55 protein-coding genes and 1 pseudogene (2 of these 56 running past the window's edge) are annotated in these 56285 nt (G+C 72.2%); 33 read left to right on the top strand and 23 right to left on the bottom strand.

The genetic code is table 11. From position 1 onward, the window contains the following. From IE212_RS04785 to IE212_RS04775, 3 genes and pseudogenes are all read right to left on the bottom strand, one after another. A protein-coding gene (locus tag IE212_RS04785; RefSeq protein WP_190196415.1) for a toll/interleukin-1 receptor domain-containing protein crosses the window boundary here: on the bottom strand, positions 1 to 465 show its 5' portion. 294 nt of this gene lie to the left of the window's left edge; only the first 465 of its 759 coding nucleotides appear in the window; its start codon is at positions 463 to 465; the stop codon falls past the left edge of the window. Positions 466 to 478: 13 nt separating this feature from the next. Next, positions 479 to 1771: a helix-turn-helix domain-containing protein gene (locus IE212_RS04780; protein ID WP_190196414.1), complete on the bottom strand. Its 1293-nt coding sequence runs from the start codon at positions 1769 to 1771 to the stop codon at positions 479 to 481. A gap of 176 nt (positions 1772 to 1947) precedes the next feature. Beyond that, positions 1948 to 2233 (bottom strand): annotated as a pseudogene (locus IE212_RS04775) (transposase); the annotation flags it as partial. Between the two features lie 37 nt (positions 2234 to 2270). On the opposite strand from IE212_RS04775, the gene IE212_RS35380 reads away from it, so the two are divergent. From IE212_RS35380 to IE212_RS04755, 5 genes are all read left to right on the top strand, one after another. After that, positions 2271 to 2399 carry a hypothetical protein gene (locus IE212_RS35380; RefSeq protein WP_268250584.1) on the top strand — a complete coding sequence of 43 codons (129 nt, stop codon included), beginning with the start codon at positions 2271 to 2273 and terminating at the stop codon, positions 2397 to 2399. A 154-nt stretch (positions 2400 to 2553) separates the two neighbouring features. Beyond that, positions 2554 to 2916, top strand: a complete 363-nt coding sequence (locus tag IE212_RS04770; RefSeq protein ID WP_190196412.1) for a hypothetical protein — start codon at positions 2554 to 2556, stop codon at positions 2914 to 2916. Further along, on the top strand, positions 2913 to 3572 hold the full coding sequence (locus IE212_RS04765; protein ID WP_190196411.1) for a nucleotidyl transferase AbiEii/AbiGii toxin family protein: 660 nt from the start codon (positions 2913 to 2915) through the stop codon (positions 3570 to 3572). Before IE212_RS04770 ends, IE212_RS04765 begins: the two co-directional genes overlap by 4 nt. 525 nt (positions 3573 to 4097) lie before the next feature. Further along, on the top strand, positions 4098 to 4517 hold the full coding sequence (gene panD / locus IE212_RS04760) for an aspartate 1-decarboxylase (protein ID WP_190196410.1): 420 nt from the start codon (positions 4098 to 4100) through the stop codon (positions 4515 to 4517). Positions 4518 to 4551: 34 nt separating this feature from the next. Next, positions 4552 to 4896 carry a GNAT family N-acetyltransferase gene (locus IE212_RS04755; protein WP_190196409.1) on the top strand — a complete coding sequence of 115 codons (345 nt, stop codon included), beginning with the start codon at positions 4552 to 4554 and terminating at the stop codon, positions 4894 to 4896. A gap of 597 nt (positions 4897 to 5493) precedes the next feature. On the opposite strand, the gene gnd is transcribed toward IE212_RS04755, so the two are convergent. Further along, positions 5494 to 6933, bottom strand: a complete 1440-nt coding sequence (gene gnd, locus IE212_RS04750; RefSeq protein ID WP_190196408.1) for an NADP-dependent phosphogluconate dehydrogenase — start codon at positions 6931 to 6933, stop codon at positions 5494 to 5496. Positions 6934 to 7281: 348 nt separating this feature from the next. Between gnd and IE212_RS04745 the strand changes: the two genes are divergently transcribed. Next, on the top strand, positions 7282 to 8520 hold the full coding sequence (locus tag IE212_RS04745; protein ID WP_190196407.1) for a transglycosylase family protein: 1239 nt from the start codon (positions 7282 to 7284) through the stop codon (positions 8518 to 8520). Here the strand turns inward: IE212_RS04745 and IE212_RS04740 are convergent. After that, complete coding sequence (locus IE212_RS04740) at positions 8510 to 9919, bottom strand: DMT family transporter (RefSeq protein WP_190196406.1); 1410 nt, start codon at positions 9917 to 9919, stop codon at positions 8510 to 8512. The two genes, IE212_RS04745 and IE212_RS04740, sit on opposite strands and share 11 nt — an antisense overlap. A gap of 228 nt (positions 9920 to 10147) precedes the next feature. Between IE212_RS04740 and IE212_RS04735 the strand changes: the two genes are divergently transcribed. The 7 genes from IE212_RS04735 to IE212_RS04705 all read left to right on the top strand — a co-directional run bounded on the left by IE212_RS04735 (position 10148) and on the right by IE212_RS04705 (position 17666). Next, positions 10148 to 10885, top strand: a complete 738-nt coding sequence (locus tag IE212_RS04735; RefSeq protein WP_229864057.1) for a (2Fe-2S)-binding protein — start codon at positions 10148 to 10150, stop codon at positions 10883 to 10885. Between the two features lie 39 nt (positions 10886 to 10924). After that, positions 10925 to 12076, top strand: coding sequence for a glycogen synthase (glgA, locus tag IE212_RS04730; protein ID WP_190196404.1), 1152 nt, complete (start codon positions 10925 to 10927; stop codon positions 12074 to 12076). 51 nt (positions 12077 to 12127) lie between these two features. Beyond that, complete coding sequence (gene glgC, locus IE212_RS04725) at positions 12128 to 13345, top strand: glucose-1-phosphate adenylyltransferase (RefSeq protein ID WP_190196403.1); 1218 nt, start codon at positions 12128 to 12130, stop codon at positions 13343 to 13345. A 228-nt stretch (positions 13346 to 13573) separates the two neighbouring features. Beyond that, positions 13574 to 14917, top strand: coding sequence for a wax ester/triacylglycerol synthase family O-acyltransferase (locus tag IE212_RS04720; RefSeq protein WP_190196402.1), 1344 nt, complete (start codon positions 13574 to 13576; stop codon positions 14915 to 14917). Between the two features lie 106 nt (positions 14918 to 15023). Beyond that, the gene (locus IE212_RS04715) at positions 15024 to 16526 is read left to right on the top strand and encodes an SDR family NAD(P)-dependent oxidoreductase (RefSeq protein WP_190196401.1); all 1503 of its coding nucleotides are present in this window, start codon (positions 15024 to 15026) and stop codon (positions 16524 to 16526) included. A gap of 431 nt (positions 16527 to 16957) precedes the next feature. Next, positions 16958 to 17131 (top strand): hypothetical protein, encoded by a 174-nt coding sequence (locus tag IE212_RS04710; RefSeq protein WP_190196400.1) that lies wholly within the window; start codon positions 16958 to 16960, stop codon positions 17129 to 17131. A 52-nt stretch (positions 17132 to 17183) separates the two neighbouring features. Beyond that, the gene (locus tag IE212_RS04705) at positions 17184 to 17666 is read left to right on the top strand and encodes a GNAT family N-acetyltransferase (protein ID WP_190196399.1); all 483 of its coding nucleotides are present in this window, start codon (positions 17184 to 17186) and stop codon (positions 17664 to 17666) included. Between the two features lie 10 nt (positions 17667 to 17676). Here the strand turns inward: IE212_RS04705 and IE212_RS04700 are convergent, their stop codons facing one another. The 3 genes from IE212_RS04700 to IE212_RS04690 form a co-directional block, all read right to left on the bottom strand. Continuing rightward, a complete protein-coding gene (locus tag IE212_RS04700; protein ID WP_190196398.1) occupies positions 17677 to 18096 on the bottom strand; it encodes a VOC family protein in 420 nt (139 codons plus the stop codon). A gap of 207 nt (positions 18097 to 18303) precedes the next feature. Then, positions 18304 to 19647 (bottom strand): amidase, encoded by a 1344-nt coding sequence (locus IE212_RS04695; protein WP_190196397.1) that lies wholly within the window; start codon positions 19645 to 19647, stop codon positions 18304 to 18306. An 80-nt stretch (positions 19648 to 19727) separates the two neighbouring features. Next, entirely contained in the window at positions 19728 to 20291 is a 564-nt protein-coding gene (locus tag IE212_RS04690; protein WP_190196396.1) for a cysteine hydrolase family protein, read from the bottom strand. A 220-nt stretch (positions 20292 to 20511) separates the two neighbouring features. Here IE212_RS04690 and IE212_RS04685 point away from each other — a divergent pair, with 220 nt between their 5' ends. Beyond that, positions 20512 to 20985, top strand: coding sequence for a carboxymuconolactone decarboxylase family protein (locus IE212_RS04685; protein ID WP_190196395.1), 474 nt, complete (start codon positions 20512 to 20514; stop codon positions 20983 to 20985). 6 nt (positions 20986 to 20991) lie between these two features. On the opposite strand, the gene IE212_RS04680 is transcribed toward IE212_RS04685, so the two are convergent. Together IE212_RS04680 and IE212_RS04675 are read right to left on the bottom strand one after the other, a co-directional pair. Beyond that, positions 20992 to 22503 (bottom strand): carboxylesterase/lipase family protein, encoded by a 1512-nt coding sequence (locus IE212_RS04680; protein ID WP_190196394.1) that lies wholly within the window; start codon positions 22501 to 22503, stop codon positions 20992 to 20994. A 62-nt stretch (positions 22504 to 22565) separates the two neighbouring features. Then, entirely contained in the window at positions 22566 to 23270 is a 705-nt protein-coding gene (locus IE212_RS04675; protein WP_190196393.1) for a FadR/GntR family transcriptional regulator, read from the bottom strand. A 217-nt stretch (positions 23271 to 23487) separates the two neighbouring features. On the opposite strand from IE212_RS04675, the gene IE212_RS04670 reads away from it, so the two are divergent. From IE212_RS04670 to IE212_RS04650, 5 genes are read left to right on the top strand one after another with little or no spacing between them, the layout of a single operon-like run. Then, positions 23488 to 24831 (top strand): L-fuconate dehydratase, encoded by a 1344-nt coding sequence (locus IE212_RS04670; protein WP_190196392.1) that lies wholly within the window; start codon positions 23488 to 23490, stop codon positions 24829 to 24831. Continuing rightward, a complete protein-coding gene (locus IE212_RS04665; protein ID WP_190196391.1) occupies positions 24828 to 25583 on the top strand; it encodes an SDR family NAD(P)-dependent oxidoreductase in 756 nt (251 codons plus the stop codon). Before IE212_RS04670 ends, IE212_RS04665 begins: the two co-directional genes overlap by 4 nt. Further along, positions 25580 to 26578, top strand: a complete 999-nt coding sequence (locus IE212_RS04660) for an aldo/keto reductase (protein ID WP_190196390.1) — start codon at positions 25580 to 25582, stop codon at positions 26576 to 26578. Before IE212_RS04665 ends, IE212_RS04660 begins: the two co-directional genes overlap by 4 nt. Beyond that, positions 26575 to 26892 carry an L-rhamnose mutarotase gene (locus tag IE212_RS04655; RefSeq protein ID WP_190196389.1) on the top strand — a complete coding sequence of 106 codons (318 nt, stop codon included), beginning with the start codon at positions 26575 to 26577 and terminating at the stop codon, positions 26890 to 26892. The genes IE212_RS04660 and IE212_RS04655 overlap by 4 nt, the downstream gene beginning before the upstream one ends. Then, positions 26889 to 27722, top strand: a complete 834-nt coding sequence (locus IE212_RS04650; RefSeq protein ID WP_190196388.1) for an amidohydrolase family protein — start codon at positions 26889 to 26891, stop codon at positions 27720 to 27722. Before IE212_RS04655 ends, IE212_RS04650 begins: the two co-directional genes overlap by 4 nt. Here IE212_RS04650 and IE212_RS04645 read toward each other — a convergent pair. Further along, a complete protein-coding gene (locus IE212_RS04645; protein WP_190196387.1) occupies positions 27710 to 29131 on the bottom strand; it encodes a lipase maturation factor family protein in 1422 nt (473 codons plus the stop codon). The genes IE212_RS04650 and IE212_RS04645 overlap by 13 nt on opposite strands. Positions 29132 to 29344: 213 nt before the next feature. Here IE212_RS04645 and IE212_RS04640 point away from each other — a divergent pair, with 213 nt between their 5' ends. Together IE212_RS04640 and IE212_RS04635 are read left to right on the top strand one after the other, a co-directional pair. Next, the gene (locus IE212_RS04640; protein WP_190196386.1) at positions 29345 to 31432 is read left to right on the top strand and encodes a SpoIIE family protein phosphatase; all 2088 of its coding nucleotides are present in this window, start codon (positions 29345 to 29347) and stop codon (positions 31430 to 31432) included. A gap of 22 nt (positions 31433 to 31454) precedes the next feature. Further along, positions 31455 to 32318 (top strand): Fpg/Nei family DNA glycosylase, encoded by an 864-nt coding sequence (locus IE212_RS04635; RefSeq protein WP_190196385.1) that lies wholly within the window; start codon positions 31455 to 31457, stop codon positions 32316 to 32318. A 244-nt stretch (positions 32319 to 32562) separates the two neighbouring features. Here the strand turns inward: IE212_RS04635 and IE212_RS04630 are convergent, their stop codons facing one another. The 3 genes from IE212_RS04630 to IE212_RS04620 all read right to left on the bottom strand — a co-directional run bounded on the left by IE212_RS04630 (position 32563) and on the right by IE212_RS04620 (position 34576). Then, positions 32563 to 33219, bottom strand: a complete 657-nt coding sequence (locus IE212_RS04630; protein WP_190196384.1) for a zf-HC2 domain-containing protein — start codon at positions 33217 to 33219, stop codon at positions 32563 to 32565. A 151-nt stretch (positions 33220 to 33370) separates the two neighbouring features. Next, complete coding sequence (locus IE212_RS04625) at positions 33371 to 33883, bottom strand: hypothetical protein (RefSeq protein WP_190196383.1); 513 nt, start codon at positions 33881 to 33883, stop codon at positions 33371 to 33373. Between the two features lie 147 nt (positions 33884 to 34030). Beyond that, on the bottom strand, positions 34031 to 34576 hold the full coding sequence (locus tag IE212_RS04620) for a sigma-70 family RNA polymerase sigma factor (RefSeq protein WP_190196382.1): 546 nt from the start codon (positions 34574 to 34576) through the stop codon (positions 34031 to 34033). Between the two features lie 222 nt (positions 34577 to 34798). Here IE212_RS04620 and IE212_RS04615 point away from each other — a divergent pair, with 222 nt between their 5' ends. After that, entirely contained in the window at positions 34799 to 35953 is a 1155-nt protein-coding gene (locus tag IE212_RS04615; RefSeq protein ID WP_190196381.1) for a CapA family protein, read from the top strand. A gap of 12 nt (positions 35954 to 35965) precedes the next feature. Here the strand turns inward: IE212_RS04615 and IE212_RS04610 are convergent, their stop codons facing one another. Next, entirely contained in the window at positions 35966 to 36427 is a 462-nt protein-coding gene (locus IE212_RS04610) for a universal stress protein (protein WP_190196380.1), read from the bottom strand. Between the two features lie 471 nt (positions 36428 to 36898). Here IE212_RS04610 and IE212_RS04605 point away from each other — a divergent pair, with 471 nt between their 5' ends. Further along, positions 36899 to 37732, top strand: coding sequence for a polysaccharide deacetylase family protein (locus IE212_RS04605; RefSeq protein WP_190196379.1), 834 nt, complete (start codon positions 36899 to 36901; stop codon positions 37730 to 37732). A 43-nt stretch (positions 37733 to 37775) separates the two neighbouring features. On the opposite strand, the gene IE212_RS04600 is transcribed toward IE212_RS04605, so the two are convergent. Continuing rightward, positions 37776 to 38441, bottom strand: a complete 666-nt coding sequence (locus IE212_RS04600; protein WP_190196378.1) for a class F sortase — start codon at positions 38439 to 38441, stop codon at positions 37776 to 37778. 353 nt (positions 38442 to 38794) lie between these two features. Between IE212_RS04600 and IE212_RS04595 the strand changes: the two genes are divergently transcribed. After that, positions 38795 to 39280 carry a hypothetical protein gene (locus IE212_RS04595; RefSeq protein WP_190196377.1) on the top strand — a complete coding sequence of 162 codons (486 nt, stop codon included), beginning with the start codon at positions 38795 to 38797 and terminating at the stop codon, positions 39278 to 39280. 217 nt (positions 39281 to 39497) lie between these two features. On the opposite strand, the gene IE212_RS04590 is transcribed toward IE212_RS04595, so the two are convergent. From IE212_RS04590 to IE212_RS34790, 3 genes are all read right to left on the bottom strand, one after another. Further along, entirely contained in the window at positions 39498 to 39935 is a 438-nt protein-coding gene (locus IE212_RS04590) for a hypothetical protein (RefSeq protein ID WP_229864055.1), read from the bottom strand. 176 nt (positions 39936 to 40111) lie between these two features. Continuing rightward, positions 40112 to 40876, bottom strand: a complete 765-nt coding sequence (locus IE212_RS04585) for a bestrophin-like domain (RefSeq protein ID WP_190196376.1) — start codon at positions 40874 to 40876, stop codon at positions 40112 to 40114. A 24-nt stretch (positions 40877 to 40900) separates the two neighbouring features. Continuing rightward, positions 40901 to 41062 (bottom strand): hypothetical protein, encoded by a 162-nt coding sequence (locus IE212_RS34790; RefSeq protein WP_229864053.1) that lies wholly within the window; start codon positions 41060 to 41062, stop codon positions 40901 to 40903. Between the two features lie 770 nt (positions 41063 to 41832). Between IE212_RS34790 and IE212_RS04575 the strand changes: the two genes are divergently transcribed. The 3 genes from IE212_RS04575 (at position 41833) to IE212_RS04565 (ending at position 46033) form a co-directional block, all read left to right on the top strand. Continuing rightward, positions 41833 to 42831: an SCO0930 family lipoprotein gene (locus IE212_RS04575; RefSeq protein ID WP_190196374.1), complete on the top strand. Its 999-nt coding sequence runs from the start codon at positions 41833 to 41835 to the stop codon at positions 42829 to 42831. Positions 42832 to 43079: 248 nt separating this feature from the next. Further along, positions 43080 to 43892 (top strand): SAM-dependent methyltransferase, encoded by an 813-nt coding sequence (locus tag IE212_RS04570; RefSeq protein ID WP_190196373.1) that lies wholly within the window; start codon positions 43080 to 43082, stop codon positions 43890 to 43892. Next, positions 43889 to 46033: a putative bifunctional diguanylate cyclase/phosphodiesterase gene (locus tag IE212_RS04565; RefSeq protein ID WP_190196372.1), complete on the top strand. Its 2145-nt coding sequence runs from the start codon at positions 43889 to 43891 to the stop codon at positions 46031 to 46033. The genes IE212_RS04570 and IE212_RS04565 overlap by 4 nt, the downstream gene beginning before the upstream one ends. Positions 46034 to 46066: 33 nt before the next feature. On the opposite strand, the gene IE212_RS04560 is transcribed toward IE212_RS04565, so the two are convergent. Further along, on the bottom strand, positions 46067 to 46387 hold the full coding sequence (locus IE212_RS04560) for a hypothetical protein (RefSeq protein WP_229864051.1): 321 nt from the start codon (positions 46385 to 46387) through the stop codon (positions 46067 to 46069). A 24-nt stretch (positions 46388 to 46411) separates the two neighbouring features. Further along, positions 46412 to 47296, bottom strand: a complete 885-nt coding sequence (locus IE212_RS04555; protein ID WP_190196371.1) for a LysR family transcriptional regulator — start codon at positions 47294 to 47296, stop codon at positions 46412 to 46414. 119 nt (positions 47297 to 47415) lie between these two features. Between IE212_RS04555 and IE212_RS04550 the strand changes: the two genes are divergently transcribed. The 5 genes from IE212_RS04550 to IE212_RS04530 all read left to right on the top strand — a co-directional run bounded on the left by IE212_RS04550 (position 47416) and on the right by IE212_RS04530 (position 52575). After that, positions 47416 to 48084, top strand: coding sequence for a succinate dehydrogenase (locus IE212_RS04550; protein WP_190196370.1), 669 nt, complete (start codon positions 47416 to 47418; stop codon positions 48082 to 48084). 1 nt (position 48085) lies between these two features. Continuing rightward, the gene (locus tag IE212_RS04545) at positions 48086 to 50035 is read left to right on the top strand and encodes a fumarate reductase/succinate dehydrogenase flavoprotein subunit (RefSeq protein ID WP_190196369.1); all 1950 of its coding nucleotides are present in this window, start codon (positions 48086 to 48088) and stop codon (positions 50033 to 50035) included. After that, a complete protein-coding gene (locus IE212_RS04540) occupies positions 50032 to 50781 on the top strand; it encodes a succinate dehydrogenase/fumarate reductase iron-sulfur subunit (protein ID WP_190196368.1) in 750 nt (249 codons plus the stop codon). The genes IE212_RS04545 and IE212_RS04540 overlap by 4 nt, the downstream gene beginning before the upstream one ends. 214 nt (positions 50782 to 50995) lie before the next feature. Continuing rightward, positions 50996 to 51763, top strand: a complete 768-nt coding sequence (locus IE212_RS04535) for a GNAT family N-acetyltransferase (RefSeq protein WP_190196367.1) — start codon at positions 50996 to 50998, stop codon at positions 51761 to 51763. Beyond that, positions 51763 to 52575: a lysophospholipid acyltransferase family protein gene (locus tag IE212_RS04530; RefSeq protein WP_190196366.1), complete on the top strand. Its 813-nt coding sequence runs from the start codon at positions 51763 to 51765 to the stop codon at positions 52573 to 52575. Before IE212_RS04535 ends, IE212_RS04530 begins: the two co-directional genes overlap by 1 nt. Before the next feature lie 200 nt (positions 52576 to 52775). Here IE212_RS04530 and IE212_RS04525 read toward each other — a convergent pair whose 3' ends face one another. Next, a complete protein-coding gene (locus IE212_RS04525) occupies positions 52776 to 55124 on the bottom strand; it encodes an ATP-binding cassette domain-containing protein (RefSeq protein ID WP_190196365.1) in 2349 nt (782 codons plus the stop codon). 11 nt (positions 55125 to 55135) lie between these two features. Beyond that, on the bottom strand, positions 55136 to 56122 hold the full coding sequence (locus IE212_RS04520) for an LLM class flavin-dependent oxidoreductase (RefSeq protein WP_190196364.1): 987 nt from the start codon (positions 56120 to 56122) through the stop codon (positions 55136 to 55138). Between the two features lie 134 nt (positions 56123 to 56256). Here IE212_RS04520 and IE212_RS04515 point away from each other — a divergent pair, with 134 nt between their 5' ends. Beyond that, positions 56257 to 56285, top strand: partial view of a nucleotidyltransferase domain-containing protein gene (locus IE212_RS04515; protein WP_190196363.1) — the start only. 697 nt of this gene lie beyond the right edge of the window; the window shows 29 of its 726 coding nt (coding positions 1–29); the start codon lies at positions 56257 to 56259; its stop codon lies off the right edge, out of view.

Below are 56285 nucleotides of genomic sequence, written 5' to 3'. Positions count from 1 at the left end.
CAGGTCCCGCAGCTCGGGTACCAGCTCGGCGACCAGATCGCCGATCCGCCGGACGCCCGCCTCGGTGTCGTGGGTGCTGTCGAACGGTACGGACTGCAGATCGGCGAGCCGCGCCAGCTCGGGGGGCATGGCCGCTTTGTTCAGCCGGTCGGTCTTGCGGCCGTCCAGCACGGGAACGACGATGAGCCCGCACTCGAACGCGGCCTCGATCTCCTTGCGCACCCAGTCGTCGGGATCTTGCAACCGACTGCGGAAGTTCGTCCAGTCCGGTCCTACGACGGCCAGCAGCACGCAGCTGTGGCGTAACGCGGTCAGGAGAACCTCGGGGTAGGCCTCCCCTGGGGTGATGGACCTGGACGCGCGGAAGACGCGGTCCTGGCCGAAGCGACGTGACAGCTCCTGGTCGAGGAGGGCCGCGGTCCGCTCGCCGTCGCCGGTGCGGTAGTTGATGAATACGTGGGGCATGCCAGTGACTCCTTCAGATGGTGGAGGGGCGCGACAACGTGCCGAGTCGCGGTCCCAGCCGGCGTACGGAGGAATGGTTCGCGTGGCGCGCCAGGGCGCGGGCGAGCCGTCTCAGGTCGGTCGTGACCGTCGCGGAACCCACGGCCTCCACTCCGTCGAGCAGGGGCGCCGCCAGGTCGCAGGCGTGGTCGATCTCGCCGGCCGACGCGTAGGCGAGTGCGCGGCGGACGCCGTACCTGACCTGGGTGCGAACCGCGTCCCCGCCGACCAGGGCGAGTTGTCGGTCCAGTTCCTCGCTCGCCTCCCGCGGCTGCCCGAGATCGACCAGGCACCAGCCGGTGACCATGCCGACCGGATCGGGAAGGTGCATGGTGCCGATCACCGGCTCGTCGGTCCCTTCGTCCTGAAGAGAAAGAAGCGCACGCGCGCGGTCCAGCGCGTCCAGACAGGCCCGGCGGTCACCCGACAGGGCGTGGCCCTGGGCTTCGCGCTGTGCAGCGAGCCCGCGTATCCGCGGGGGCAAAACCCTGCTCTGCGCGCGACGGGCCAGAGCGACTGTCTGCTCGGCGTCGTCCCGGTACAGCGTGATCAGGGCCCGGCGGACCAGCGCGTAACCCGCCAGTGCCCGATCGCCGCCGGCGGCCGCCAGATCGACCGCGCGCTGAGTCCACCACAGAGCCGCCCGCTCGTCCCCGGTCTCCTGCACCAGCCAGCCGACGTATTCGGCGTACCGGGAGCCAAGGGCCAGCAGGTGGCGACGGGTGCCGCTGTCACAGTGGGCGGACAGTTCCCGCAGGGTGTGGGTCTGTGCGATCAGAACGGGCAGGAGTAGACCGGGCGGCACCGTCTGGCCGAGTCTGCGGTAGTGGGTGAACAGCGAGCGGGAGGCTTCCACCATTTCCGCGCCCGCGTCCGGCGAGGCCGGGCCCGCGCTGTCGGACCGCCACGCCATCAGCGAAGCGGCACCGGCGCCTATGGCATCCCGTCGACTCAAGGGCTGGAAGGTGTTCGGGCCGTCCGGCGACAACTGCATGATCCAGTCCTCCTCGTGGACAAAGCCCGGCGCCGGATCGACGGGCGGGTCGGTGGTCTCTGGTGCGAGCAGGGACAGCAGGGTCCCGCCGGCTCCAAGGGCGGCGTCACACAGGCGGGCGAGGTCACGGCTGGGGGCCTTCAGGCCCCGCTCCACCTTGCTCAACTGCGCCTTGCTGTAGTGCACGGAGCCGGACAGGGCGGTGAGGCTGAGCCCTGCCTCCAGACGCCGCTTCCTCAACTCCTCGCCGAACCCGGTGGACGGCTGTGGCACGGAAACCTCCAACCCCTCCCGCCATCGGCCGAGTCGGCGCTGCACGTAGCGTGCGGCAGTCTGGCCGGGGCGGACAAGACGATCGATGCTGTTTCCCGTTTCCTTCTCCGACATGGGAACGCGACATGCGCGGCAGGGAGGACCGGAGAAACGGACTATCTGGAAGTCGCTCCGAAAAGGGAGGCGATCGTGCGCTCGACCACCCACCGGAAGACGTCCAGTCCACTGCCGTGGTCCTCGCCCCGCTCGGCGATCACCGGTGTGATGCCGAGAGCCCGCACAAGACGGCGGTACTTGTCATGGTCGTAGCCGCGGTCCGCGAGCAGGACATCAGGCCGTCGGCGCGGGCGGCCGACCGGTCCCGCTACCCGCGGGATCTTGTCGAGCAGAGGCGGCAACTGGGTGACGTCGCCCACGGTTACCGCCGGTGAGCGACACCGCGAGCGGGATGCCCTGACCGTCGCCCGCCGGGTGCCCTCTCGTCCACTGCGCCCGCTCCATGGGCCTCCTCGGGACCGTCGTCATTCCCGACGCCGAGACGGAAGCCGCAGCCGACTCCATCGCGGCGGTCCTCTGCGTGACCTGCTGTGCCACGATCACCCGCGCTCGCGAGCGGGGCTGGTCCTAGGTCGGCAGGGCAGCCGGTTGCTACGCCACCTGGGGCTGTACGGGTAGGTCATGATGAGCGTCCGAGGGAGGGGCGGGCGGCGCCCGACCCGTACGTACGGCAGAAGAGCCCCGTATCCGCCATGCCGCCGCCTCCCAGCAGCGATACTGGATGCATGGACCCGACGATCACCGCTCCCCGCGCCGAGGTGCTGCGGGACCGCTACCGCAGCCGATTGCCCGAGCGTTTGCAGGAGCTGGCCGGCCCCGTCGAGGGCACCGTGGACCTGCCGCTCCACATCGTCTGGTCCGGGCGGACGAGCTACAGCCTGGACCGTCCGAAGTCCCGCATGACGCTCTACCGGACTGTCCTCGCCGAAGGACTGAGTGAGGACCTGGTGGCCCTCCTGCACCACCGGCTGCTCATCGAGCAGTGGCCCGTGCTGCGGCGCTTGGTTAGTCCCTACATCCGCGAGGTCTGGGAGGACGCCTTCCCTGAGCTGCTCCGCACCGCTCCGGCCGACACGACCGCCGCGTGAAGCTCACTCCGCTCCACGAGCGTCTCCTCGCCGACATCCTCGACCTCGGCTCCCCCTACCCTCTGGTCCTCACCGGCGGATACGCCGTGCAGGCCCACGGCCTGGTCGAACGCTTCAGCCGCGACCTCGACGTCGCCACCGAGAATCCCGCTCCGATGCAGGAGATCGTCGCCTCACTCACAGCAGGTCTCAGCGCGCGCGGATGGCGGACCACGCACGTCCAGACCGATCCGCTCAGCGGCCGTTTCCTCGTCACCGATCCGGACACCGGCGAGGAGTGCGAGGTCGACGTCCTCAAGGAGGCGTTCTGGGCCCCTCCCGCTCAGACCCCCTACGGCCCTGTTCTTTCCCTCGATGACGTGATCGGCACCAAGGTCCGTGCCCTCGCCGACCGCGGTACCGTCCGCGACCTCATCGACGTCCAGGCTGCCTCCCGCCACCGCTCCACCGCCGACCTCGAATCCCTGGGCCGCCGTCGTGCCCACGACGAGTTCAGCCTTGAGGACCTCCGGGACAGGCTCATTGGCGCGGACTGGTACGAGGATGAGGACTACACCGCGTATGGGCTCACCTCCCGCCAGATCGACGAACTCAAGACGTGGGCACTGGAGTGGGCGGAGGATCTGGGCGCGCGGATCCATGACGAGAACGCCTGAGAGGCGGACATCGCGCCCATCCCGCCTCTACCGCCGTTGCAACGAGAGGAGGCGGAGTAGCCAGTAGTTGTAACCCGGAGCCGTCCACGATGGGTGGCCACCCGGCACGGCGGATGTGCAGGGCAGTCGAGCGATACCCCGCAGTGGAGCGTGGCCTTCTGCGCTCCTTCACACGGCCGGATCCGCTACTTGTCGTGCTCGTTGTGCATGGTCAGCAGAGACCCTGACAGGTGCTTACGGAAGGCGGTACGTCTCGCCGTCCGGTTGCGCGGGGCCTCCCTCGTCCTCGATGGGGAACTGGTGGCCATGCAGCCGGTAGACCGTCTCGCCTGGCGCAGCCAGCATCCGTGCCTGCCGCCAGACCGCATCAGCGTGGTTCGCACGGAAAGTGCAGGTGAGGAGCCTTCTTGCCCGAGTGAAGTCGATGTTCCTCGGCATCTTCGAGTCCGAGGGGTGCCGGTGTACAGTGAGGACCGCCCTTGACCTGCAGAAAGCTGGCAGGGAGCCGTCTTCCAGGAGTCCAAAGTGCTGCGTACTCTCTTCAAGTCCAAGATCCACCGCGCCACCGTCACCCAGGCCGACCTGCACTACGTGGGATCGGTGACCATCGACGCCGACCTGCTCGACGCCGCCAACCTGCTGCCCGGTGAACTCGTGCACATCGTGGACATCACCAACGGCGCGCGGCTGGAGACGTACGTCATCGAGGGCGAGCGCGGGTCCGGTGTGGTCGGGATCAACGGGGCCGCCGCCCATCTCGTCCACCCCGGCGATCTGGTGATCATCATCAGCTACGCCCAGGTGACGGACGCCGAGGCGCGGGCACTCGTTCCCCGGGTCGTGCACGTGGACCACGACAACCGGATCGTGGACCTGGGCACCGACCCGTCCGAGCCGGTGCCGGGCTCGGACCAGCAGCGCAGCCCGCAGGCCGCCAGGGCCTGACCGGCGATCCACGCAGAGGAGCAGGAGCGTGTCCATGAGCGCCCCGGAGATTCGTGACGACCGGGCGGCGGGCCGCCTGGAGGCGGTGGCGGACGGTGAAGTGATCGGCCGCGTCGAGTACTTCGTCCTCGACAGCCCCGGGCGCGCGATCGTGCCCGTCCACACGATCGTCGAGCCGGCCCACGAGGGCAAGGGCGTCGCGGGCGCGCTGGCGCGCGAGTTGTACGGCATCGCCGGGCGCGAGGACAGCGCGGTGGTTCCCCTGTGCCCGTACGTCGCGAAGTGGGCGGAACGCCACCCCGAGGAGGCTCCACCGGCCGGCCAGGACCTGTCGGCCGCGGCGAAGGAGTGGCTGGCAGCGCATCCGGGCCGCTTCTGACCGACGACCGGCATCCACCGGCATCCACCGGCATCGGCCGTCTCGTGCCAGGGCGCGCGCCGCCCGGTGCCGGTGGGGCCGGGCGGTGCCGGTGGATGCCGGTCGTCGGTCGGGACGCGCGCTCCTGCCCCGGACACCCCCACCTGGACCCGTTCCCGTCCCGCACCGGGGTGACTGGGGACGCGGGTGCCGGGTAGGCGGGGGAGTAGTCCAGAGCCGGAGTCGACCGACTGGCTGGAGGACCTGATGACCAACCCCTATCCCGACCCCGTGCCGCCGGCACCGACACCGGGCCCGGATCCCCAGCACCCGGATCCGCACCCGGACCCGGTGCCGAACCCGCAGCCCCCGCCGGGCCCCGAGCCGACGCCGCCGCCCCCGTCCCCGACCCCGCCACCGGGTCCGACACCGCCGGCGCCCCCCGGGCCGGACCCCGTGCCCGGCCCCGACCCGTCGCCCATCCCCCCGGGGCCGGAACCCGTACCGAACCCCGAGCCGGGCCCGCCGCTTTCCTGAAGCGAGCGCACGGCAACGGGGCCGGTGGACAGCCGAAGCGGCTGTCCACCGGCCCCGTATCGGGTCCGTCGGCGCGGAGCGCTACGCGGAGACCTCCGACCGGTCCCCGCCCCACAGCGTGTGGAACGACCCGTCCCGGTCCACCCGCCGGTAGGTGTGCGCACCGAAGTAGTCCCGCTGCCCCTGCGTCAGCGCCGCCGGCAGCCGCTCCGCACGCAGCGCGTCGTAGTAGGCGAGGGCCGCCGCGAAGCCCGGCGTCGGCACGCCCTGACGCGTCGCGGCGACCAGCACCTCGCGCCAGTCGTCCTGGGCCTGGGCGATCTCCTGCGCGAACGTCTCGTCCGACAGCAGGCTCGGCAGGTCCGGCCGGGCGTCGTAGGCGGCGCGGATCCGGTCCAGGAAGGCCGCCCGGATGATGCAGCCGCCGCGCCACAGCGCGGAGACGGCACCCAGGTCGATGTCCCAGCCGTACTCACCGCGGGCCGCGTCGATCTCGTGGAAGCCCTGCGTGTACGACACGATCTTCGACGCGTACAGCGCCTGCTCCACCCGGTCGGCGAAGGCTCCGGCCTCCGCCTCGCTCAGCGGCTTCGCCTGCGGGCCGGCCAGGCCGCGCGAGGCCTCCCGGAGCCCGGCGTGCCCGGACAGCGACCGCGCGAAGACCGCCTCGGCGATGCCGGACACCGGCACACCCAGGTCGAGCGCGATCTGCACGGTCCAGCGGCCGGTGCCCTTCTGCTCGGCCTGGTCCACCACCACGTCCACGAACGGCTTGCCCGTCGCCGCGTCCACGTGCGACAGCACCTCGGCCGTGATCTCGATGAGGTAGGAGTCGAGGCGGCCCCGGTTCCAGGTGCGGAAGATCTCCGCGATCTGGGCGGGGGAGTAGCCGGCGACGTCCCGCAGCAGCTGGTAGGCCTCACCGATGAGCTGCATGTCGGCGTACTCGATGCCGTTGTGCACCATCTTCACGAAGTGCCCGGCACCGTCCGGTCCGACGTGCGAGACGCACGGCGAACCGTCGGCCGCCTTCGCCGAGATCTTCTCCAGCATGGGACCCAGCGAGTCGTAGGACTCCCTCGGGCCGCCGGGCATGATGCTCGGCCCGTTCAGCGCGCCCTCCTCGCCGCCCGAGACACCCATGCCGACGAAGTGGATGCCCTGCTCGCGCAGCTCGCGCTCCCGGCGGCGTGTGTCGGCGAAGTGCGCGTTGCCGCCATCGATGATCATGTCGCCGGGCTCCAGCAGCGGGGCGAACTCCTGGATCACCGCGTCCGTCGGCTCACCGGCCTTCACCATCACGACCAGCCGCCGCGGCCGCTCCAGCGCGGCCACGAACTCCTTGGCGCTCTCGCACGCGACGAACTTCCCCTCGCCGCCGAACTCCTCGACCAGGGCGTGCGTGCGCGCGGGCGTCCGGTTGTGCACCGCCACCGTGTAGCCGTTGCGGGCGAAGTTGCGGGCGAGGTTGCGGCCCATGACCGCGAGACCCGTGACGCCGATCTGCGCTGTACTGCTCATACGGTTGGCTCCTAAATACCTTGGTACCGGTGCTGCCGGTGGGGCCCCACAAGCATGCCCCGCCGACCATCCTGACGTGCCGCTACTTCGTCCGCACGCGCGGGTCGCACGACGTCGCGCAGGCACATACGCACGAGAGCCCCCCTGGCACTCAGCGGCCGTACGCGTCCCCGCGCGCGCCGCACCCGCGCACCGCGTGGCGTACACGATGCAGAGCCGTGGCACACGTCGCGCAACAGGGGCCTGTTACCGGCCATTTGGGCAACCGGGCGGCCGATAGCCGCCTTGTCGTGGCCGGTTCGCAGCGCTTACTTTTGCCCCTCCTGACGCATGCCTAGGGGGCTCTCGATGGCCGTACGCGGCCGGCATCGCCGGTATCAGCCGAACAGGATCAACCGCGCTTCACTCACCGTCACGGCGGGTGGTGCGGGCATGGCGCTCCCGTTGATGGGCGCAGGCACCGCTCAGGCGGCCGACGTGGACACCTGGAACAAGGTCGCCGCCTGCGAGTCGAGCAACAACTGGGACATCAACTCCGGCAACGGCTTCTACGGCGGGCTGCAGTTCACCCAGTCCACCTGGGAGGCCTACGGCGGCCGGGCCTACGCGGCCCGCGCCGACCTGGCCACCAAGCACCAGCAGATCGCGGTGGCCGAGAAGGTACTCGACGGGCAGGGCCCGGGCGCCTGGCCGGTGTGCTCGGGCCGGGCCGGACTGACCCGGGGCGATGCCGGGCCCGGCGTCCGGCCGGCGGCCGGGAGGACGAAGCAGGACGAGAGGAAGAGCGCCAGGACCTCCATCGAGGACGTGCGGCCGCAGAGCACACCGCAGTCCCGGGCGGGCAGCGCCCAGATGTACACCGTGGTCCGCGGCGACACGCTGTCCGGCATCGCGGAGGAACGAGACGTGCGGGGCGGCTGGCGGAGCCTGTACACCGCCAACCGCGCCGCCATCGGAGCCGACCCCGACCTGATCGTGCCCGGCCAGCGACTCGCGCTGCGCGGCGAGGGCGCCACGAAGACGCGTCCGGCGCCCGAGCGCGCCCCGTCGGCCGAGCCGTCGAGGAGGAAACCGGCTTCGGATCGCACCGGGGAGCGCGCCAAGGAGCGGTCGAAGAAGGAGCGCGAGGAGCGTTCGAAGAGCGAGAGCAAGGACCGCGCGGCACGATCCACGACGTCCCGGCAGGGCGTCGTCGCCCCGGTCAGCGCGTCCCTGGGCACGCCCTACCGCAAGGCGGGCTCGGCCTGGTCGCAGGGCTACCACACGGGCGTCGACTTCCCGGTGCCGACGGGCACGACCGTCAAGTCGGTCGCGGCGGGCACCGTCGTCAGTGCCGGCTGGGGCGGCTCGTTCGGCTACCAGGTCGTGGTCCGGCACGGCGACGGCCGCTACAGCCAGTACGCCCATCTCTCGGCGATCTCCGTGCGGGACGGGCAGCCGGTCAGCGCCGGCCAGCGCATCGGCCGCTCCGGCTCCACGGGAAACAGCTCGGGCCCGCATCTGCACTTCGAGGTGCGGACGGGGCCCGGTTTCGGGACGGATGTCGACCCGATCGCGTATCTGAGGGCCGGCGGGGTCAGGATCTGACGCGCGCGCGGTGCCGGTCGACGGTGGGCAGGGAGACGTACGGCACCCCGAAGAGGGGCATGTAGGGGACGTCCGGGCCGGCCTCGGGCGCATCGGCGGCATCGGCGGCCAGGGGTCGGGGGCCGGATACCGGTGCGTCCCCGGCCCGTGCCGGTCCGGCTCCGCCGCGGTCGCCGGTCCCAGTCGCCGCTCCGCCGCCCGGCGCATCGGGCAGCGCGGCCACGGCGAGGAGCGGTGCGCCCACGGCGACGAGCGGCGCACCCACGATGCCTGGCGCCCCCACCGGCCCGCCGGACGAACCGCCCGGGCCGGGAACGCCGGACGAACCGCCCGGGCCGGGAACGCCGGGCGAGGCACCCGAGGTCGCCCATGAGGCGCCCACCGGCCCGGCCGGGCCGCCGGACAGCACCTCCACCGTGCCGCGCGGCTCACCGCCGGCCAGGCCCCCGGCCTCCGCAGGCCCGGGCAGGAAGCTGAGCGCCGCCAGATCCGTGTCCGCGAGCCCCGTCCCGGCCCGAGCCGGCCCGGTCCCGGAAGCCACCAGCCCCGTTCCGGCCCGCTCCGGCCGGGCCTGCGCCAGACGCTCCGTCGTCAGCAGGATCAGACCGCCCGCCGCCACCACTCCGCAGCTCAGGGCGAGCACCGTGCCCGTCGTGCCGTAGCGGAAGGTCTCGCCGAACATGGTGATGCCGACGGCGGCCGCGACCACCGGGTTCACGACCGTCAGTGTGGCCAGCGGCGCCGCGAGGCCGGCGCCCCGGTAGGCGGCCTGCGACAGCAGCATGCCGGCCGTGGCCAGGACACCGATGACCGTGAGGGACGGTGCGTCAGCCGCCGACACACCGCCGGTCCAGTCGACCGCGACGGTCTTGGTGAACACCGAGGACATGCCGAAAGCGATACCGGAGGCGGTCGCCAGCAGCATGCTGCGGACCGCCGGGTGCCGGTGCGCGGCCCGGGCGGCGATCATCAGCGCCACGACCGCACCGGCGGTGACGAGAGCCAGGGCCACCCGCTGCGCCGTGTCCAGCGACCGCGCGCCGGACGCGGCGACCAGGGACAGCAGACCGGCGAGGCCGACCGTCGCCATGATCGCGCCCCGCCAGGCCGTGGCGCCGGCCCTGCGGCCGACGAACAGGGCCGCCATCGGCAGGGCGACCACGATGGTCAGCGCGCCGAGCGGCTGCACCAGGCTGAGCGGGCCGTACGCCAGCGCCACCACGTGCAGCAGCCCGCCCAGGCCGTTCAGCGCGACCGCCGCCCACCAGCCCGGCCGGCTCAGCGGCGCGTACTGCTCGCCCGGCGAGGACTCCGCCACCCGCTCCTGCACGATCGCCCCGCCCGCGTAGGCGACCGCGGAGACGAGGGACAGCAGAACGGACAACGCGAGGGCGCTCATCGGCTGCTCCTCTGCGGCAGGCGGGGGCGTTCGGCCCGGCGCGGCGAATGGTCGGCTTTCATGACCAACACCCTGCCGTGTCCAGGTCTTCCCGTCGTCGTCCCTGAGCACTCATTGGGTCCTACTGCCGATGGAGTACGAGGGGAACCCCGTCATCCCCAGGGTGGGCGACGCCGGTCGGGGGTCACCAGGCCGCATCCCTCAGGGGTCTTGGTACTACTGCTCTTCGTGAACCTCGACCCCGACCTCGTCGCGCTCCGCCCGCTCGGCGCCTTCTTCGGCTTGCGCACGGGAGGAGCGGCAGCCGGGCCTCTTCCCACTCTGGCACAGACGTACGCCGACGCGTCACCGGACAAAGGCGGAAATCCTCTGACATTCCGCGTCCACAAGGTCGCGAGCGCCCTGCACACCCGCGAGTCGCGCGTCGCCGCGTCGGTGGCCCACCAGGGTCTCGCGGCCCGCCTGTGGTCCGTGGCCTTGGGCTGCGCCACGCTGTACGGCCGTCTCCCCGACCTCGACGCCCGGCTGCTGCACTGGGACGCCGACGCAGCCGCCCCCGACGACCTGTGGCTGCCGGACGTACGGCCGCTGCCCGGGGACGCGCCGACCCTCGCGGACGTGGTCCTGCACGGCCACCTCGAACCGCTGTCGGCGGCCCTGCGCGTCCGTCACCGCCTCGCCCCCGGACTGCTGCGAGGCAACGCCGCCTCCGCGCTGGCGGGCGCCGCCCGTGAGCTGGAGCGCTGGGCCCGGCGGCACGGCCGTACGGACCCCGCGGCCCGGGCGCGTGACCTGGCCGCGGAACTCCTCGCCCACCCCCTGCTCGCCGGCTCCGGAACTCTCACCGGTACCGGCTTCCGGCGCCGCAGCTGCTGTCTGTACTACCGCGTGCCGGGCGGTGGCGTCTGCGGCGACTGTTGCTTCCCGAGCGCGCCCCGCTCTTCCCCACGCGCCACATCTGGGTGACCATGAAAGGGAACGGCGGCTGAGAGCAGGGAGTTGCGGGTGCGAGTGGGACTGCTGACCCGGGAGTACCCGCCGGACGTGTACGGCGGTGCCGGCGTCCACGTGGAGTTCCTCGCCCGGGAGCTGAGGGCACTGGTCGACCTCGACGTGCACTGCTGGGGCGAGGGCCGTGCCGACGGCGTGCGCCGCCACCGGCCCTGGTCCACGCTCGACGGCGCCAACGACGCGCTGCGCACCTTCTCCGTCGACCTCGCCATGGCCGCCACCCTCGAGGGCCGCGAACTGGTCCACTCCCACACCTGGTACGCCAACCTCGGCGGCCACCTCGCCAAGCTGCTGTACGGCATCCCGCACGTGATGACCGCCCACTCCCTGGAGCCCCTGCGCCCCTGGAAGGCCGAGCAGCTCGGCGGCGGCTACGAGCTGTCCAGCTGGGCCGAACGCACCGCGATCGAGTCCGCCGACGCGGTGATCGCCGTGTCCTCGGCCATGCGTGAGGACATCCTCGGCTGCTACCCCGCGCTGGCCCCGGAGCGTGTCCACGTCGTGCACAACGGCATCGACACCAGCCTGTACCGGCCCGACCACGGCACCGGCGCCCTGGACCGGATCGGTCTCGACCGCTCCCGCCCCTACGTGCTGTTCGTCGGCCGCATCACCCGCCAGAAGGGCGTGCCCCATCTGCTGCGCGCGGTGCGTGACATCGACCCGGCCGCGCAGGTCGTGCTGTGCGCGGGCGCGCCGGACACTCCGGAGATCGACCAGGAGTTCCGCGAGCTGTTCGGGGAGCTGAGCCGGGTCCGCGACGGCGTGTACTGGATTCCGAAGATGCTGCCGCGCCGGGAGGTGATCCAGCTCCTCACCCACGCCGCCCTGTTCGTCTGCCCGTCGGTTTACGAGCCGCTCGGCATCGTGAACCTGGAGGCCATGGCCTGCGGCACTCCCGTGGTGGCCTCGGCGGTCGGCGGTATCCCCGAGGTCGTGGACGACGGCCGGACGGGCCTGCTGGTCCGGCCCGGCGACGGCTTCGAGGCCGGTCTCGCCCGGGCCGTCGACACCGTCCTGGCCGACCCGGTGGCCGCCCGGCGGATGGGTGAGGCGGGGCGGGAACGCGCGGTCGGCGAGTTCGGCTGGGACGCGGTGGCCCGCCGCACGGCCCTGCTCTACGAGGAGATCGTCAAACAGGCTTAGCGGGTCCTGCTCTCGGGCAGGCATCGGAAAATCGGCGTGAGGGGAGCGGCCATGCGTGGTGGTCCTTCGATCCTGGGGATCGTACTGGCGGGCGGCGAGGGCAAGCGGCTGATGCCCCTGACCGCGGACCGCGCGAAACCAGCCGTCACCTTCGGCGGTACGTACCGCCTGGTCGACTTCGTCCTGTCCAACCTCGTCAACGGGGACATCCTGCGCATCTGCGTCCTGACGCAGTACAAGTCGCACTCGCTGGACCGGCACATCACCACGACCTGGCGGATGTCCAACCTGCTGGGCAACTACGTCACGCCCGTCCCGGCCCAGCAGCGCCTCGGCCCCCGCTGGTACCTGGGCAGCGCCGACGCGATCCTGCAGTCCCTGAACCTGATCTACGACGAGCGCCCCGAGTACGTCGCCGTGTTCGGCGCCGACCACGTCTACCGCATGGACCCCCGCCAGATGCTCGCCCAGCACATCGAGAGCGGCGCGGGCGTGACGGTGGCCGGCATCCGGGTGCCGCGCACCGAGTCCTCGTCCTTCGGGGTGATCACGCCGGGCTCGGACGGCCAGACCGTGGAGCGCTTCCTGGAGAAGCCGGCCGACCCGCCGGGTCTCGCGGACGACCCGAGCTGCGTCTTCGCCTCGATGGGCAACTACATCTTCACCACCAAGGCCCTCATCGAGGCGCTCAAGCGGGACGCCGAGGACGAGTCGTCCGTGCACGACATGGGCGGCTCGATCCTGCCCCAGCTCACCGAGCGGGGCGAGGCCGCGCTGTACGACTTCAGCGCCAACCACGTGCCCGGCGAGACCACCCGCGACCAGGGCTACTGGCGCGACGTCGGCACGCTGGACGCGTACTACGAGGCGCACATGGACCTGATCGCCGAGCGCCCCGCCTTCAACCTGTACAACCGCAGCTGGCCCGTCTACACGCACTCGTACCAGCTCTCGCCGGCCCGCTTCAACGCCGGCGGCATCGCCAGCGAGTCCATCATCAGCGCGGGCTGCCTGGTCCGCGGGCAGGTCACACGTTCGGTGCTGTCGCCCGGTGTCGTGGTGGACCCGGGGGCCGTGGTGCAGGGCTCGGTGCTGCACGACAACGTGCACATCGGCCGGGGTGCGGTGGTGCGCGGCGCGGTCCTCGACAAGAACGTCGAGGTGCCGCCTGGTGCGACGATCGGCGTCAACCCGGAGCGGGACGCCGAGCTGTACACCGTCTCCAAGGGCGGGGTCATCGCCCTGGGAAAGGGCCAGCTGGTCAGCTGAAACCGGCGGGCCGGGCACCGGTCCGTGACGCCTCCCGGGTGACTCCCACGGAGATGCCCGGCGCCGCAACCTGTGTTGGACTGACCGCGGATGCACCATAAGTCCCACCCCTGTCTCCGGGGCGGGACTTAATCTGTTGTTAACTGTATGTAGCGTGATCGTACTTGACCGTAATCGGCTGGGGGCGCTTGACTGCTGGCCCACCCGTCGTCGACGCGAGGCAAGCCCTTGACTGCTGACCTGCTCGCTCCACTCGACCTGGCGTTCTGGAACATCGAGTCCGCGGAACACCCGATGCACCTCGGCGCGCTCGGGCTCTTCACCGCCGGCTCGCCCGCCGCGGGTGCCCACGCGGCGGACCTGCTGGCGGCCCGCGCCGCGGGCGTGCCCGGACTGCGCATGCGGATCCGCGACGTGTGGCAGCCCCTGCCCTCCGCACTGCGGCGGCCGCTGGCCTTCGGTGGCGCGGCCCGCGAACCCGACCCGCACTTCGACCCGCTGGACCACGTGCGGCTGCACGCCCCGGCCGCCGACTTCCACGCGGTGGCGGGCCGGCTCATGGGGCGTCCGCTGGAGCGCGGACGGCCACCGTGGGAGGCCCATGTCCTGCCGGGTGAGGACGGCACCTCCTACGCGGTGCTGTTCAAGTTCCACCACGCCCTGGCCGACGGGCTGCGGGCGCTGACCCTCGCCGCGGGGATCATGGACCCCATGGACATGCCGGCGCCCCGGCCACGCCCCGCTGAGACCCCGCGCCCCCTGCTGCCGGACGTGCGCGACCTCCCCGGTCTGCTGCGCGGCGCCCTGTCCGACGTGAGCCGGGCCCTGGACATCGGCGCCTCCGTGGCCCGCTCCTCCCTCGACGTCCGCTCCACCCCCGCGCTCACCTGCGAGCCGAGCGGCACCCGCCGCACCGCCGGAGTGCTCCTCGACCTCGACGACGTGCACCATGTCCGCAAGGCCGTCGGCGGAACCGTCAACGATGTCCTGATCGCCATCGTCGCGGGCGCCCTGCGCCGTTGGCTCGACGAGCGCGGCGACGCCGTCGAGAGCGTCGCGCCCCGCGCCCTCATCCCGGTCTCCAAGCGCCGCCCGCGCACCGCCTACCCGCAGGGCAACCGGCTCTCCGGCTACCTGATACGGCTTCCGGTGGACGATGCGGATCCGCTGGCCCGCCTCGCCGCGGTCCGCACCGCCATGGACCGCAACAAGGACGCCGGCCCCAACCGGGGCGCGGGCGCCGTCGCGCTGCTCGCCGACCACGTCCCGGCGCTCGGCCACCGGTTCGGCGGGCCCCTGGTCGGCCAGGCGGCCCGGCTCTGGTTCGACATCCTGGTCACCAGCGTGCCCCTGCCCAGTCTCGGCCTGAAGCTCGGCGGCGACCCGCTCACCGCCGTCTTCCCGTTCGCCCCGCTGGCCCCCGGCCACTCGCTGGCCGTGGCGGTCTCGACGTACCGCGGAAGCGTCCACTACGGCCTGGTGGCCGACGGCAGGGCCGTGCCGGACCTCGACCGGCTCGCCGCGGCCTTCTCGGAGGAGGTGCGGACGCTCAGCACGGCCTGCCGGTCCTGAACAGAGCGGGTTTGGCGGTGCGGCCCGGCGCTGAAGTAAAATCCGCCGTTCGAAAGGCGGGCGCGACGGGCGCCCCGCGACGGCAGAGCAGGGAACGACAGCGGCGATGACGGTGACAGAGGACGGCCCGCAGGCCATGGACGAGGCGAGCGGGCTCTCGTACGGACCCGGCATCGACCCGGAGCGCCTGGCGGTCTGCCTCAGCGTGCTCGAGGAACTCGACAAGCTGGAGATCGACCACCCGGACGCCATCGCGGTGCGCCGGGCCACCGCGGGCGTCTACCGCACGGTCAAGCAGCGCCGCCGCCAGGAGCGCCGGGCCGCCAAGACCGCCCACGACAAGGCGGTCACGGAAGCCACCGCGACCGGCTCGGCCCAGCGCATCGACGACGAGACCGAGGGCCTGCTGCCGTCGTCGAACACGCAGGAGGGCAGGATCGCGGGGATACTCCAGCGTCCGCGCTCCTGCTACACCTGCAAGACCCGGTACGTGGAAGTCGACTACTTCTACCACCAGCTCTGTCCGGACTGCGCACAGGTGAACCGCTCCAAGCGCGACGCCCGCGCGGACCTCGCCGGCAAGCGGGCCCTGCTCACCGGCGGCCGGGCCAAGATCGGCATGTACATCGCGCTGCGGCTGCTGCGGGACGGCGCGCACACCACGATCACCACGCGCTTCCCCAAGGACGCCATCCGCCGCTTCAAGGCGATGGACGACTCGGCGGACTGGATCCACCGCCTGGAGGTCGTCGGCATCGACCTGCGCGACCCGGCGCAGGCCGTGGCCCTCGCGGAGCGGGTCGCCGAGGCGGGCCCGCTCGACATCCTCGTCAACAACGCGACCCAGACCGTGCGCCGGCTGCCGTCCGCCTACGCGGCCCTGGTCGAGGGCGAGAGCGCCCCGCTGCCCGCGGGTGAGCTGCCCGCCCACCACGTCATCGGCGCGTTCAACTCCGGCGCGGTCGACGGGCTGGCCGCGCTGCCCCTCGGTACCAGCGGACTCGACGCCCAGAAGGTCGCGGACCTCGCGCTGGTCGCGGGCAACGCCAGCGTGGCCCGGCATCTGGACGGTACGGCGATCGACGCGGGCGGCCTGGTTCCCGACGTCGTCGAGTCCAACACCTGGGTGCAGACGATCGACCAGATCTCCCCGGTGGAACTGCTGGAGACGCAGCTCTGCAACTACACGTCACCGTTCATCCTGATCAGCGCGTTGCGCCCGGCGATGGCGGCGGCCGCGAAGAAGGCGGAGAGCGGGCGCGCGTACGTCGTGAACGTCTCGGCGATGGAGGGCGTCTTCGGGCGCGGCTACAAGGGAGCGGGGCACCCCAACACGAACGCCGCGAAGGCCGCGATGAACATGGTGACGCGGACCAGCGCGCAGGAAATGTTCCAGACCGACGGAATCCTGATGACCTCGGTCGACACGGGGTGGATCACGGACGAGCGGCCGCACTACGACAAGCTGCGGCTCGCCGAGGCCGGGTTCCACGCGCCGCTCGACCTGGTCGACGGGGCGGCCCGGGTCTACGACCCGATCGTGCGCGGAGAAGCGGGCGAGGATGTGTACGGGGTATTCCTGAAGGACTACGCGCCGGGGAAGTGGTAGGGGCCGCGAGCCGGCGTCGTGCGGCCGGGTGTGGCCGACCGCTTCGGGATCTTCGACTGACGGCATGTCATGACGCGAAAGCGCTGGTACGGGCATACGCCGATCGGGTGATCCACAAAGCGGGGCCTTATCTGACAAAGGGGCGTGGAAACCCCAGTTGAACACCAGATGTCGCGCGATTGTTACCGCTCGTTTTCAGCCCCATCGAGCGGGTGCCCGCTCATTTGGTTAGTCTGGGGCGGACGGACAGCAGAACGGGACCCACACCCACGTTCCGTCATGGGACGAGCCGGTTCACCACTGCCCGCGCTCCCGCGAGTTACCGGCGCCACCGCGTCCGAACTGCATGAGGTACCAGACCCCGAGCGGGCGTCAGGCGCAGCAGGCCGGCGCACACGTCCCGAGGGTGACCGACACATAAGGAGTGCGCGGTGACACCGGAGAAGACCAAGAGCGAGCAACGCCCCAAGGAACGCATCGAGCGCAAGGGCCGGCGGTCCGACGAGCTCGGCAGCCTCGACGTGTGGGCCCGGTCGGCCCCGATCCGCCTCGCGGGCTACGAGGAGGACCTCGTCGAGCCGCACATCCTGCCCAGCGTGGACTGACCGGACGCCCCCTGCGCGAGGGCCGAGCGCAGGGCGTGCCAGACTCGCGTCCATGCTGATCAGGGAAGCGACGGGGGACGACTGGCCGCGCATCTGGCCGTTCTGGCGCCGCATCGTCGCCGCGGGCGAGACGTACGCATGGGACCCGGGCACCTCCGAGGAGGAGGCCCGGGTCCTCTGGATGAATCCGGCGAAGCGCGTCTATGTCGTCGAGGACGACGGCGGCACGGTCGTCGCCTCCGCCTATCTCACTCCCAACTACGGCGGGCCCGCCGCCCGTATCGCCAACGCCGGCTTCATGGTCGACCCCGACCAGGGCGGCCGCGGCTACGGCCGTGCCCTCGCCGGACACCTCCTGACCGAGGCCAGGGCCGCCGGCTATCGGGGCATGGTGTTCAACGCCGTCGTCGAGACCAACCCGGCCGTGAAACTGTGGACGTCCCTGGGCTTCGCGATCCTCGGCACCGTTCCCGACGCGTTCGAGCATCCCCGGCGCGGACTCGTGGGACTGCACATCATGTACCGGGCGCTGTAGAGCAGGCCCGTCAGGGGCGGACGTACGGCCGCGTCATGATCTCCATGTTGTGCCCGTCCGGGTCGTCGAAGTAGGCGCCGCGTCCGCCGAAGAGGTCGTTGACCCGGCCGGGCTCGGTGTGGTGCGGGTCGGCGTAGTAGGTGACGCCCAGCGCCTCCAGGCGGGCGATCATGGTGTCGAACTGCTCCTCGGGCACGAGGAACGCGTAGTGCTGCGGCTGGACCGGCTCGTCGGTCTTCTCGTAGTAGTCGAGGGTCACGCCGTTGCCGAGGTCGACGGGCAGGAAGGGCCCGAAGGGGGCGCCGACCTCCAGCCCGAGGACGGCCGCCAGGAAGTCCGCCGACAACCGGCGACGGGAGGCGTGGACGACGGTGTGGTTGAGGTGGGCGACGGTGGTGGGCAGTTCGGGCACGGGCTGTGCGTAGGACATGAGTGTGAATCGTCTCCGGGTCTCGGGTCCGTGGTGAAGCGCCGTCGTGGCGCACGGGGATGAGGACACGGAGACGGGAGGCGGGGCTCGCGCCCTCTCCGGCTCCCGGCGGGCCCCGGGCGGGGTCACCCCCGCCGCGCTCACGCCGAGGCCGGGCGCCTCACTCGTGCATGGCCCACGGCCGACCCGGCAGTCACCCGCCCGACTCTAGTTCATCGGCGCCGTACGCGGCCACGGATTTCCTTGCTCCAACTGCTCGGCCAGCGCCAGGAGTTGTGACTCCGAGCCGGGGCGCCCCACCAGTTGCACGGCACAGGGCGCGCCCGACGGGAGAGTTCCGCAGGGGACCGACATGGCGGGCCAGCCGGTGAGGTTCCACGGTGGTGTCATGGGTGAGTGGTTCGTGTTCGCCAGCAGATTGCTCAGCCAGCCCCGCTCGTGCCAAGGTCCCGCCTTCGGGGACCGCCGGGCCAGCGCGGGCGTGAGCAGTACGTCGTACTCGGCGAAGAACGGGGCCAGCCGTCCGCGCAGTCGCTCCCGGCCGGCCGCGGAACGCACGGCGGTGATGAAGGGCCGGCCGAGCCTCGCGTGGACCCGGGTACGCCGGGTCAGCAGACGGGGGTCGAGGTGCTGGGCGTCCGCGGCGGTGCCCGCCGTCCAGTGGACCAGTGAGGTCAGTGCGAGGGACATCGGGTAGGGAGGGTCGGCGCGCCTGACCTGATGGCCCGCCTTCATCAGTACTCCGGCCGCCTCCCGGGCGGCCGCCGCGTAAGGCCGGCTGATGGTGACCCCCGCCAGTGGGCTGCGCAGTGACACGGCCACTCTGAGGGAGCCGGGCCGGACGGGCGGGGCGGGCTCGTCACCGGCGAGGACGGAGAGCATCAGCCGGGCGTCCTCGACGGTGGTGGCGAGCGGCCCGTTCTCCGACATGCCGAACCAGTTGCTGTCACCGGCACCCGTGGGGACGGCCCCCTGCCCCGGTTTGATGGTGACCAGGCCGCAGTTGGCGGCCGGTATGCGCAAAGAGCCCATGCCGTCGTTGCCGAGGGCGACCGGCACCATCGCCGCGGCCACGGCGGCGGCGCTGCCGCCCGAGGAACCGCCCGCCGTACGGATCGGGTCCCAGGGATTGCGGGTGGTGCCGAACACTCCGTCCGTGGTGGCGAAGATGCACAGTTCCGGCACGTTCGTCAGCCCCACGACCACCGCGCCCGCCGCCCGGAGCCGGGCCACCGTCACATGGTCGGTCTCGGCCGGTGTGTCCGGGGTGGCGGCCGAACCGGCACGGGTGGATTCGCCGCGCACCGCGAGGTTGTCCTTGACGGCCACGGGCACCCCGGCCAGGGGCAGTTCGGCGAAGTCGCCGCGGGCGGCCACCTCGTCGGCCTCGGCGAGGGCCGCCTCGGCACGCACGGTGCGAAAGGCCCCGATCCGGCCGTCGAGCCGTTCGATCCTCGCGAGGTGCTCGGCCACCACCTCGCGGGGAGTGACCCGCTTCTCGCGGACTGCGGCCGATATCTCGGTGGCGGTGCGGCCGGTCCAGGTCATCACGGGGACTCCTCGGAATCGCGGAGAGGGACGGGCTTACTGGCGGGTACGCGGGGAGGACTGTGCACGGCCCTGCCGCGGCACTAGTGCGGTGCGATGGCTTCGAGCCAGTCCCCGACCGTGACGACATCCGCCCACTGCGGGAACAGCTTCTCGACGAGCATCCGGTGCACCTCGGGGTCGGTGTCGAGGCAGGCGTCCGCCAGGACGGTGAGGCCGAAGTCCAGGTCGACGGCGTGCCACAGGGTGGACAGCACCACAGCGCTGGTGGCGATGCCGGTGAGGACGAGGCTGTCGATGTCCCGGGCCCTGAGTACCAGGTCGAGGTCGCTGCCCGAGAAGGCGCTCCCCCGTCTCTTGGTGACCACGACGTCGCCCTGCTGGGGCGCGACGTCGTCATGGATCTCGGTGCCGGGCCGGCCCTCGGTGAACAGACCGGCCCGCACGACGCCGGCCATCACCTTGTTGCGGGGACTGACCTCCGGATCACCCGGCCGTAACCCCATCATCACGTAGATCACGGGGATGCCGGCCGCCCGGGCTCCGTCGATCGCCCCGCGCAGGCGCGACAGATATCCGGAATCGGCGCCGGCGATGGCCACGACGTCCCGCTGGACGTCCATCACCAGAAGCGCGCTGTTCGCCATGCTCGGGGGTCCTTCCTTCTTGACGAGACAAGAGCGAGTCTGGTGGATCTGCCGCGCCGTGGCAGGAGCTTCGGGAGATCCAATTGGGCGGCCGGCGCGGACCTCCCGTGACCAGGCCGCGCTGCGGGGGGAGACGCACGTCACATTCTTCGATGTCACATCGGGCACCCGACCCTGACTCATAGGGGCGTAAGCATCGACAACGACGAAGGAGCTCACCATGAGCGCGCGTCTCGACGTCTTCGCCCTCCCGAGTGCGGGCAAGCTCATCAAGCAGTTCACCTCCCTCGGGCGGCTGGTCGTCGACTCGCCGCTGCCGGCCGCCACCCGGGAGCTGGTCTCGCTCCGGGTGAGCCAGATCAACGGGTGCGCCGTCTGCATCGACATGCACACCAAGGATGCCGCCGCCGCGGGCGAGTCCTCCGTACGTCTCCATCTGGTGGCGGGCTGGCGGGAAGCCACCGTGTTCACCGAGGCCGAGCGCGCCGCGCTGGAGCTGGCCGAGCAGGGCACCCGCATCGCGGACGGCGCCGGCGGGGTCCCGGACGACGTGTGGGAGCGGGCCGTCAAGCACTACGACGAGGACCAGCTCGTGGCGCTGGTGACTCTGATCGCCTTCATGAACGCCGCGAACCGGCTGAACGTCATCCTCCAGCAGCCGGCCGGCGACTATCGCCCCGGCCAGTTCGAGTAGCCCGTCTCACCGCCGCAGGAGGTCGAAGGGGACGCCACGCCACAGCGCGCGGACTTCGCAGGTGGCGTCGTCGGCCAGGTGGTCCTCCGGAACGGCCCAGACCCGCACCGGTGCGGCGTCGGCGGTGACCGGGGCCCAGCCCGGGTCACCGCGGGCGGCGAAACCGGTCCAGGCGCCGAGCATGCGCCGGGACAGTGCCCGGTCCTGTTCGTCGGGAACGCCTCCGATGAGGAACGCGGCGCCGTCCGCGTCCAGGTTGCCGAAGGCGAACGGGATGTCGGCGGTGTGCCAGGGCCTGGCCTCGCCGCCCGGAGTGACCCGCCTGCGGGCGAAACGGGAGAGATGGGCCCGGCCGCCGGCTCGCGCGTGCTGTTCCGCGAGCCGGCGGGCGTACTCGCCGTACCGCGCGTCGCCGAAGAGCGCGAGGTAGCGGTCGAGCACCGCGGCGCCGGGCATCAGCTCGCGGTATCCGTCGAGCAGCCGGGCGGGGACCCGGAGGGCCTCGGCGAACTCCGCCAGTTCCCGCTCGGAGGCCACTCCCCGCACGCCTGCGACCTCGTGCAGGAACCAGTACTCCTCCAGGGTGTGGCAGACCAGCAGGTCGACGTCGCGGGAGGTGCCGGCCGCCAGCGCCGAGAGCGGATCCAGGGGCAGCACGTCGCCGTCCACGACGGGCTGGAACACCACCGGGTCGTACGCCTGGAGCGCCGTCACGGGGTGGTCGGCGCACTGCCCGGCGACCCTGCCGGCAGCGGCCACCAGGTCCTGCGGCGCGGCCGACAGCAGGCCCTCTCCGGTCGGATCGACCCCCGCCTCGGCCGCGATCCTGGCTGTGACCGCCGCGGCGACCTCGACGCTGAAGAAGGCGTGCGGAACGCTGTGGGCGATGGCCCTGCGGAACAGCCCTCGCGCCCGCTCCATGGCCATCAGGCAGACCACCGATCCCGCTCCGGCGGAATGTCCGGCGACCGTGACGTTCCCGGGATCGCCGCCGAACGCGGCGATGTTCTCCCGGACCCAGCGCAGCGCGGCCGTCTGGTCGAGCAGTCCCCGGTTGCCGGGGAACCCCGGCACATGGCCGAAGCCCTCGAAACCGACCCGGTAGTTGCAGCTGACCACGACCGTCCCGGCGCGAGCGAGCGCCCCGCCGTCGAAGTCGGGCTGGGCGGAGGATCCGAAGGTGTACGCGCCGCCGTGGATCCAGAACAGCACGGGCAGCGGCCCGCCGGCCCGCCGCGGTACCCACACGTTCAGGGTGAGCACGTCCTCGTCCCCGGGGCGCCACACCGGTGCGCCGGGAAGTTCCGCCGACTGCGGCGCGATGGGCCCGAAGCTCGTGCAGTCGCGTGGCGCGGTCCAGCCGTCGACGGGCCGCGGCTCGCGGAAACGGCCGGGACCGAAGGGCGCGGCGGCGTACGGGACACCGAGAACGGCCACGACACCGTGGGCCTGCCGCCGGCCGCGCACCGGGCCGCTCGTCGTCCGGAACCCCACGTCCGCCCACGACTTGTCCCCCATGCGCCGGAAGCCTTCCACAGTCTCCCGCGGCTTCGCCGACGACTGCTCGGGCTGCGCGGGCCTCAGGGCCCGAGCCGGGCGCGCAGCCACTCCTCCACCTCGCCCACGTGCGCGGCCGCCGCCGCGCGGGCCGCCTCGGGGTCGTGGGCGGCCAGGGCGCGGTGGATGGCAGCGTGTTCGCGGCGGGTGCGGGCGAAGGCGCCCTCCTCCTGGAAACCGCGCCAGACGCGGGCCCGGAACGTCCGCGACGACAGGCCCTCCAGGATCGCGGCCATCGTCTCGTTTCCCGCCGCCGCCGCGATCTCGCGGTGGAAGGCCAGGTCGTGGGCGAGGATCTCCTCCGGATCGTCCGTGGCGTTCATCGCCGCCAGGTGCCTCTCGACCTCGGCCAGCTGGTCCACCGTGATCCGGGCGGCGGCCAGCGCCGTCGCCGTCGACTCCAGGATCCGCCGTACCTCCAGCAGCTCCACCAGGCGCGGACCGCGCGACAGATCCGCCACGACGCCGAACGTCTCCAGCAGGTCGCCGGCCTCCAGCCGTGACACGTAGATGCCCGACCCGTGCCGGGCCTCCAGCACGCCCATCACCGTGAGCGCGCGGATCCCCTCCCGCATCGAACTGCGGGAGATGCCGAGCTGAGCGGCCAGGTCCCGTTCGGTCGGCAGCCGCTGGCCCGGCTCCAGGCCGCCCTCGGCGATCATCGCCTTGATCCGCTCGATGGCGCGCTGCGTCACGGTGCCCTTCTGCGGGGCTGTCTCGTCGTCCACGCCATTCCTCCGATCAGGCGTTCCGGCGCAGTCTAACCAGCACAGTGGTCGGACCACCCCGGAGCAAAAAAGCGGAAATGTGAGGCAGCAGGGTGTTCGGTGGCGCCATTGGTCTGATAAGTATGCGGGGATCCGCTGGAAGACCGGTAGCTCGGGCCGCCACCGGCCGCGCACAGGACTGACGCCCCGCCGCCGCAACCGAACCGAAAGGCCTTCCGTGTCCCCGACGCCCGCCCGCATCACCGCGGTCGACACCCACGACATCCGCTTCCCCACCTCGCGCGAGCTCGACGGCTCCGACGCGATGAACCCGGACCCCGACTACTCGGCGGCCTACGTCGTCCTGCGCACCGACGCGGCCGACGGACACGAGGGGCACGGATTCGCCTTCACCATCGGGCGGGGAAACGAGGTGCAGGTCGCCGCGATCGACGCGCTGCGCGGACATCTGCTCGGCCGCTCCGTCGACGACCTGTGCGCCGACCCCTCCACCCTGAACCGTGACCTGATCGGCGACAGCCAACTGCGCTGGCTCGGGCCCGAGAAGGGCGTGATGCACATGGCCATCGGCGCCGTCGTCAACGCCGCCTGGGACCTGGCCGCCAAACGCGCCGGACTGCCGCTGTGGCGACTGCTCGCCGAGGCCGACCCCGAGTGGCTGGTGCGCCAGATCGACTTCCGCTACCTCACCGACGCCCTCACCCCCGAGGAGGCCCTGACCCTCCTGCGCCGCGGCAGACAGGGCTCCGGGGAACGCACGGCCCGGCTCCTGGAGCGCGGATACCCCGCCTACACCACCTCGCCCGGCTGGCTCGGCTACGGCGACGACAAGCTCACCCGGCTCGCGGCCGAGGCGGTCGCCGACGGCTTCCGGCAGATCAAGCTCAAGGTCGGCGCCGACCTCGACGACGACATCCGCCGCTGCCGCGTGGCCCGTTCGGTCATCGGCCCGGACATCCGCATGGCCATCGACGCCAACCAGCGCTGGGACGTCGGTGAGGCGATCCGCTGGACCAAGGCCCTCGCCGAGTTCGACCCGTACTGGATCGAGGAACCGACCAGCCCCGACGACATCCTCGGGCACGCGGCGATCCGCCGGGCCGTCGCCCCCGTCAAGGTCGCCACCGGCGAACACGTGCACAACCGGATCGTGTTCAAACAGCTCCTCCAGGCCGGTGCGCTCGACGTCGTCCAGATCGACGCGGCCCGCGTCGGCGGCGTCCCCGAGAACCTGGCCGTCCTGCTGCTCGCGGCCAAGTCCGGCGTGCCGGTCTGCCCGCACGCGGGCGGCGTCGGTCTGTGCGAACTCGTCCAGCACCTGTCGATGTTCGACTACGTGGCCCTGTCGGGAACCACCGAGGACCGGGTCCTCGAGTACGTCGATCACCTGCACGACCACTTCCTCGACCCGGTGGTCATCCGCGAAGGTCACTACACGGCACCCACCGCGCCGGGCTTCTCGGCCGCCATGCGGCCCGAGTCACTGGCGCGCTACGCCTACCCGGGCGGCCAGTTCTGGGCCGCCGACCTCGACGAGCGGAAGAAGGGACAGGCCGCATGAGTGACTTCGAGGGCATCAGAGCCCTGGTGACGGGCGGCGCCTCCGGCATCGGCCGGGCCACCGCCGCCCTCCTGGCTGAGCGCGGCGCCCAGGTAGCCGTCCTCGACCTCGACCCGTCGCCCGTGGGCGAGCCGCTGCTCGCCTTCCGTGCGGACGTCACCGACGACGGGTCCGTGCGCCGGGCCGTGGCAGCCGCCGTCGCCGGCCTCGGCGGGCTCGACGTCCTGGTCAACAACGCGGGCATCGGCGCCCAGGGCACCGTCGAGGACAACCCCGACGACGACTGGCACCGCGTCTGGGACGTCAACGTCGTCGGCATGGTCCGCACCACCCGCGCCTGCCTGCCCCACCTGCGCGCCTCCGCACGGGCGGCCATCGTCAACACCTGCTCCATCGCCGCCACCGCGGGCCTGCCGCAGCGCGCCCTGTACAGCGCCACCAAGGGCGCCGTGTACTCCCTCACCCTCGCCATGGCGGCCGACCACGTCCGCGAGGGCATCCGCGTCAACTGCGTCAACCCGGGCACGGTCGACACCCCCTGGATCGGCCGCCTTCTCGACGCGGCACCCGACCCGGCCGCCGAACGCGCCGCCCTGGAGGCCCGCCAGCCCACCGGGCGGCTGGTCGGCGCCGCCGAGGTCGCGGGCGCCATCGCCTACCTGGCGAGCCCTCTGTCCGGCGCCACCACGGGCACCTCACTCGCCGTCGACGGCGGTATGCAGGGCCTGCGGCTGCGCCCGGTGGCCCGGTGAACCGCCTCGGCAACAGCGGCGTCCAGGTCAGCGCCCTGTCCTTCGGAGCGGCCGCGATCGGCAACCTGTACACCGAGGTCGGCGAGGCCCAGGCCCACGACGCCGTGGAGGCGGCGTGGCAGCGAGGCGTGCGCTACTTCGACACCGCCCCGCACTATGGCCTCGGACTCTCCGAACGCCGCCTCGGCGCCGCCCTGCGCGAGCACCCCCGCGACCAGTACACCGTCTCCACCAAGGTGGGCCGACGGCTGGAGCCCTCGGACGGCGACGGGGACGACCTCGCAGGCGGCTTCGCCGTGCCCGCCACGAGCCGCCGCGTGTGGGACTTCAGCGCCGACGGCGTACGGCGCACCCTGGAGGCCAGCCTCGAACGGCTCGGCCTCGACCGCGTCGACGTGGTCTACCTCCACGACCCGGACCAACACGCCGAACAGGCCTTCCGCGAGGGCTACCCGGCGCTGGAGAAGCTGCGCTCGGAGGGCGTGGTCGGCGCGATCGGCGCCGGGATGAACCAGGCGGAGATGCTCACCCGCTTCGTCCGCGACACCGACGTCGACGTGGTGCTGTGCGCCGGCCGCTACACCCTCCTCGACCAGAGCGCCCTCACCGCGCTGCTGCCCGCAGCCCACGAGCGCGGCGCGTCCGTCGTCATCGGCGGCGCCTTCAACTCCGGACTGCTGGCCGACCCGAAACCCGGCGCCAGGTACGACTACACCGCCGCGCCCTCCGAGCTGGTCGAGCGGGCCCTGCGCCTGAAGTCCATCGCCCACCGCCACGGCACCACGCTGCGCGCCGCCGCCCTGGCCTTCTGCGCGGCCCACCCCGCCGTCGCGAGCGTCCTGGTCGGCGCCCGCTCGGCCCACGAGGTCCGCGACTGCGCCCACCAGTTCGCCGCCCGGGTGCCCGACGCGTTCTGGCAGGAGCTGCGCGAGAAGAACCTGCTGCCCGCCGACGCCCCCGTCCCCGCCGAAGCGGCGTCCGAGGAGCCGTCATGAGAATCGCCCTGCACACCAAGGTCCGCGCCGACCGCGTCACCGACTACGAGGCCGCCCACCGCGAGGTCCCCGGGGAACTCACCGACGCCATCCGCGCCGCCGGGGCCACCTCATGGACGATCTGGCGCAGCGGCACCGACCTGTTCCACGTCCTGGAGTGCGAGGACTACGCCCGGCTCCTCGCCGAACTGGAGAAGCTGCCGGTCAACGTCGCCTGGCAGGCCCGCATGGCGGAACTGCTGGACGTCGTGCACGACTACTCCGGCCGGGGCGCGGACGCCGGACTGCCCGTCGTCTGGGAGCTGCCGTCATGACCGTGGTAGACGCCCACCACCATGTGTGGGACCTGTCCGTACGGGACCAGGACTGGATCACCGGTCCCGAACTGGAGCCGCTGCGCCGCGACTTCGGCATCGCGGACCTCGAACTTGAGGCGAGAGCCGCCGGAGTCGCCCGCACGGTCGTCGTCCAGACGGTCACCGTCGCCGAGGAGACCCCGGAGTTCCTGGCCCTGGCCGGCACGCACGACCTGGTCGCGGGCGTCGTCGGCTGGACCGACCTCACCCGCCCAGGCGTCGCCGACGAACTGGCCCGGCTGCGGGAACTCCCCGGCGGGCAGTACCTCAAGGGAATCCGCCACCAGGTCCAGGGCGAGCCCGACCCCGAGTGGCTGCTCCGCCCGGACGTGCGCCGTGGACTGACCGCCGTAGCCGACGCCGGGCTGGTCTACGACCTGGTCGTGCGGCCCCAGCAGCTCCCGGCCTGCGTCCGGGCCGCCGCGTCCCTGCCCGGCCTCACCTTCGTCCTCGACCACCTGGGCAAACCGCCCGTCGCCTCCGGGGATCTGGAACCCTGGGCGTCGGACCTGCGCGCCCTCGCCGCCCTGCCCAACACGGTCGGCAAGCTGTCCGGCCTGGTCACCGAGGCCGATCACGCCTCCTGGACCCCGGCGGACCTGCGCCCCTACGCCGAGGTCGCGCTGGAGGCCTTCGGACCCGGACGCCTGATGTACGGCTCCGACTGGCCGGTGTGCACGCTCGCGGCCTCCTACGGAGAGACCCTCGACCTCACCCGCGACCTGACCTCCCCGCACGAGCACGAGCGCATCCTCAGCACCACCGCGACCCGCGTCTACGGCCTCTGAGCGCCCACCGCCAGGCGCGTCGGCGGCAGGTACTCCCGTACGAACGTCCGCTCCCAGCACGCGCCCGTCTCCCGCAGCTCGCGCCAGGTCGTGTAGCGATAGCGGAACAGGCGGGCGCGCACGTACCGCGGGGGCTCGTCCGGCGGGAACGGCGAGCGGCGCAGCAGTTTCAGGGTGTCCCGGTCGTTCTCCAGCAGCCGCTCCACCAGCGTCCCGAACCAGGACCCGGCGTACGCGGGGGAGAGGGCCGCGAACCACATCAGCCAGTCGAGCCGCAGATGGTACGGAGCGAACTGGCGCGGCCAGTGCCGCGGATCCCCCGGCTTGCCCCGGAACTCGTACTCCCGCCAGTCGGACTCCTCGCGCGGCACGTCGTCCGCGGTGCCCTCGACCACCACCTCGTACCGGACCCGGCTCACGCTGCCGAACGCCCCGTAGGTGTTGACCAGATGCAACGGGTCGAAGGAGCGGTTCATCACCTGGCGGCGGGACAGCATGTTGCGCACCGGCTGGTAGCTGAGCCCCAGCAGCAGCGCGGCCACCGCCAGCACCACGACCACGTACCACAGCGGCGCGTGCGGGACCTTTGGCGGATCGGCCGGGAACCGCACCGCCGACAGCGCCAGCACGATCGTGATCCAGTTCAGCCAGGCGAAGTTGCCCGACAGCACCAGCCACAGCTGGGTCACGATCATCAGCGCGGCCGCGGCCGTCGCGACCGGTTGCGGGGTGAACAGCAGGAAAGGCACCACGAGTTGGGTGAAGTGGTTCGCGGCCACCTCGACACGGTGCAGGGGCCTGGGCAGATGGTGGAAGAACCAGCTCAGCGGCCCCGGCATCGGCTGGGTCTCGTGATGATGGTCCAGACACGTCAGCTTCCGCCAGCACTCGTCGCCGCGCATCTTGATCAGTCCCGCGCCGAACTCCACGCGGAACAGGACCCACCGCAGCAGGAACAGCACGACGACCGGCGGCGCCACCTCGTCGTTGCCGAGGAACACGGCGAGGAAGCCGGCCTCCAGCAACAGCGACTCCCAGCCGAACGAGTACCAGGTCTGGCCGACGTTGACGACCGACAGGTACAGCGCCCACGGCACCAGCCACAGCAGCATGCCCGCCCACAGGGGCAGCAGCGAGTCCGCCCCCGCCAGCAGCGCCGCCGACACCGCGCAGCCCGACCAGGCGCAGACCGCGAAGAAGCGGTCCGAGTAGTGCAGCTGGAACAGACTCGGCGCCCGCCTGAACGGCACCCGCTCGGTGAAACGCGGCACCGGAAGCATGCCGCGCCGCCCGATCAGCGCACGGAACTGGAGCGCCGCCGTCAGAAACGCGACCAGGTACACGGCGGCCAGCGCCCGCTGGAAGACCAGCCGGGTCAGCCAGTAGTCGGATACGGTGAACCAGTCCACGGCCGAGCACTCCTCCCGATGCGGCGCCGGAGCCCAGTGTCACGCTCCGTGTACCACCCCACTGGTCGCGTACGCCGAGCGAGTGAAGCGGACACGGGCATCCTCCGCGGCCCTACGGGCGTCTTGCCAACCAGAGGGCGCCGGACCCGCCGAGCGGCCCGTAGACTCGACGAGACCGGTCGAAGAATCGGACGAACCCTGGCAAGGTGGGACATGGCTGATCGGGGAGCGAGCGCCCTGTCACTCCCGGACGACTGGCCCGCCCACCCGGACCCGGTCCTCGCGCTCAACCGGATGGGCAGCTTCGACTGGGACCTGGACACCGGCCTGATGCACATGGACGCCCAGGCCCACGAGATCCTCGACGTGCTCCCCGAAGAGTACGACGACCGCCCCGAAACCCTGTCCGAACGCGTCCCGCCCGACGAGGCCCGGCGCCTGGACACGGCGGTCTCGCAGGCCCTGAAGGACGGCAGCGAGAACTACGGCGCCTACTTCCGCCTCCGCCGCCGCGACGGCACCCTGCGCTGGACCCACACCCAGGGCTACATCCGGCGCGACGACACCGGACGGCCCCGCCGCATCATCGGCATCGTCCGGGACGCCACCCAGGAGCTCGGCGAGAGCGACGCCCGCCTCGACCGGACCGCCCAGGGAGAGGCCCGCCGGCAGCGGACCAGCGTCGTCGAACTCACCACGGCCGCCCTCGCCCACGCCCGCACCGTCCAGGACGTCATCGACGTCCTCAAGGACACCCACGGCGTGACCCACCTGGGCGCCACCAGCCTCGTCGTGGGCCTGATCGAGGCCGGCCGTATCAGGCTGGTCGCCGAAGGGCCCGCGGGCAGTTTCGTGCCCGGCACCCGGGTCACCCGGATCGACGAGCCCTACCCGATGAGCGAGGCGGTACGCACCCTCGGGCCCCGCTTCATCGAGTCGCCGGAGGAGTTCGCCGAGCGCTACCCGGCCCTGTGGCCCCACCTCACCGGCCTGAAGATCACGTCGGCCGCCTATCTGCCGCTCATCGTCCAGGCCCGGCCCATCGGCGCGATGGGTCTGCTCTACAGCGACCGGCGCGGCTTCACCTCCGAGGAGCGCGACATCCTCGTCGCCCTCGGCAGCAGCATCGCGCAGAGCCTGCAGCGGGCCATGTTCTACGAACAGGAGATGGACCTCGCCCAGGGCCTCCAGCAGGCCATGCTGCCCCGCACCATCCCCAGCGTGCCCGGCGCCGACATCGCCGTCCGCTACCGGGCCGCCACCATCGGCGGCTCCCTCGGACGGGACATCGGCGGCGACTGGTACGACCTGATCCCGCTGCCGGGAGGCCGGGTCGGCGCCGTCATCGGCGACGTCCAGGGCCACGACACGCACGCCGCCGCCGTCATGGGCCAGCTGCGCATCGTGCTGCGCGCCTACGCCGCCGAGGGGCACCCCCCGGCCACCGTCATGGCCCGCGCCTCCGTGTTCCTGCACGAACTCGACACCGACCGCTCCGCCACCTGCCTCTACGCACAGGCCGACCTGACCACCGGCGTCCTGCAGATGGTCCGGGCCGGGCACATCGACCCGCTGGTGCGCCACACCGACGGCTCCTGCCGCCGGGTCACCGTCCCGGGCGGGCTGCCGCTCGGCCTGTCCGCCGAGTTCAGCCGCCTCGACTATCCGGTGGCCACCATCGAGCTCGATCCCGGCGACACCCTGCTGCTGTGCACCGACGGACTGGTGGAGCAGCCGGGCGCCGACCTCGACGACGGCATGCGCACCCTCACCGCGCTCGTCGCCACCGGCCCCGACGACGTGAGGGACCTCGCCGACCGGCTCATCGACGTGGCCGCCGAGCGAGGCGGCGGCGACGACGTGGCGCTGCTCCTGCTGCGCCGGCGCGACCTGGACGGACCGCACCCCGGTCGCCGGCTCCAGTGGCTCGTGTCCCCCGGCGACCCGGCCGCCCTGGCCGACGCCCGGCACATGATCCGCACGGCGGTCGGCGCCTGGGGCGCCCGGGACCGCGCCGACGAGATCGAACTGGTCGCCGACGAGCTGATCACCAACGCCCTGATGCACACCGAGGGCTCCGCGATCGTCACCCTGCGGGCCCTCACCGGCTCCGAGCGCCGGCTGCGCGTCGAGGTCGAGGACACGTCCAGCGCCCTGCCACGCCGCCGCGAGGCGGGCGAGTCGGGCGTCTCCGGGCGGGGGCTGCTGCTGGTCGAGCTGCTCACCGACGTGTGGGGCGTGGAGGCCCGGGGCGGCGGCAAGGCCGTGTGGTGCGAGTTCGTGGTTCCGGGCTCCCCGTGACCCCGCGTGGCACTCTGGACCTATGCCGGAACTGCCCGAGGTCGAGGCGCTCAAGGACTTCCTGACCGAGCACCTCGTCGGCCACGAGATCGTACGCGTGCTGCCCGTCGCGATCAGCGTCCTGAAGACGTTCGACCCGCCCCTGTCCGCCGTCGAGGGGCACGAGGTCGCCGCCGTCCGCCGGTACGGCAAGTTCCTCGGCATCGCCACCGCGGACGGCCCGCACCTGGTGACCCACCTGGCCCGCGCGGGCTGGCTGCAGTGGAAGGACCGCCTCCCGGACGGCCCGCCCCGCCCCGGCAAGGGCCCCCTCGCGCTGCGCGTGGCCCTGGAGACCGGTGCCGGCTTCGACCTGACCGAGGCGGGCACCCAGAAGCGGCTCGCGGTGTACGTCGTGGGGGACCCGCAGGACGTTCCGGGCATCGCCCGGCTCGGCCCGGACCCGCTCGCCGACGACTTCGGCGAGCGGCGGCTCGCGGAACTGCTCGCCGGTGAACGGCGGCAGCTCAAGGGCGCGTTGCGCGACCAGAGCCTGATCGCGGGCGTGGGCAACGCCTACAGTGACGAGATCCTGCACGCGGCGAGGATGTCGCCGTTCAAACTCGCCGCGTCCCTGAGCGACGAGGAGACGGCACGGCTGTACGCGGCCCTGCGCGACACCCTCACCGAGGCGGTCGAACGCTCCCGGGGCGTGGCGGCCGGACGGCTCAAGGCCGAGAAGAAGAGCGGCCTGCGCGTGCACGGCCGCGCCGGTGAACCGTGCCCGGTGTGCGGCGACACCATCCGCGAGGTCTCCTTCAGTGACTCCTCGCTCCAGTACTGCCCGACCTGCCAGACGGGCGGCAAGCCGCTGGCGGACCGCAGGATGTCCCGGCTTCTGAAGTAGTCACCGGTGTGCGCTGCAGGATCCGTGTGCCGCCCGCCGCCCGCCGGGAGTGGCGTTCCGTGGTGTCCTCGAGGTTGCCGCCCGTCTCCCGGACCGTTCCGCGCTGGCCACCGCTGCCGCCTGGGCGGCCCCGGTGTCCAGAAGTTCCTCACGCACATAGCCGGTCAGTTCCGCCACGCGCTCGGCGGCCGCTTCCTCCTCGGAGAGGAGGATCATCGACCGCACGTCCACCGCTCGGCACGGCCTAGCGCGGCGGTTCCAGCCGCACCAGGCTCTCGCCGCTCGAGGTGCGGATCTCGTAGCGGACGATCTCGTCGGAGTGCTTGGAGGAACTCGCCATCATCGTGTGGGGCTGGGCGTCGTGACCCGTGCCGTGCCAGCTCGTGGCGGTCTCCTCGGTGCCGTCGCGGCCGACGATGACCAGATGGCAGGCGCGGGGGCCGGCGGAGTCCTTCACCTTCAGCTCGACCCGGCTGCCGGAGGCCTCGTCCTCCGTGGTGACCTGCGCCCACACCCCGGTCCGCGCGTCGGTCGCCGCGATCTGCACGGTCTCCTCGCCGCTGCCCTCGGCCATCATCGCGACCCCGGGCACGGACACCGCGAGCACCACCGACGCCGCCATGGCGAACACCAGTCGTCTGCGTCCGGCCCGGCGCCGGGCCGCCACCTCGGTCAGCAGCCGGTCCAGCATGCGCTGCCCGGGCTGCGCCATCGGGTGCACGAACCGTGGTGTCGCCCGCCGGTACAGCATCAACTGCCGTGTCGTGGCGCCGAATTCCGTCACCTCTGCAGCGCACCGAGGGCACTCCATGAGGTGGTCCTCGAAGCGGAAGGCCTCCGCCTCGTCCAGCACGCCGAGCGCGTAGGCGCCGACGTCGCGATGCCTTTCCAGGGACCTCATGCCGAATCCTCGTGCCGTTGGGTGCGGGTGGGGTTACTCCTTGCTCCCACCGGTACGGACCAGGCCGCGGAATCACTCAAGCCGGTGACAGAATCGCAACCTAAGGATTCGGAGCGGTCCGGCCCGCGGATTGGTCCCGGGGCGCGGAAATCTAAAAAAGATGGATCGCGAGGTGTCCCAGCGGCAGTCCGAGCTGCCAGGCGGGCGTCCAGACCTTCGGTCCCTCGTCCTCGCCGGCCACCGGAGCACCGCCGGGCACCGCGTTCAGATCGGGTGCGAGCAGCTCCGTCTCCTGGAGCCAGCGCCACGCCTCCTCGGCCAGCTCCAGGTCCGGGTCGGGCAGGCCCGACCCGGCGGCCTCGGCCGTGAGCTCGGCCAGCCGGTCGCGCACCCACTCGTGCCACGGCTGGTCGTACGCGGTCAGTGACAGCCAGGTCTCCAGCTGTGTGACCACCCTGATGCCGGACAGCTCCCCTTCCGTGTCGGAGAGGAAGATGGTCAGCGCCAGGGCGTCACGCCCGGCACGGAACTCGAAGGACGTCGGCGGCATGAGATCGCCGGTCCGCAGCAGTTCGTCGGCGATGTACTCGGCGTACAACCATGCCATGGGGACGGTCAGTTCACTGCCGCCGCCGTCCGTGCTCTCGTGACCTCTGTGCTGCATCCCTTCCTGCCTTCCTCCGGTACGTGCGCGTCGACACCGGGCCCCGGGGCGCCGACGGCCCTATCCGGAACACGGATGGGAACAGCCGATTACTCAACCGGGGTCCTCGGCAAGGCGCTTTACGGAGGCTTGACCCGCCCTTCGGTTTCACCGCAGGTCGGCGGCGTAACCCGGCAGCACCCGGCGCAGGGCGCGCAGCGCGTAGTACGCGCGGGACTTCACGGTACCGGGCGGGATCCCGAGGGTCGCCGCGGCTTCCGCCACACTCGCCCCCTGGAAGTACACGAGCACCAGGACTTCACGGTGCTCGGGAGTGAGTGTCTTCACAGCCTGGCGGACATCGAGCATCGCCGCGGCCCGCTCGGCGTGGTCGGAGATGACCCGCGCGTTCTCCAGCACGGCGTCGCTGACCTCGGGCGGGCGGGCCTGCCGGGCGCGCCGGGCGTCGATCGCGAGCCGCCGTCCGACGGTCATCAGCCAGGGCCGTACGGACTCGAAGTCGTCGGCGTGCAGTGCCTCGGGGTGCTGCCAGGCGCGCACGAGAGTCTCCTGTACCAGGTCCTCCGCGCGCTGCCGGTCGCCGTCGCAGAGCCGGAGCAGGAGCGCGAAGAGGGGCCGGCCGTGCTCCCGCTGCAGTGCGGCGAGCTCGTGCTCGGCGGTCGTTTGGTCGGTGAGAGTGGATCCGGCCGTCATGGCCGTATGCCACCGCAGGGCGCCGCCAGGGCACAGGGCACGTACCCCGCTGTGCGACGGACGGTCGATCGCGTCGACGAACGGTTCGACGAACGGTCAACCCGCCCGGCCATGCGGGTGCCGGAGGGGCCGGTGGGCGTGTCGGAGCCGCGTGAGGCGGCGCGGGCCTTCTTTCCTGTTTGTGCGTAAATACGACCACAATGCCCACAGTGGGGTGAATGGATGATCACGCGCAGTCGGCAGGTGGCCCTGGCCCTGGCCGTCCTCCTCACCGCGGGTGCCGCCTGCCAGGCCCGTGGCCACGAACCACCGGGGCCCGGACGCAAGGCACCGCCCGCGGCCGGACCCCGCGGCTTCACGCTGGTCGCCTCCGGCGACGTCATCCCGCACAGCTCGATCACCGACCGGGCCCGCTTCGACGCCGGCGGCACCGGCTACGACTTCCGGCCGATGCTCGCGGGGGCCCGCTCGGTCGTCTCCGGCGCCGACGTGGCCCTGTGCCACATGGAGACCGTCTACGGCGCGGACGGCGTCTACACCGGCTACCCCACCTTCAAGTCCCCGCCCGAGGTGGCCGACGCCCTCGCCGCCACCGGCTACGACGGCTGCTCCACCGCCTCCAACCACAGCCTCGACGACGGCGCCGACGGCATCCGCCGCACCCTGGACGCCCTCGACCGCGCGGGGGTACGGCACGCCGGCTCGGCCCGCACCGAGGAGGAGGCCAACGCCGTCACGCTGCTCCACGCCGGCCCGGCCAGGATCGCGCACCTCGCCTACACCTACGACACCAACGGCTTCCCGCCCCCGCCGGGGCAGCCCTGGGCCGTCGATCTCCTTGACGAGGCCAAGGTGCTCGCGGACGCCCGTGCCGCGCGCCGGGCGGGCGCCGACGTGGTGGTGGTCTCGCTGCACTGGGGAACTGAGTGGCAGGACACCCCCGACGAGCGGCAGCTGACCCTGGCCCGGAGCCTCACCGCCGCGCGCACCCGGGGACGCCCCGACATCGACCTGATTCTCGGCACCCACGCACACGTCCCGCAGGCCTACGAGAAGGTCAACGGCACGTGGGTGATCTACGGGATGGGCGATCAGATCGCCGGCGAGATGACCAACCACCAAGGTCTCAAGGACCCGCGCGGCAACCAGTCCACCCTCGGCCGTTTCACCTTCGCCCCGCCCGCCCGGCCGGGCGGCCGCTGGGAGGTCACGAAGGCCGAGTTCGTCCCCCAGCTGTTCGACGTCGACGCCGGCCGGGTCGTGAACCTCAACCGGGCGATCGCCCAGGGGGCCGAGGTCCAGGCCGTCCGCGACCGCATCCGCGACGTCGTCCTCAGCCGGGGCGCGGCCGGCCACGGCCTGGTGATGGGGGAGTAGTCCCGGGTCCTCCTACGGCACCACCGTCACCGGCCACCGCCCCGCCTTCACCAGGCGCACCGCCACCGAACCGACGATCCGGTGCCCGGCCTGTTCCGAGGCACCCACGACCACCGCGTCCGCCTTCAACTCGTCGGCCGCCTTCACCAGGCCGTTGTACGGGTCGCCGCGGAACGTGTGGAACTCCCAGCGGACCTCGAAGATCCCCTTGAGCCGCCGCGCCGCGTCCCGGATCTGCGCCACCAGATCCTCGGCGATCTCGTCGGTCGTGTCGGCCACCGGTGCCCCCAACGCGGCGCCCGCCGCCAGGACCGGCTGCACGTACACCACGGCGAGCAGTGCGTGCTGCCGCCGCGCCAGGCCGGCGGCGTAGGCCGCGGCCCGCAGGGAGGATTCGGAGCCGTCCACTCCGGCCACGATCACCTTCGGGCCGTCCGTGCCGCGTTCGAACCGATGGGCGTGATGTTCCGTCACGCTGCGAGGCTATCGGAAGCCGCAGGTCCGGCTGCGCGGCGGGAGGCCCCCACTCGCCCGGACTGACGCGCCGTGACCGGCCGGGACGAGCTCCGGCGCCGGGCGAGGCAACGCCTGCCGGACCCCCTCAGCAACGGCCCCGCGCCCGGCCGGTGAACGGGAACCCCACCCCAGAAGCCGTCGTGTGAGCATGCGCAAGTCGCGGGGAAACGGGCACCCGAGAGGCGGACAGCGGCCCCGCCGTCTCGGAGGGGCCGCCGTCAACGGCGGCGCTCGGCCTCGCCGGAGGGGACGGGACCGAGCCCGCCGACCCCCTCTTCGGTTTCGCCCTCGACTGCGAATGGGGCGGCAACTGCCGTTCCCCCTGGCGCGCCGCCGTTGACCCGTTCGCCTGGGCCGGCCGGGTGAAAAGGTGCCGCCGCACCGGTGTCGCTCAGGTGCGTCGGCCCTCCGCCGGGCGACTGATGAGTCATGAAGAAGGATCAGTTGCTCACCCGGCGCCGCGTCCTGATCGCCGGAGCCGGCGCCGTGGGGGCGGCCGCCACGGCCGGTGTGCTCACGGTGGCCACCGAAGACGGCCCCGCCGGGTCCGTCACGACCGCGGGCCCGCAGGCCCGCCGTCCGCTCAACTCCTCCGCGTACCGGCTTCAGCCCCTGACCGGGTACGGCCCGCCGCAAGCCGCGCCCCGCCGGACCCTGGTCCGCCGCGAACCGCTGCTGCGGGTCTCCGGGCGCGGCCGCGCGATGGTGCTGACCTTCGACGACGGACCCGACCCGCGCTGGACCCCGGCCATCCTGGACACGCTGGCCAGGTACGACGTACGCGCGATGTTCTTCGTATGCGGCGGGATGGCCGCCGACAACAGGGAACTGCTGGCCCGGATGGCCGACGAGGGCCACATCGTGGGGAACCACACCTGGTCCCACCCGCTGCTCACCCGCCTCACCCGCCGTCAGATCCGCTCCGAGATGGCACGCACCTGCGAGGTCATCGAGGACGCCTACGGCGAGCGCCCCGAGTGGTTCCGCGCCCCCTACGGCGCCTGGAACCGCGCCGCGTTCCAGATCGGCGCCGAACTCGGCATGGAACCGCTCGCCTGGACCGTCGACACCCTCGACTGGACCAGCCCCGGCGCCCGTTCCATCGTCGAACGCGTGGAGGACGGCGCCGCCCCCGGCGTCGTGGTGCTCTCGCACGACGCCGGGGGCAACCGCTCGCAGAGCGTGCGCGCCCTGCGGCGCTATCTGCCCGAACTGCTCGACTCCGGCTACCACGTCACGGTGCCCCGGCGGCACTACGCGTAAGAGGTGAGTGACGACGGGCCTTCGCCCGCCCGGACGAGGACGCTCAGCGCACCTCGACCAGACGGGCGAAGGTCACGACGTTGCCCGCGTAGCCGTCCTGCTCGGAGAAACCGCCACCGCAGGTGATGACCCGCAGTTCCGCCGACCCCTTGGAACCGTAGACACGGTCGCCGGGGAAGTTGTCCTTCTCGAAGACCTCGACGCCGTAGATCTCGAACACGACGGTCTTCCCGTCCTGCCGGTCGACCTCGACGCGGCTGCCCTTCCGCAGGGCGCCGAGCGCGTAGAACACGGCCGGCCCCAGCTGGTTGTCGACATGGCCGACGACGACCGCGGTGCCCTTCTCTCCGGGAGTGACGGCACCGGTGAACCAGCCCGCCAGGTTCGGGTCCTCCGGCGGCGGCGCGCCGACCCAGCCGTCCCCGTCCAGGCCCACGGGGATGATCGGAGCGTCGACCTGGATCGCCGGGATCCTGATCCGGGCCGGGGGCGCGTAGGCCACGGGCCGGACGGCCCCGGCGAAGCCGCCGCCGGGCACGCGGCTGTCCGCCGCGGCCGCCGTCGCCGGCTGCGGCGGGCCCTGGTCGAACTCTCCCGAACCATTCCGAATGAGCGCGAGACCGGTCAGCAGAACAAGCGCTATCACGCCCCACGGGACACGCTTCCTCTGCCGCGCCTCCTCCGCCTCGGCCAGCTCGGACGCAGACATTCGCCATCCCCTCTCGACGCGGCCGTCGCCGTGTCACTCGCGCATACCAGAACGCTAAGTCCGGCGCGCGACAGCGGCGACGGGACAGGAGCGAACGGGTGGCCGCCCCGAAGTCCGGCCGTGCCGTGGCGAGTCGAGGTGCGCCATCCGAGTCGCCGCCCCGGTGGAATTTCTGACGGGGCGTGACCTGCGGCGATGGCCGATCGGGCGGCCCGTGTGCGGAGTGCTTGATCACCAGGACGGACCATCGCCGAAATGCGATACACGCGAAGGCGACTGACTGTCTTTCTGGGAGGCGCTTTCTCGCCGATCGACCGGGGACGGGTCCCGGGGCGTCTTCCGCGGAGGTTCACATGCCTGACACTCGTGCCCTGGTGGTCGCCGGTGCCGCGGTCGCCGCCCTCGGTCTCTCCGCCCCTGCGGCCACCGCGTGGGAGTCGCCCAGCAACATCGTCGCCCTGCCCAACGTGATCGCCCGCGGCGGCCAGCTGACCATCACGGTCGACGGCTGCCGCAACGGCGGCACGGCGACCTCCAGCGCCTTCTCACCGACGAGGCTCACGCCCATCCACGGTGCCAACGAGACGGCGCGGGGCACCGCCACCATCAACAGCAACGCCCGCCCGGGTCAGTACGACATCATGGTCACCTGTGACGGCAGGAGGCTGACCAAACCGCACGCCTTCACCGTCATCGGCGGTGTCCGCGGTGGTATCGGCGGTGGCAGCACCACCGGTGCGACGCCGACCGACATCGCCATCGGCGGCGGTCTCGTGGCGGCCGCGGCCATCGGTGGCGGTGTGTTCTGGATGCGTCGCCGCGCCGAGCGGCGCATCTGACGCCGCGGTCCTGCTCACCGGGTCGTCTCGCACGTGAACGGTCTTGGCCCCGGATCCCTCGAGGGATCCGGGGCCAACACCTGCGGGCGGGCGGTGCGGGGCGACGGACGGTCAGGCGGCGTCCTCGTCGGTACGGCGGCGTGCGCGGTGGTACGCAGTGCCGAGCGAACCGGCGATGAGCGTGGCGCCGCGCCGCCCTGACCCGTCCCCACGCCCGCTACGGGTGGCGGACGTGGTGCCCCGGGTGATCGGGGTGGTGCGCCCCGCGGCCGCCGGCGACGCTCAGGCGTACGGTCCCGCGCGACTCCTCACAGTCGAAGTGCACGTCGTACACGGCGCCGGGCTCGGTGTGCCAGTCGACGTCGGCCGTCGCCCAGGACTGCCAGCGAGGGATGGTGACCGCGTCGAAGACCGCTGAGGAGACCGTTGCCTCCCCCTGGCACGCGTTGCGGTCCACCCGCAGCGCGATCCGCTCGCCCGGTGCCACGGTGGACGGCACGACACCGAAGCCGAAGTCGGGCTCGACCGCCGCGTCGGCGGCCGGAAGGCAGGAGGTGAGGGCGCCGGCCCCCAGCAGCGCGGCCGAAGCGGCCCATATCGCACGCATCGTGACCTCCGGGTCCCCGAGGAGCAGCCGCGGACCTGTTCCGCTCACTCACACATGCACCTCGATGCCCGAAACGCTAAGAACATGCGATCGGCGGCGCGATCGCAGTCGCGCGAACGGGGCACGCGGGTGGGCCACCCGGGGGAACCACCGTTACCACGGCCGGGGGACGGTGACGGTGTGTCGCTCGCCGGGGCCCGGCCGGGACGGTGGTGCGGGCGCCGTCAGCCGCCGGCGCCCGGGAAGAGGTTGAGGAACGGATCCGCCGAGGCGGTCACGCCCCTGCCGTAGGGCGAGTCGAAGTCCCAGATCAGAAACAGCAGGAAGGCGATGAGCGCCGAGAACAGGGCGGCCAGGACCACTTCGCGCGTCGTTCTGCGGATCTGGAGAGCGAAGATCATCCCGATGGTGACGACGGCTCCGGCGATCAGCCCGAACCACACCACGCCCGGCATGGTCTCCCCGGTCGACTCCGCCCGGGCGATCCGGGCCTGGCTGGCCACGGTCACCTGATCCAGGAGCGGCTGGTAGGCCTGGGCCTCGAAGTCCGACTCGGGCTCGTAGTCGGTGACGTCCCGGCGGACCCGCTCGAAGAGCTCGCCACCACGTTCGGTGACCTCGCTCTTGTCGGCCATGGTGTCCCACTCGGTGGTGACGACGTGGCTCACATACGCCTGGATGTCGTCCCGGATGCGGTCCCGCACGTCGGCCGGGTAGACCCGAACACGCTCCGAGATCTCGTGCAGCGCGGTGGCTTCCGTCTGGACGTGGTCCTGGGCGGCGCTGCGCGCCTCCCAGACTCCGGCGATCGCCAGCCCCAGGACGATGGCGTACACCACGCCGATCCACATCGTCATGTACTCGATGACGTCCGGGGTCTCGCTGGGGTCCTCGTCGTCGGCCGCCGTGCGGTGCCGTACGAGGGTGATGACGACCACCACGACACAGGCGGCCACCATCGCGAGGGTGAGAACAAGCCATTCCGGCAAGAGGTGCCTCCAGAGCTTCAGGGATCAGCGCGCGCGCAGCGCGGCGACGGCGACCACCGCGGGCACCGTGACGAGCAGGACGAAAGTGAGCGGCGACAGGGCGTTGCTCACCCGCCGTGGACGTGGCGCGGTGCGGTACGCCGGGTAGTGCACCGGCGTCGCGGCCGGAGGCGGCGTGGACTCCACCGGTGCCGGTGCCGGTGCCGGTGCCGGGACCGGCCCCGGCCCTGGCGGAGGGGGCGGCGGAGGTGCCGGTCCGGGGGCCGGCCGTGGCGGGGGCGCCGCCGGGCGTGGATCGGGGGGCGGCGGCGGTTTCGGCCGGGGTGTGGGCGCTGGTTTCGGCGGTGGGGGTGAGGGCTCCGGCGACGGGGTCGGGTCCGGAGGCGGAGCCGGGGTGGGAGTGGGGCTCGGGGTGGGGCTGGGTGTGGGAGCCGGTTTCGGAGGCGGAGGTTGCGGCGTGGGGGTGGGTGTCGGTGTGGGCGGCGGGCACGGCCAGCCGGTCGGCCAGGTCGTGCTCCCGGCGAAGGCCGCCGCCTCCGTGCCGTCCGGCCCCGTCGAGGCGTACGCGCAGGCGTCGGCCGCCGCCGGTCCGGCCGGTGCGCCGACGAGCGCCCAGGTCAGCGTCGCCATCGCCAAGGCCCGCACGGCGAGGGCGGCTTGGGTCGAGAGGGGTGCGTGCACGACGAAGATCATGAGCCTTGATCCGGCGAGGCGTGCCGGAGTGCGAGGGGATTGCCCCGAAAGGGGGATGTCCGGGTGCCGGAGGTTTGATCAGGGGGCGCCCGCGGGGGCTCTGAAGCGCATGAGTGTGCGGGGACGTGCGGCGCGCGTCACAGGTTCCGGAAAGAAATTTGGCCGGTGATTGAACACAAACCAGGCCCCCATGCGTACTCATGACCGTGCGGCGGCGCAGCAGGGCGCTGCAACACCCTTGGGATTATGGGGAGTTGTTGACGATGAAGACCTCCTGGCGGAGCGCTTCGCTCGTGGCGAGCGCCGCGGCGGTGATGGCGCTGACGACGGCGTGCGGCCAGGACAGCCCTCCGGCGGCCAGTCAGAACGTGGGCGCCACGGCCGCGCCCGGCGGAGACTACGGAAACATCGGCGCGGGGGTCGGGAACGCGGCGGGCGGCGCTGGCGCCCAGGCCTCGCCGAGCCCGTCCAGCCCGACCACGTCCACCCCCGCGGGCAAGCTGTCCGTCTCCACCGCCGAGAAGGTGGGGAAGGTCGTGACCGACAGCCTGGGCCTCACCCTGTACCGGTTCGACCAGGACACCGAGCAGCCGCCCAAGTCGAACTGCGACGGCGACTGCGCCAAGACCTGGCCGCCGGTGCCCGCGGACGACGCCGAGGCGGGGGAGGGCATCGACAAGGCGCTGCTGGGATCGGTCACCCGGGCCGACGGCACCAAGCAGCTCACCGTCGGCGGCTGGCCCGCCTACCGCTACGCCAAGGACGTCAACGCCGGTGACGTCAAGGGCCAGGGCGTGGGCGGCAAGTGGTACGCGCTGGCCCCCGACGGCAAGAAGGCGCAGGGCGGAGCCGGTGGCGAGGGAGCCGAGGCCGCGGACCTGCCCGGGCTGTCCACCCGCAACGACCCCAAGCTGGGCGAGATCGTCATCGACAAGAACGGCATGACGGTCTACCGGTTCATGAAGGACTCGCAGTGGCCGATGAAGACCCAGTGCACCGGTGCGTGCCTGGACAAGTGGCCCGTCGTCGCTCCGGTCGACGAGAAGGACACCAAGGGCATCGACCTTCAGGGGTCCACCCCCAACCAGGGGTACGTCGTCTTCGACCGCCCCGACGGCATCAAGCAGCAGTCGATCGACTGTGTCCCGATCTACACCTTCGCCGGTGACAAGAAGGCCGGTGACACCAACGGCCAGGGCGTCGGCGGTACCTGGTTCGCCATCCGCCCCGACGGGAAGCCGGTCGGCGCGCCGGCGAAGTAGTGAAAGCTCTCCACGGCTGACCAACCCGTCGCACGCCGACGCGGTCGCCGATTCGGTCCGCCCCTCCGTGCCCCACGGAGGGGCGGACCGTCATGTGTTCGAATGCCGGTGCGGGCGGGTATCAATGCGGCACGTGCCGCAGGCAGTGACCGGGAACGGATGGTCAATTTCCGTTTCTGGTCGCTCCATTGGCGGGCGATCAGTAGCCTCTGCTCGAACACCGGATCGCCTACGCCTTGGAGAGATAGATGGAGCGTCCCGCCTGGGCTCCACGGAGCATCGACATCTCGGTGCCCAGCGTTTCCCGGATGTACGACTACTACCTGGGCGGATCGCACAACTTCGAGGTCGACCGGGAAGCGGCCCGCAGGGCCATGGGGTTCATGCCGGGACTCCCCAAGATCGCACAGGCGAACCGGGCGTTCATGCGCCGTGCCGTGCGTTACGCGGCCGGCCAGGGCATCACCCAGTTCCTGGACATCGGCTCCGGCATCCCCACCTTCGGCAACGTGCACGAGGTGGCCCAGGCCGCCTGCCCCGGCGCGCGCGTGGTGTACGTCGACCACGACCCGGTGGCCGTCGCCCACAGCCAGGCGGTCCTGGAGGGCGACGACGACGCGGACATCGTGGCGGCCGACCTGCGCAAGCCCCAGGACATCCTGCGCAGCATCCAGGTGGAGCGGCTGATCGACCTGAATCGGCCAGTGGCCCTGCTCCTCGTTGCCATACTGCACTTCGTGGAAGACGAGGACGACCCGTACGGGGCGGTGGCCGAACTGGGCGAGGCGCTCGCGCCCGGGAGCCTCCTCGTGCTCACCCACGCCTCCTACGAGGGCATCCCGCTGCCGCCCGAGCGGGCCGGGGGCGCGGTGAACGTGTACAAGGACAACCGCAACCCGCTGGTCATGCGCACGCGCGAGGAGATCACGCGGTTCTTCGAGGGGTACGACATGGTGGAACCCGGACTGGTGGCGATGCCGCGCTGGCGGCCCGACACCACACCGGAGGACGACGATCCGTACGCGTTCTCCGGTTTCGCGGGCGTGGGGCGTACGGCGTGATCGCGGAACCGGACGGGCCGGAGGGCAGACTGCGCCGGTTCGCGACGATCTGGAGCCGGGCGGTCTTCCCGGTGACCTCGACGTCGTCGACCCGGCCCGAGTTCGAGGAACAACTGCTGCCCCTGGCCCGGCGGTTGAGTCAGGCACTGCTGGCCCGGCGGTTCGACTCCGACGCGGGGCGGGCGGTCGGCGCCGCCCTCGTCGACGCGCACTGCACCGACCCGGAGGCGCTCAGCCGCACGCTGGACTGCGTGGACGCCTACCTGGTCCTGTACTGCGGCGGCGACGGCGACCAGGAGGACCTGCGGGCCCGGTGCGCGCGACTGCAGCACGCGATGGCCGCCGGCTTCGCCCGGGCGCTGCGCGAGCGGACGCTGGCCGAGCAGGAGGCCATCGCCCAGGCCGCGCTGAAGGCACAGGGCGTGGTCGCGCAGGCCCTGCACGCGAGTGAGGCACGCTTCCGCGCGGTGTTCGAGGGCGCTGCCATAGGCATCGGCATGGCCGATCTCGAGGGCAACATCCTCCAGGTCAACGGCGCGCTGCTGCGCATGTTCGGAATGTCCGAGCAGTCCCTGCGCAGCCGCAACGTCAGGGAGTGGACCCACCCCGACGACGCGCCGCAGACCTGGCGGCTCTATGAGGAACTCGTGCGCGGGGAGCGGGAGCACTACCACCTGGAGAAGGCGTTCTACCGCCCTGACGGAACGGTCCTGTGGACCAACCTGACGGTCTCCCTGCTGCGTGACGCCGACGGCGACCCGCAGTACCAGCTGGCCCTGATGGAGGACACCACCGAGCGCCGCCTGCTCAACCTGCGGCTGCGCTACGAGGCCACCCACGACGCCCTCACCGGCCTGCCCAACCGTGCCTTCTTCTTCGAGCGCCTGGAGAAGGCGCTGAGCGCCGGGGAAGGCCAGCGGTTCGGACTGTGCTACCTCGACCTGGACGGCTTCAAGACCGTCAACGACAGCCTCGGTCACGCGGCCGGCGACCGGCTGCTGGTGGAGGTCGCCGACCGGCTCCAGTCCTGCGCCACCGCGCCGGGCGAGATGGTCGCCCGGCTCGGCGGCGACGAGTTCGTGGCACTGACCACGGGACCCGGCACCCAGCGCGAGGTCGACGAGCTCGCCGGGCGCATCATGAACGCGCTGCTCGCCCCGATCAGTGTCGACGGCCGGGAGCTGACGGTGCGCGGCAGCATCGGCATCGTCGAGGGCCCGGCCGGGGAGCGCAGCCCGGCGGAGGTGCTGCGCAGCGCCGACATCACGATGTACCGGGCCAAGTCGGCCGGCGGCAACCGCTTCGAACTCGCCGACCCGGAGGCGGACGCCCGCGCCATCACCCGGCACGGCCTCACCACCGCGCTGCCGACGGCCCTGGAGCGGGGCGAGTTCTTCATCGAGTACCAGCCGCTGGTGCACCTCGGCGACGGCAGTGTGCGAGGCGCCGAGGCCCTGGTGCGCTGGCTGCACCCGCAGCACGGCGTCCTCGGCCCGGACCGGTTCATCCCGCTCGCCGAGCACACCGGCCTGATCGTGCCCCTGGGCCGCTGGGTCCTGGAGCAGTCGGTACGCCAGGCCCGCGAGTGGCGGGAACTGCAGGGCGGTGCGGACGCCGTGGGCCCCCTGCGGATCAACGTGAACCTCTCGCCCTGCCAGCTGACCCACCCGGGTCTGGTCCAGGACACCGTCGACATCCTGGAGCGCACGGGCATCGAACCGGACGCGCTCTGCCTCGAGGTCACGGAGTCGGCCCTCATCGGTGCGGACGACGACCTGCTGAAACCGCTGCGCCGACTGGCGGAGATGGGTGTCGACATCGCCCTGGACGACTTCGGCACGGGCTACTCCAATCTCGCCAACCTCCGCCGGCTCCCGGTGAGCATCCTGAAGCTGGACCGTTCCTTCACCCAGAGCATGCAGCAGTTCCCGGTGGATCCGGTCGATCTGAAGATCGTGGAGGGGATCGTCTCCCTGGCCCACACCCTGGATCTCGCGGTGACGGTGGAGGGGGTGGAGACGGGGGCGCAGGCCGAGCAGCTGCGGATGCTGGGCTGCGACACGGCCCAGGGCTGGTACTACGCGAGGCCGGGCCCCCCGGACCGGCTGCACGAGCTGGCGTTGATGGATGCGAACGGGTGATCCTCCACCCGGCCGGGGGCGCCGGTCCCCGTGCTACCGCACCGCCCTGGCCGCCGCCCCCGCCGAGGCGACGTCCAGCTCCACCGTGACCCCCTCGCCCTCCCGGCGGCCGCGTTCCTCGATCGCCAGGCCGATGAGGGCCAGTTCCGCCGCGGCGTCTCGCAGTGCGTGCCGGTCAGGGGTCTCCTGGGGCGGCTCCGTCGTCTCCTCGCGGTTCCAGGCGGCGACCGCCGCTTCCGCCAGGGGCCCGGGAAGGTGCACGGTGATCGGCCCGGCCTGGGCGGCGACACAGGCGCCGATCGCCGCCAGCACGGTCTTGTCGTCCTGATACCTGACGTACTGTTCATCAGCCACCAGGCGAGCCTACGCATGTCGGGTTCAGCGTTCCAGGAGCATGCGCTGGAGTTCGCGCGCCGCCCGGGGCGGTGCCACGTCGCTGCGGTGGGCCAGGGCGATCGTGCGGTTCAGGCCCGGTCTGGCCAGGGGTGTGACGCGCAGTCCGCGGCCCGATCGCGCCGCCACCATCCGGGGCACCACGGCGACACCCAGCCCGGCCCGTACGAAGCCCAGTACCGCGTCCATCTCCCCGCCCTCCACCGCGAAGTCCGGCTCGAAACCCTCGGCACGGCACGCGGCCACCGTCAGCTCGCGCAGGTCGTAGCCGTGCCGGAACATCACCAGCCGCTCCCCCTCCAGGTCGGCGACGCGCACGGCACGCCGCCCCTGACCGGGCCGCGGCGCGTCGGGGGACGACACCACCACGAGGTCCTCCCGCAGCAGCTCCACCGTGGTCAGCGCCGGCGACGGCGTCGGCAGCGGCAGCACCACCAGCGCCAGGTCCAGCGCGCCACGCGCCAGCTCGCGCACCAGGTCATGGGAGCCGCCCTCCTCGATCAGCAGCCGGATCCCGGGGTAGCGGTCGTGGAACGCGCGCAGCACATCCGGCAGCAGCCCCGTGCACAGACTCGGCGTGGCCCCCAGCCGCACGCGCCCGCTGCGCAGCTGCGCCAGCTCCTGCACTTCGTGCCGGGCGGTGTCCGCGTCGGCGAGGATGCGCCGGGCCAGCGGCAGCAACGCCTCACCGGCGTCCGTGAGCGTGATGTTGCCCCGTGCCCGCAGGAACAGGTCGGCGCCCAGCTCCCGCTCCAGCGCCTTGATCTGCTGCGACAGCGACGGCTGCGCGACATGGACCAGGTCGGCGGCCCGGGTGAAGTGCCGGGTCTCGGCGACGGCCACGAAGTACTGGAGCTGCTGGAACTGCATCCTCCTACGATAGTCATCGCCTATTGAATCAAGCCGGACCATGTCTTGGACCGATCGGCCGCGTGTCCGTAGCGTCAGGTGCCATGGCTCTGGCAACGCGGACGGACCGACGGCCGTCCATGGCACGCACCGTGTGGGACTCCACCGTCGGCAAGAAGACCGTGATGGCGGTCAGCGGTCTGATCATGCTGCTCTACCTGGTCGTCCACATGACCGGCAACCTGAAGATCTTCTTCGGGGCCGGCGAGTTCGACCACTACGCGCACTGGCTGCGCACCGTCGGCGAGCCGTTCATGCACTACGAGTGGACGCTGTGGCTGGTCCGCGTGGTGCTCGTGGTCGCGGTCGCCGCCCACGCCGTGTCCGCGTACCAGCTCAGCCGGCGCGACATCAGGGCGCGGCCCGGCAAGTACGTGCACAAGAGACCGCGGGCCTCCTACGCCACTCGCACCATGCGCTGGGGCGGGATCATCCTCGGCCTGTTCATCGTCTGGCACATCCTCGACCTGACGACCGGCACCGTGCATCCCGGCTTCCGCCCCGGCCACCCGTACCAGAACGTCGTGGACACCTTCTCCACCTGGTACGGCAACGTCGTCTACATCGTCGCGATGCTCGCGCTGGGACTGCACATCCGGCACGGCTTCTGGAGCGCCGCCCAGACCCTCGGCGTCGGCAGCCGCACCCGCGACCGTGCCCTGAAGACCGTCGCGAATGTTCTCGCGCTGCTGCTCACGGCCGGTTTCATCGCCGTACCCGTGGGCGTCATGACCGGAGTGGTGAGCTGACATGTCCTCGTACGCCGACTACCTGACCGGTGAGCCGGTCGCCGACACCAAGGCCCCCTCCGGCCCGGTCCACGAGCGGTGGGACAAGCGCCGGTTCGAGGCCAAGCTGGTCAACCCCGCCAACCGCCGCAAGCACACCGTGATCGTGGTGGGCACCGGCCTCGCCGGCGGCTCGGCCGGGGCCACCCTCGCCGAGCAGGGCTACCACGTCGTCCAGTTCTGCTACCAGGACTCCCCGCGCCGCGCCCACTCCATCGCCGCACAGGGCGGCATCAACGCCGCGAAGAACTACCGCAACGACGGCGACTCCGTCCACCGGCTGTTCTACGACACCGTCAAGGGCGGCGACTTCCGGGCCCGTGAGTCGAACGTCCACCGCCTCGCGCAGATCTCCGTCGAGATCATCGACCAGTGCGTGGCGCAGGGCGTGCCGTTCGCCCGGGAGTACGGCGGACTGCTCGACACCCGGTCGTTCGGCGGGGTGCAGGTGTCGCGCACGTTCTACGCCCGCGGCCAGACGGGACAGCAACTGCTGCTCGGCGCCTACCAGGCGCTCAGCAGGCAGATCGCCGCCGGCAACGTCGAGATGCACCCCCGTACCGAGATGCTCGACCTGATCGTCGTCGACGGGCGGGCCCGCGGCATCGTGGCCCGGGACCTCATCACCGGCAGGATCGACACCTACTTCGCGGACGCCGTCGTGCTCGCCTCCGGCGGCTACGGCAACGTCTTCTACCTGTCGACGAACGCCATGAACTCCAACGCCACCGCCGTCTGGCGGGCCCACCGGCGCGGCGCCTGGTTCGCCAACCCGTGCTTCACCCAGATCCACCCCACCTGTATCCCGCGCACCGGCGACCACCAGTCCAAGCTGACCCTGATGAGCGAGTCGCTGCGCAACGACGGGCGGATCTGGGTGCCGAAGGCCAAGGGGGACCACCGGCCCCCGAACGAGATCCCCGAGGACGAGCGCGACTACTACCTGGAGCGCGTCTACCCGTCCTTCGGCAACCTGGTGCCCCGCGACATCGCCTCGCGCGCCGCGAAGAACGTCTGCGACGAAGGACGCGGCGTCGGCCCCGGCGGCCAGGGCGTCTACCTGGACTTCGCCGACGCGATCAGGCGCATGGGCCGCGAGGCCGTCGAGGCCAGGTACGGCAACCTCTTCGACATGTACCAGCGGATCACCGACGAGGATCCGTACCGGGTGCCCATGCGGATCTACCCGGCCGTCCACTACACGATGGGCGGCCTGTGGGTCGACTACGACCTCCAGACCACCGTCCCCGGCCTGTTCGCGATCGGCGAGGCCAACTTCTCCGACCACGGGGCCAACCGGCTCGGCGCGTCCGCGCTGATGCAGGGCCTCGCCGACGGCTACTTCGTACTGCCCGCCACCATCAACGACTACCTCGCCCGCAACCCCCGCCACGACGAGGTGACCGACGAACACCCCGCCGTCCAGGAGGTGCTGGCCGACACCCAGGACCGGCTCAACCTGCTGCTCTCCGTCGACGGCGACCGCACCCCCGACTCCTTCCACCGCGAGGTCGGCGAGCTCATGTGGGAGTTCTGCGGCATGGCCCGCACCGACTCGGGGCTGCGCAAGGCGCTGGAGCGCATCCCGCAGATCCGTGCGGAGTTCTGGCGCCGCGTCAAGGTGCCCGGCAGCGGCAAGGAGTTCAACCAGTCGCTCGAGAAGGCCAACCGTGTCGTCGACTACCTGGAACTGGCCGAGCTGATGTGCCTCGACGCGCTGCACCGCGCGGAGTCCTGTGGCGGTCACTTCCGCGAGGAGTCCCAGACGCCGGACGGCGAGGCCGCCCGCAAGGACGAGGAGTTCGCCTACGCGGCCGCCTGGGAGTTCACCGGCACCGGCGAGGCCCCGACCCTGCACAAGGAAGACCTGGTCTTCGAGTACGTCCACCCCACCCAGCGGAGCTACGCATGAAGCTCACCCTGCGCGTCTGGCGGCAGCGGAACGCCGACGCCGACGGCACGATGTCCACGTACGAGGTGGACGGGATCTCGCCCGACATGTCCTTCCTGGAGATGCTCGACACGCTCAACGAGGAGCTCATCCTGCGCGGTGAGGACCCGGTGGCCTTCGACCACGACTGCCGCGAGGGTATCTGCGGAGCGTGTTCACTCGTGATCAACGGGGAGGCGCACGGGCCCGAGCGGACGACCACGTGTCAGTTGCACATGCGGTCGTTCAGGGACGGCGACACGATCGACGTGGAGCCGTGGCGGGCGTCCGCGTTCCCGGTGATCAAGGATCTGGTCGTGGACCGGTCGGCGTTCGACCGGATCATCCAGGCCGGCGGGTACATCACCGCGCCGACGGGCGCGGCCCCCGAGGCGCACGCCACGCCGGTGCCGAAGCCGGACGCCGACTTCGCGTTCGAGCACGCCGAGTGCATCGGGTGCGGGGCGTGTGTGGCGGCCTGCCCCAACGGGGCGGCGATGCTCTTCACTTCCGCCAAGATCAACCATCTCAACGTGCTGCCGCAGGGGGCTCCGGAGCGGGAGACGCGGGTGCTGGACATGGTGGAGCAGATGGACGAGGAGGGGTTCGGGGGGTGCACGCTGGCCGGGGAGTGTGCCACGGCTTGTCCCAAGGGGATTCCGCTGATGTCCATCACCAGCATGAACAAGGAGTGGCTACGGGCTACGCGGAGGGTGGCCAGGCGGTAGGTGCCGGGTGCGGGTGCGTTGGGGCTGGTCGCGCCCACGCGGCGGAGCCGCATATCGGAACAGCCCCGCGCCCCCTTTGGGGCGTCGCACTTCTGGCATTCAGCATTCTGGCACCCGCACTCCTGACGCTCGTCACGCCAAGGTCAGGCGGCATGGGCACAACAGTGGGCGGCGGCACCGCTCGCCGCCTCCGGCCCGTGACCAGGAGAGAGCCATGACCGGCGTACTGACCGTCGACCGCCCCGCGCACCCCACGGCCCCCACCCGCTACACCGTCTCCCTCGCCCGGAACGAGGAGGACGTGCGTGCCGCGCAGCGGTTGCGGCACGACGTCTTCGCGGGCGAGCTGGGCGCCCTGCTGGCCGGCCCGCAGCCGGGTCTGGACATCGATCCGTTCGACGCGTACTGCGACCACCTGCTCGTGCGCGAGGAGACGACCGGTCAGGTCGTCGGCACCTATCGGCTGCTGCCGCCGGAGCGCGCGGCGGTCGCCGGGCGCCTGTACTCCGAGGGCGAGTTCGATCTGTCCTCCCTCGCCGGGATCCGGCCGGAGCTCGTCGAGGTCGGCCGCTCCTGCGTGCACCCCGGCCACCGTGACGGCGCGGTCATCAGCCTCATCTGGGCCGGAATCGCCCGCTACATGGCCGACCGGGGCCACGAATGGCTCGCGGGCTGCTGCTCCATCCCGCTCGCCGACGGCGGCGCCCTCGCCTCCGCGACCTGGGACCGGGTGAGCGCCCGGAACCTGTCGCCTCAGGAGTTCCGGGTGCGGCCCCTGCTGCCGTGGATCCCCGGCCCCGCACCCGCCACCCGCGTCGAACCGCCCGCGCTGCTGCGCGGCTATCTGCGGCTCGGTGCCTGGGTGTGCGGCGAACCGGCCCACGACCCGGACTTCGGCGTCGCCGACCTGTACGTGCTGCTGCCGATGAGCCGGGTCAACCCGCGCTACCTGCGGCACTTCCTCTCCCTCGTCCCGGCCTGATGAGCGCCTGGCTGCCCACCGCACCCTGCATGCCACGGGCGTGCGTCGAGGCGTCGGCTGCGGTGCCCGCGCGTGCCGTGCCGCGGGCCGTCCTGCGGCTCACGGCTGTCGTCCTGCTGCTGCTCACGGGGATCGTGCTGTCGCCGCTCGGCGCACGGCTTCCGGCGTCCCTGGTCCGGCGGTGGTGCCGGTCCATCGTGCGGGCCGCGGGGGTACGGGTCCGTATCACCGGCGCCGCCGCCCCGGCCGGGGGCCTGCTGCTGGTCGCCAACCACATCTCCTGGCTGGACGTACCGCTGCTGGCCGCCGTACGGCCCGCCCGGATGCTGGCCAAGACCGAGGTGCGGCAGTGGCCTGTCGCCGGGTGGCTGGCCGCACGCGGCGGCGTCCTGTTCATCGACCGGGACCGGTTGCGGGCCCTCCCGGACACCGTCGCCCGGATCGCAGCGGCCCTGCGCGAGGGCGCCGCGGTCGCGGCCTTCCCCGAGGGCAGCACCTGGTGCGGTCGCGCCCAGGGCACCTTCCGCCGGGCCGTGTTCCAGGCCGCCCTGGACGCCGGGGTGCCGGTCCAGCCGGTGCGGATCGGCTACCGGCTCGCCGGGGGAGCCGCCACCACCACGCCCGCGTTCGTCGGCGACGACACGCTGCTCGCGTCCCTGTGGCGGGTGGCCACGGCCCGCGGCCTCGTCGCCGAGGTCGAGGTACGGGACCCCATCCCACCGGCCAGCCGGCCCGACCGGCGGTCCCTGGCCCGCGCGGCACAACCGCAGACGGCCGCGCCCGCCTGGATCCACTCGGTGCTGGTCGCCTGAGGCCCGTCGAGAAAGTGCCCTCCGCCGTGCGACGCCCGGTACGCCCGGCGCGTGCTCTCGCCGCACCGGCCGACAGCCCGAGTACATCCAGTACGAGGACTTCCGGCCGGCATGCCGAGGGCGCGCACCGGACGCCGCGCGGCCGCCCTCCGGGCGACGAGGTCACTTCCGGGACGGGCCCCGGACGGGCCCCGGCCGTCTCAGCCGGCACCGGCCAGCGAGCGGGCGAGATAGGGCGCCGTCCGGCTGTCCCGGGAGTGCGACACCCGCGTGGGCGGGCCCGCCGTCACGATCCGGCCGCCCGCCTCGCCGCCACTCGGGCCGAGGTCGATGACCCAGTCGGCGCCCGCCACGACGGACATGTCGTGCTCGACGACGATCACGGTGTGCCCGGCGTCGACGAGTCCGTGCAGCTGCCGCATCAGAACGTCGACGTCCGCCGGGTGGAGGCCGGTCGTCGGCTCGTCGAGGAGGTAGAGCGTGTGGCCGCGCCGCCCGCGTTGCAGCTCACTCGCCAGCTTGATGCGCTGCGCCTCGCCACCGGACAGCTCGGTCGCGGGCTGGCCGAGGCGCAGATAGCCCAGCCCCACGTCGAGCAGGGTGCCGAGGCCGCGGGCCGCGGCCGGGGTGTCCGCGAAGAAGTCCGCCGCGCTCTCCACCGTCAGATCCAGCACCTGCGCGATGTTCCGTCCCCGGTACGTCACCTCCAGCGTCCGAGGGTTGTACCGGGCTCCGCCGCAGTCCGGGCAGGGCGCGTACGTGCTCGGCAGGAAGAGCAGCTCCACACTCACGAAGCCCTCGCCCTGGCAGGTCTCGCAGCGCCCTCCCGCCACGTTGAAGGAGAACCGCCCGACGCCGTAGCCCCGCTCCCGGGCCCCGTCCGTGGCCGCGAACACCTTGCGCACGACGTCGAACAAGCCGGTGTAGGTGGCGAGGTTGGAGCGCGGGGTGCGCCCGATCGGCTTCTGGTCGACCGAGACCAGCCTGCCCACCCCCGGCACGTCCTGCGTGATCTCTCCGATGAGGGTGGACTTGCCGGAACCGGACACCCCGGTGATCGCGGTGAACACGCCGAGCGGGAACTCGGCGCTCACGCCGCGCAGGTTGTGCCGGGTGACCGGGCCGGTCGTCAGCCACCCGCGCGGTTCGCGCACCTCCCGGGCCGGGGCGGGGGAGTCGTCGAACAGGTAGCGGGCCGTCGCCGATTCCTCGACGGCCGCCAGCCCGGCCACCGGCCCGCTGTGCAGCACCCGTCCGCCGTGCTCACCGGCCCTCGGGCCCACGTCCACCAGCCAGTCGGCCCCGCGTACGACATCGAGATGGTGCTCCACCACGAACACCGAGTTCCCGGACGCCTTCAGCCGCTCAAGCACCGTCAGCAGCGCCTCGGTGTCCGCCGGGTGCAGCCCGGCCGACGGCTCGTCGAGGACGTAGACGACACCGAACAGGCCGGAGCGCAGCTGGGTGGCGAGGCGCAGGCGCTGCAACTCGCCCGCGGAGAGGGTGGGGGTGGCGCGGTCCAGGCTGAGGTAGCCGAGACCCAGCTCCAGGACCGGGGCGATACGGGACCTGAGGTCCTCGGTGAGGACCCGGGCGGTCTCCGGCCCGGCGTCGAGCACAGGGGCCAGCTCCGCCAGCGGCAGTGCCGCCAGCTCGGCGATGGTCCGGCCGCCGAACGTCACCGCCAGCGCCTCGGGCCGCAGCCGGCTGCCGCCGCAGGACGGGCACGGAGCGCTGGTGAGGAACCGCTCGGCCTTCGCCCGCAGGGCCGTGCTCTTGGAGTCGGAGAAGGTCTTCATCACGTACCGCCGGGCGCTCATGTACGTGCCCTGGTACGGCCGCTGGATACGGCCGGCGTCCCGCACCGGGTGCACGGTGACCACCGGCTGCTCGTCCGTGAACAGGATCCACTCGCGCTGCCCGGCGGGCAGCTCCCGCCACGGGCGGTCCACGTCGTATCCGAGCGCGTCGAGGACGTCCCGCAGGTTCTTGCCCTGCCACGCGCCCGGCCAGGCGGCGATCGCGCCGTCGCGGATCGACAGCGACGGGTCGGGAACCAGCAGTTCCTCGGTCGTCCGGTGCACCCGCCCGAGCCCGTGGCACTCCCGGCACGCCCCGGCCGCCGTGTTGGGCGAGAAGGCGTCGGAGTCGAGGCGCTCGGCGCCGGGCGGGTAGGTGCCGGCCCGGGAGAACAGCATGCGCAGGGAGTTGGAGAGGGTGGTGACGGTGCCGACGGAGGAACGCGAGGTGGGCGCCGCGCGGCGCTGCTGGAGTGAGACGGCCGGCGGCAGACCGCTGATCTCCGCGACCTTGGGCGCGCCGACCTGGTGGATCAGCCGGCGCGCGTACGGCGCGACCGACTCGAAGTAGCGCCGCTGCGCCTCCGCGTAGATCGTGCCGAACGCCAGTGACGACTTCCCCGAACCGGACACGCCGGTGAACACGGCCAGCACGTCCCGGGGAATGTCGACGTCGACGCCCCGCAGGTTGTGCTCGCGGGCACCGCGGACGCGGACGTACGGGTCGTGGGGGTGGTGGGGGTCGTGCATGGGCACCGACTCTAACCGGAGGTGATCGCGGCCAGCCGCCGGTAGGAGTCCAGCAGGGCCTCACGGTCGTAGGTGCTGGTGGTGACCAGGACCTCCTGCGCGTCCGTCTCCTTCACCAGCGTCTGAAGCTCGTGCGCGACCTGCTCCTCGGTGCCGGCGATGTGACCGGCGAGCCCGGACTCGTAGAAGCCGCGCTCCCTGGCCGGCAGGGTGAGCGCCTCGACGCGCTCGGCGGGTGGCAGGGGCGGGAAGGTGCCGTGGGTGCGGGAGTGGGCCATCGACCAGGCTTCGGGGATCAGCAGCCGCCGGGCCTCCTCGGGGGTCCCGGCCACCGCGACCGTGCCGGAGACGACGACGTAGGGTTCGTCCGCCCAGGCGGAGGGGCGGAAGTGTGCGCGGTAGTGGTCGATGCCGCGCCGCATCCTGTCCCGGTTCCGCAGGTCGCCGATCACCATGGGCAGCCCCAGCCGGGCCGCGATGCCGGCGCCCTCGCCCATGGCCAGGACGAACGGCGGTACGGTCAGGCCTTCCGCGGGACGGGCGTGCACCCCGGTGGGGGAGGTGCCACGGAACCAGCCGAGCAGCTCCCGGACCTGGGCCTCGAAGTCCTCGGCGTCGCCCTTGCCGCGGCCCAGGGCCCTGCGCACCCCGTCGGTGAAGCCGACGGACCGGCCCAGTCCCATGTCGATCCGCCCGGGGAACAGCGACTCCAGGACCCCGAACTGCTCGGCCACGACCAGCGGCCGGTGGTTGGGCAGCATCACCCCGCCGGTACCGACCCGGATCGTCCGGGTCGCGCCCGCGACGGCGGCGGCCAGCACGGTCGGCGCTGAGCCGGCCACCCCGGGGACGCCGTGGTGCTCCGACACCCAGAGCCGGTGATACCCGAGCCGTTCCAGCTCCCGGGCCAGCCGCACCGTGTCGCGCAGCGCCTCGGGGTGGGTGTGCCCCTCGCGGGTGCGGGAGCGGTCGAGGACGGACAGGCGCACGGGTTCCATGCGAGGTTCTACGCCGCGCGGGGCCCCCGGTATTCCGTGGCCGCTGTGCGGGGAGCACCGCGGGAAAACCGGATGACCGCGTCCTCGCACGTCAGGACAATGTCCCGGTACCCAGAAGCGAAAGGCGGCCGACCATGACCGTCCCCAACGTCCTGCTCTCCGG

The organism is Streptomyces djakartensis (assembly GCF_014651075.1).
In the GTDB taxonomy this organism is placed as follows: Bacteria; Actinomycetota; Actinomycetes; order Streptomycetales; family Streptomycetaceae; genus Streptomyces; species Streptomyces djakartensis.
Note: the sequence above shows the minus strand (reverse complement) of the source record. Positions and strands in the feature narration are given on the sequence as shown.

What these genes read in the sequence shown, in the direction of transcription:
- IE212_RS04740 (WP_190196406.1), bottom strand. Translation starts at nt 9,919, where the DNA reads ATGAGCGCCCTCGCGTTGTCCGTTCTGCTGTCCCTCGTCTCCGCGGTC.
- IE212_RS04705 (WP_190196399.1), top strand. Translation starts at nt 17,184, where the DNA reads ATGCTGATCAGGGAAGCGACGGGGGACGACTGGCCGCGCATCTGGCCG.
- IE212_RS04685 (WP_190196395.1), top strand. Translation starts at nt 20,512, where the DNA reads ATGAGCGCGCGTCTCGACGTCTTCGCCCTCCCGAGTGCGGGCAAGCTC.
- IE212_RS04600 (WP_190196378.1), bottom strand. Translation starts at nt 38,441, where the DNA reads ATGTCTGCGTCCGAGCTGGCCGAGGCGGAGGAGGCGCGGCAGAGGAAG.
- IE212_RS04550 (WP_190196370.1), top strand. Translation starts at nt 47,416, where the DNA reads ATGGCACGCACCGTGTGGGACTCCACCGTCGGCAAGAAGACCGTGATG.
- glgC (WP_190196403.1), top strand. Translation starts at nt 12,128, where the DNA reads ATGCGTGGTGGTCCTTCGATCCTGGGGATCGTACTGGCGGGCGGCGAG.
- IE212_RS04625 (WP_190196383.1), bottom strand. Translation starts at nt 33,883, where the DNA reads ATGCAGCACAGAGGTCACGAGAGCACGGACGGCGGCGGCAGTGAACTG.
- IE212_RS04700 (WP_190196398.1), bottom strand. Translation starts at nt 18,096, where the DNA reads ATGTCCTACGCACAGCCCGTGCCCGAACTGCCCACCACCGTCGCCCAC.
- IE212_RS04570 (WP_190196373.1), top strand. Translation starts at nt 43,080, where the DNA reads ATGGAGCGTCCCGCCTGGGCTCCACGGAGCATCGACATCTCGGTGCCC.
- IE212_RS04525 (WP_190196365.1), bottom strand. Translation starts at nt 55,124, where the DNA reads ATGCACGACCCCCACCACCCCCACGACCCGTACGTCCGCGTCCGCGGT.
- IE212_RS04545 (WP_190196369.1), top strand. Translation starts at nt 48,086, where the DNA reads ATGTCCTCGTACGCCGACTACCTGACCGGTGAGCCGGTCGCCGACACC.
- IE212_RS04605 (WP_190196379.1), top strand. Translation starts at nt 36,899, where the DNA reads ATGAAGAAGGATCAGTTGCTCACCCGGCGCCGCGTCCTGATCGCCGGA.
- IE212_RS04690 (WP_190196396.1), bottom strand. Translation starts at nt 20,291, where the DNA reads ATGGCGAACAGCGCGCTTCTGGTGATGGACGTCCAGCGGGACGTCGTG.
- IE212_RS04770 (WP_190196412.1), top strand. Translation starts at nt 2,554, where the DNA reads ATGGACCCGACGATCACCGCTCCCCGCGCCGAGGTGCTGCGGGACCGC.
- IE212_RS04650 (WP_190196388.1), top strand. Translation starts at nt 26,889, where the DNA reads ATGACCGTGGTAGACGCCCACCACCATGTGTGGGACCTGTCCGTACGG.
- IE212_RS04655 (WP_190196389.1), top strand. Translation starts at nt 26,575, where the DNA reads ATGAGAATCGCCCTGCACACCAAGGTCCGCGCCGACCGCGTCACCGAC.
- gnd (WP_190196408.1), bottom strand. Translation starts at nt 6,933, where the DNA reads ATGAGCAGTACAGCGCAGATCGGCGTCACGGGTCTCGCGGTCATGGGC.
- IE212_RS04595 (WP_190196377.1), top strand. Translation starts at nt 38,795, where the DNA reads ATGCCTGACACTCGTGCCCTGGTGGTCGCCGGTGCCGCGGTCGCCGCC.
- IE212_RS04530 (WP_190196366.1), top strand. Translation starts at nt 51,763, where the DNA reads ATGAGCGCCTGGCTGCCCACCGCACCCTGCATGCCACGGGCGTGCGTC.
- IE212_RS04745 (WP_190196407.1), top strand. Translation starts at nt 7,282, where the DNA reads ATGGCCGTACGCGGCCGGCATCGCCGGTATCAGCCGAACAGGATCAAC.
- IE212_RS04680 (WP_190196394.1), bottom strand. Translation starts at nt 22,503, where the DNA reads ATGGGGGACAAGTCGTGGGCGGACGTGGGGTTCCGGACGACGAGCGGC.
- IE212_RS04715 (WP_190196401.1), top strand. Translation starts at nt 15,024, where the DNA reads ATGACGGTGACAGAGGACGGCCCGCAGGCCATGGACGAGGCGAGCGGG.
- IE212_RS04575 (WP_190196374.1), top strand. Translation starts at nt 41,833, where the DNA reads ATGAAGACCTCCTGGCGGAGCGCTTCGCTCGTGGCGAGCGCCGCGGCG.
- IE212_RS04535 (WP_190196367.1), top strand. Translation starts at nt 50,996, where the DNA reads ATGACCGGCGTACTGACCGTCGACCGCCCCGCGCACCCCACGGCCCCC.
- IE212_RS04620 (WP_190196382.1), bottom strand. Translation starts at nt 34,576, where the DNA reads ATGACGGCCGGATCCACTCTCACCGACCAAACGACCGCCGAGCACGAG.
- IE212_RS04555 (WP_190196371.1), bottom strand. Translation starts at nt 47,296, where the DNA reads ATGCAGTTCCAGCAGCTCCAGTACTTCGTGGCCGTCGCCGAGACCCGG.
- IE212_RS04520 (WP_190196364.1), bottom strand. Translation starts at nt 56,122, where the DNA reads ATGGAACCCGTGCGCCTGTCCGTCCTCGACCGCTCCCGCACCCGCGAG.
- IE212_RS04540 (WP_190196368.1), top strand. Translation starts at nt 50,032, where the DNA reads ATGAAGCTCACCCTGCGCGTCTGGCGGCAGCGGAACGCCGACGCCGAC.
- IE212_RS04665 (WP_190196391.1), top strand. Translation starts at nt 24,828, where the DNA reads ATGAGTGACTTCGAGGGCATCAGAGCCCTGGTGACGGGCGGCGCCTCC.
- IE212_RS04615 (WP_190196381.1), top strand. Translation starts at nt 34,799, where the DNA reads ATGATCACGCGCAGTCGGCAGGTGGCCCTGGCCCTGGCCGTCCTCCTC.
- IE212_RS04640 (WP_190196386.1), top strand. Translation starts at nt 29,345, where the DNA reads ATGGCTGATCGGGGAGCGAGCGCCCTGTCACTCCCGGACGACTGGCCC.
- IE212_RS04755 (WP_190196409.1), top strand. Translation starts at nt 4,552, where the DNA reads ATGAGCGCCCCGGAGATTCGTGACGACCGGGCGGCGGGCCGCCTGGAG.
- IE212_RS35380 (WP_268250584.1), top strand. Translation starts at nt 2,271, where the DNA reads ATGGGCCTCCTCGGGACCGTCGTCATTCCCGACGCCGAGACGGAAGCC.
- IE212_RS04635 (WP_190196385.1), top strand. Translation starts at nt 31,455, where the DNA reads ATGCCGGAACTGCCCGAGGTCGAGGCGCTCAAGGACTTCCTGACCGAG.
- IE212_RS04630 (WP_190196384.1), bottom strand. Translation starts at nt 33,219, where the DNA reads ATGAGGTCCCTGGAAAGGCATCGCGACGTCGGCGCCTACGCGCTCGGC.